Genomic DNA, 56,579 nt, shown 5'->3' with positions numbered 1-56,579 from the left:
TAGGCGGCCATCTTCTCGGCATCGGGCTGGCCCGACCAGATCACGCCGGTGGTCATGCCCAGTGCGCCAAACACCTTGCCCATCCATTCCGAGTCGCGTTTGGCCAGGTATTCGTTCACCGTGACCACATGCACGCCCTTGCCGGTCAGCGCGTTCAGATAGGCGGGAAAGGTGGCGACCAGAGTCTTGCCCTCGCCCGTCTTCATCTCGCTGATATTGCCCTGATGCAGGAACATGCCGCCCATCAGCTGGGTGTCGAAGGCGCGCAGGCCAAGCGCCCGCTTGGCGGCTTCGCGGCAGTTTGCAAATGCCTCGGGCAGCAGCGCATCCAGGCTTTCGCCGTCCAGCGCGCGTTTGCGCAGTTCGTCGGTCTTTTGCTTAAGCCCCTCGTCGGTAAGCTTGGCAAACTCTTCTTCCAGCGCGTTGATCTGGGCGACCACCGGGCGGGTTGCCTTGATCTTGCGGTCATTCGGCGTTCCGAACACCTTTTTGGCAAGCGTTCCAAGTCCCAGCATGTGCACTCCAGCGGATTTGTTCTGTCATGGTTACGACAGGCTTGTCCGCCTTGCGCGCAACCCATAGATACGGGGGGTGAAGGCGGTCCTGTCAAAGGCTTCAAGCGATGTAAGCGGCAGGGTCCAGAGTGTCAACGCCGCGACCCGTTGCGGCCTGGAAATAGGATGAATCAATGCCCAAAGGTCTCACAATCTTGCCATCGCTGGCGCTTGCGCTGGTGCTGGCCCTGCCGGTCGCGGCCGAGACAAAGGCCGAGGCGGACACGGTTGTGGCCCGCGTCAATGGCGAAGAGATCACGTTGGGTCACATGATCATCGCGCGTGCCTCGCTGCCGCAGCAGTATCAGCAACTGCCCGACAATGTGTTGTTCGACGGCATCTTGGACCAGCTGGTGCAGCAGACCCTGTTGAAACAGCAACAGACGGGTGAGACCCCGAAACAGGTCGTGTTGTCGCTGGAGAACGAGGAGCGCTCGTTGCTGGCGGGTGAGACCATCGAAGAGATCATGGCCGCCGCCACCACCGACGAGGCGATCCAGTCGGCCTATGACGCGCAATATGCCGACGGGTTCGGTGGCGAGGAATACAATGCCTCGCATATCCTGGTCCCGTCCGAGGACGAGGCCAAGGCCGTCAAGGAGCTGCTCGACAACGGCGCTGATTTCGCAGCCACCGCCAAGGAGAAATCCACCGGTCCGTCCGGGCCGAATGGCGGCGCGTTGGGCTGGTTCGGAGCGGGCGCGATGGTGCCGGAATTCGAACAGGCGGTCGTGGCGCTGACCGCGGGCCAGATCTCGGACCCGGTGCAGACTCAGTTCGGCTGGCATGTGATCATCCTGAACGAAAAGCGCAAGTCCGAGGCCCCGGCGCTGGACGAGGTGCGCGACGAACTGGCAGGCCGCATCCAGCAGGATGCCATCGACGCGCGACTGGCCGAGCTGACCAAGGACAGCGAGATTGAAAAGCCCGATCTGAACGGGATCGAACCCGGCGTGCTGCGGCAGCTGGAACTGGTGCAGGAGTAAGGCCGAAATGGCGAAGATCACCAAGGTTTCCCCTCTGGCCCCGGCCGCGTTTCCGACGCTGCCCGTCATCGACGGTGTGCAGCTGGCCAGTATCGCGGCGGGGGTGCGCTATCAGGGTCGCACCGATGTGATGCTGGCGGTGTTGGCTCCGGGTACCTCGGTTGCGGGGGTGTTCACCCGGTCGGCCACCCGCTCGGCGCCGGTGCTGGACTGTCAGGCCAAGATCGGCGGCGCCAGCGACGGACCGGCCGCGATTCTGGTCAATTCAGGCAACTCCAACGCCTTTACAGGCCATTACGGCCAGACCTCGGTGGCCGAGGTGACGCAGGCGGTGGCAGATGTGACAGGTGTGCCGGTCGGGCGGGTCTTTACCTCGTCCACCGGGGTGATCGGCGAGCCGATGAAGCACGAGCGTATCGTGGCCAAGCTGGGCGATCTGAATGCGGCGCTCAGCCCCGACGCGCTGGAGGATGCCGCCCGCGCCATCATGACCACCGACACCTTTGCCAAGGGCGCCAGCCGGACCGTCGGGATCGACGGCAAGATGGTCAAGATCGCCGGGATCGCCAAGGGTTCGGGCATGATCGCCCCCGACATGGCGACGATGCTGGTCTATATCTTTACCGATGCCCGCGTCGAACAGGGTGCGTTGCAGGCGATGCTGTCGGCAATGACCGACCGCACTTTCAACTGTATCACCGTGGACAGCGACACCTCGACCTCGGACACGTTGCTGTTGTGTGCGACCGGTGCCTCGGGCGTGGATGCGACGGGCAATGCAGAGTTCGCCGCCGCGCTGGAAGAGGTGATGCTGGACCTGGCCCAGCAGGTCGTGCGCGACGGAGAAGGTGCCACCAAGTTCGTCGAGATCCGGGTGACCGGCGCGGCCAGCGATACCGATGCTAGGGTGCACGGTCTGGCGATTGCCAACTCGCCGCTGGTCAAGACCGCGATCGCAGGTGAGGATCCGAACTGGGGCAGGGTGGTGATGGCGATCGGCAAATCCGGCGCTGCTGCTGACCGTGACCTGTTGAGCATCTCGTTTGGCGATATACTGGTGGCGGAGAAAGGTTGGGTGAGCCCCACCTACCGCGAAGAGGATGCCGCCGCCTATATGAAGGGGCAGGAGCTGGTCATTGGTGTCGATCTGGGCCTTGGCGAAGGCAAGTCCACCGTCTGGACCTGCGATCTGACCCACGGATATATCGAGATCAACGCGGATTACCGCTCGTGAAAACCGTCCTTGTTTCCGCCGTCGCGCTGATCGACGTGGATGGCCGGGTGCTGCTGGCGCAGCGCCCGGAAGGCAAGTCGATGGCCGGTTTGTGGGAGTTTCCCGGCGGCAAGGTCGAACCCGGCGAGACGCCCGAACTGGCGCTGATCCGCGAGCTGCACGAGGAACTGGGGATCAATACCTGGGCCTCATGCCTGGCGCCACTGACCTTTGCCAGCCACAGCTATGATGATTTTCATCTGCTGATGCCGCTGTTTGCCTGCCGCAAGTGGGAGGGGATTCCGCAATCTCGCGAAGGGCAGGCGCTGACATGGGTACGGGCAAACGAACTGCGCAACTACCCGATGCCAGCAGCGGATATCCCCCTGATCCCGATCCTGCGCGACTGGTTGTAACGGGTTCTTGTCACATTCATCATATCTTGACGCTTGGTAATCTGTGCAAATTTGGCATTCCAAGCAAACATTTAAGCTAGATACTGTTTTCTTGCGGCGCTTTGAACACTGTTTTCGGGCGAATTCTCATGTGATTCCTCGTGCGCGATGGTGTATATGTGGCATGCCGGAAGTATCGGGTCAGAACGTTGTGTCGATCCCTTCCTTGCCGGAGGATATGGATGTTTGATGCGGCGCGCTTCTGTACGGAGAAGCCATGGTTCGCAGCAAGAAATCCGAAGCGGATATGTCGCAAGGCTGGCAGCCCAAGGCGTGACGTGGAAAGTTCGAGAGTTTAAAGACCACCACTCACACGGGTCTTGAGGGCAAGAAGAGGCATGGGGCCTTTTCTTGCCTCTTTTTTTGGGTAACTCCCTGATCTCGAAATGAAAAAGGGCGGCTCTCGCGAGCCGCCCCATCAGTCTGATTTCCGTCTCCGATCAGGTCAGCGACCGGGTGACTTCCTCGCGCTCGAAGATCTCGATCACGTCGCCGGGGCGGATATCGTCGTAGTTTTCAAAGGCCATGCCGCATTCCTGGCCCGACTGAACCTCGGCCACTTCGTCCTTGAAGCGTTTGAGGGTTTTCAGCGTGCCTTCGTGGATCACCACGTTGTCGCGGAGCAGGCGCACACCGGCAGAGCGGCGGGCGACACCTTCGGTGACGAGACAACCGGCGACCTTGCCGACGTTGGAGACCTTGAACACCTCTTTGATATTCGCGTAGCCGATGAAGTTCTCGCGAATTTCCGCGCTCAGCAGGCCGCTCGCGGCCGCTTTGACGTCGTCGACCAGGTCATAGATCACCGAATAATACCGGATCTCGACGCCCTTCTGGTTGGCGGTGTTACGCGCGCTTGCGTTCGCCCGGACGTTGAAGCCCATGATCGGCGCGCCCGAGGCCTCGGCGAGGCCCACATCGGTTTCGGTGATGGCACCGACGCCCGAATGCAGCACGCGCACGCGCACCTCGTCGTTGCCGATCTTTTCCATCGCCTGAACGATGGCCTCGGCAGAGCCCTGCACGTCGGCCTTCACCAGGATCGGCAGTTCGGCGACATTCTCGTCCGCCTTGGCCTTGGCCATCAGCTGCTCCAGCGTGGTGGCGGCACCGGCGGCGGCGCGCTTGTCCTTGGCGACCTGAGCGCGGTATTCCGCGATCTCGCGGGCCTGCGCCTCGGTCGAGGTCACGTTCAGGACGTCACCCGCCTCGGGCGTGCCATTGAGACCCAGCACCTCGACCGGAACCGAGGGGCCGGCTTCGGTGACGCGCTCGCCCTTGTCGTTGATCAGGGCGCGAACCTTGCCGTACTGCTCGCCCACGACAAAGATGTCGCCCTGGCGCAGCGTTCCCTTCTGGATCAGAACGGTCGCAACCGGGCCACGGCCCACATCCAGCTGCGCCTCGATCACCGCACCCTGTGCCGGGCGGTCGGGGTTGGCCTTCAGCTCCAGGATCTCGGCCTGCAGAGCGATCGCTTCGAGCAGCTCGTCCAGACCTTCGCCAGTCTTGGCCGAAACCTCGACATCCTGCACTTCGCCCGACATCGCCTCAACCACAACTTCGTGTTGCAGCAGATCGGTGCGCACCTTGGTCGGGTTCGCCTCGGGTTTGTCGATCTTGTTGATCGCCACGATCATCGGCACACCGGCTGCCTTGGCGTGGTTGATCGCCTCGACGGTCTGCGGCATCACCGCGTCATCGGCAGCGACAACCAGAACCACGATATCGGTCACCTGAGCACCGCGCGAGCGCATCGAGGTAAAGGCGGCGTGGCCCGGCGTGTCGAGGAAGGTGAGCGTTGTGCCGCCATCGGTTTTGACCTGATAGGCACCGATATGCTGGGTGATGCCACCGGCCTCGCCCGCAACAACCTTGGCGTCGCGGATGGCATCCAGAAGCGAGGTTTTGCCGTGGTCCACGTGGCCCATGATGGTGATGACCGGAGGACGCGGCTTGAGGTCTTCTTCGGCGTCCTCGATATCGGAGATGACGTCTTCGACGTCGGAATCCGAAACCCGGACGACCTTGTGGCCGAATTCCTGTATGATCAGTTCGGCGGTGTCGGCGTCGATGGTCTGGTTCTGGGTGACCATCATGCCCATCTTCATCAGTTCCTTGACCACATCGGCCACGCGTTCGGCCATGCGGTTGGCAAGCTCCGAAACCACGATAGCCTCGGGCAGCTGAACCTCGCGGATCACCTTTTCACGCTCAGCGCCGCCACCCATTGCTTTTTGGCGGGCGCGTTCCTGCTTGCGCTTCATCGCGGCCAGCGATTTCTGGCGTCCGCCTTCGCCGTCGGTGACTTGGCTGAGCGTCAATTTACCCGAGCGGCGACCATCCTGACGGCCCTTGCCGCGGGTCTGGCGCTGCTCGCGTTCGCGTTCGCGGTCGACCCGGCGGGCATTGTCGCCGCTGTCGGGGCGGGCAGAGGCCGGCGCACGCTCGGCGCTGCGTTCGGCCTTTGGAGCGTCCTGCTCGGCGGCAGCGCGCACTGCGGCACGCTTGGCCTCTTCCTCGGCCTCGCGGCGCTGGCGTTCTTCTTCCTCGGCCTTTTCACGGGCACGCTGTTCGGCCTCGCGCTGTTCACGCTCTTTGGCCTCTTGTTCGGCCCGGCGACGTTCACGCTCTTCGGCGCGCGCCTTTTCTTCGGCCTCTCGCTGCGCCGCTTCTTCGGATTCGCGGGCCTTGGCGGCTTTCAGCGCGTTAAGCCGACGCTCCATCTCGGTGTCAGAGATCCCAGCAGGGCGGCGCGAAGGGTCACCGGCCGGCGAGGAGCCGCCGGCGCTGGGCTTTCCGGCACCTGGCTTGGGGACCACCACGCGCTTGCGCTTGGTTTCCACCACGACATTCTTGGTCCGTCCGTGGCTGAAACTCTGTTTCACGTTCCCGGGGCGGGAACCACGCAGACCCAATGTCTTTTTGCCGTCAGTATCGCTCATAAAGCTTCTTACCCTTCCGCGCGGCCCTTGCCGCCGTCATCCGTTTTGCGCATTCCACGAAGGCGTTGCGCTTCCTCTACAACACGTTTGGCGAGTCCACCAGAGGCCAGCGCCGCATGTATCACTGTTTGGCGGCCAAAAGCCATGCCCAATTCATCCGCCGTGAGCCAACCAATGTATTTGCCGAAATGTGGCGTGCTCAGTTTGGTCTTGCCTCGGCCCGATCCGTCCGAGGCCTGGATCAGGACCTGCGCCTCTTCCTTGTCGAGCCAGGTCTTGACCTTTTCGTATCCCGCGACAGCGTCGCCGGATTTGCGTGCCAGGCTGAGCAGGTCGACAACGCGGCGGACCAGTTGTCGCTCGACCTCGTCCACCAGCCCGTCGGGCACCTGCACCTGCTGTTTCAGGCCGCGGGCAAAGAGTTTCTTGTCCACGGCCTTTTGCAGCACGTCCCGGTCTGCGGCCACATAAGTGCCGCGTCCGGGCAGTTTGCCCGCGATATCGGGCACCAGTTGCCCGTCGGGACCGGCCACGAAACGGATAAGCCCGTATCTAGGCCGTGCCTCGCCCGTGGCAATGCACTTGCGTTCGGGACCCTCGGTCCGGTCTTTATGTGCACCGCCACGTGTCATGTATTATCTCCGTCGACCCGGAATCAGGCCTCGGCCTCCTCGTCGGTTGCGGTTTCGCCCTCGTCGGTCTCTTCCGCCTCTTCGAGGAGTTCTGTCGGATCGACCCAGCCCAGCATGACGCGGGCGGTCATCACCATGTCCTGCGCATCTTCCAGCGAAACGCCGAAGGGCTCCAGAATGCCGTCATCCTTGACGCGCTGACCGTCGACCGTGGTCCAGCCTCCGGCCAGTTCCCAGTCGGCGCAGGTCGCGAAATCTTCCAGCGTCTTGACGTCGTCCTTGGCCAATGCCTCGACCATTTGGGGTGTCAGGCCCTCGAATTCAATAAGGCTGTCCTCGGCTCCCAGGGCGCGGGCATTGTCCAGCGCCACCTTGGCCTGTGCCTCGAGATAGTCGCGGGCACGGGCCTGAAGCTCTTCGGCGGTGCCTTCGTCGACCCCGTCGATCACCAGAAGCTCGTCAAGCTCGACATAGGCGACCTCTTCGAGATTGGTGAAGCCTTCGGAGACCAGCAGCTGGGCAAAGAACTCGTCCAGATCGAGGGTTTCCATGAACAGCGCGGTGCGGCTCTCGAATTCCTTCTGACGGCGCGCCGATTCCTCGGCCTCGGTCATGATGTCGATGTCCAGACCGGTCAGCTGCGATGCAAGGCGCACGTTCTGGCCGCGACGGCCAATGGCCAGGCTCAGCTGTTCCTCGGGGACCACGACCTCGATCTTGCCGGCTTCTTCGTCCAGCACCACCTTCGACACCTCGGCCGGTTGCAGCGCGTTCACCAGGAAAGTCGGCTGATCCTCGTTCCACGGAATGATGTCGATCTTTTCGCCCTGCAATTCATTGACCACCGCCTGTACGCGGCTGCCGCGCATACCGACGCAGGCGCCGACCGGGTCGATCGAGCCGTCGTAAGAGATCACGGCGATCTTGGCGCGCGAACCGGGGTCGCGGGCCACGGCCTTGATCTCGATGATGCCGTCATAGATTTCCGGAACTTCCATCTTGAACAGCTCGGCCATGAACTCGGGCGCGGTGCGCGACAGGAAGATCTGCGGGCCGCGCGGCTCGCGGCGTACGTCCTTGATGTAGCAGCGGATACGGTCGTTGGGGCGATAGCTTTCGCGGCCGATCTTCTCGTTGCGGCGCAGGATCGCCTCGCCCGCGCCCACATCGACGATGACGTTGCCATATTCCTCGCGCTTGACGAGGCCATTGATGATGGTGCCGGCGCGATCCTTGAATTCTTCGTACTGACGATCCCGCTCGGCTTCGCGCACCTTTTGCAGGATCACCTGCTTGGCGGATTGCGCGGCGATACGACCCATCTCGACCGGCGGCACCTCTTCGACGAAAGTATCGCCGATCTGCGGATTTTCCATGTACTGCTTGGCCTGTTCGACGGTGAACTCGGCCTGGTAGTTTTCCAGCTCGTCATCGGCGACAACGGTGCGGACACGGGTAAAGGTCGCCTTGCCGGTCTTGCGGTCGATATGGACGCGGATGTCCATCTCGGCGCCATAGCGGCTCTTGGCCGCGCGGGCGAGGGATTCTTCCATCGCCTCGACCACCAGACCGGGGTCGATCATCTTTTCACGGGCCACGGCCTCGGCGGTTTGCAACAGCTCCAGCTGGTTTGCAGAGGTGATTGCCATTAGTTCGTCTCCTCTTCGGACCCGTCGCGGGCCATGGTCGTGGCGCCCGTTTCGGGCGCTTCCTCTACGATTTCGTCGAATTGGTCTTCGTTCAGAACGCCGGCGGCCTTGCGCTGACGCAGCATTTCCTTGATCAGGTCGTCGGTCAGAACCAGCTTGGCATCGCTCAGCCAGTCGAATTCCAGGCCGATGGTCACCGTTTCGCCATTCTGGTCGATGTTGATCAGCACCTCGTTGCCCTCGACACCGGCCAGTTCACCCTTGAACCGGCGGCGGCCGTCGATCAGCTCGGTGGTTTCGATCTTGGCCTCGTAGCCTTCGAACATCTCGAAATCCTTGAGCCGGGTCAGCGGCCGGTCGATGCCCGGGCTCGACACTTCGAGCGTATAGGCATCCAGAATCGGATCCTCGACATCCAGCGTGGCGCTGACCGCGTTCGAGATCGCGGCGCAATCGTCCACCTCGATACCGCCATCGGGCTTGTCGGCCATGATCTGAAGCGTGGTGCTCTTGCCGCTCATCAGGCGAATGCGCACCAGCTCGTATCCCAGATCCGCGATCACGGGGCTGACGATCTCGGCCAGGCGCCGGTCGATGGCGGCCTTTGCTATCAGGTTGTTGGTCATCTCGTGTCTTACCCAAGCTCCGGGCACAAAAAAACGGGCGCGCGGCCCGTCGATCTATTCCGGTGGAACCCCAGGCCAGTGCCCGACGCGCCGCTGTTGTCAAGGCATATACGCGGGATGGGGTGAGTCTGCAAGGGGGGTGGGATTCGAAAGCTGGATTACCCCACCCACCAGCGTTCCGCGATGCGGCCATCGTCCAGCGGACTGCGGCTGCTGATCTGGCGCGGCAGGCCGACCGAGACGGCGGCGGCGAGCGTCATGTCGTCCTCGGAGGGGTGATAGCGGAACCGGGTGCGGTCGCGCAGCCCGTCGGGCAGGGGCAGGGTGGCGACATCGACATAGCCGTCGTGCAGCGCCTCGGCCCGGACGGCGGGGTCGGGGATCACGATCACCTCGACCATGTCGGCCCAGCCGGCCTGACCCTGCTTGTAGTGATCGGCAACCTTGCGGCCCAGGAAATGTCGCCCGTCCTGCGCCCGTTCGACCCGGTAACAACCGGTGCCGTTGGCCTGTTCCAGCGGCGTGACCGCTCCGCCCGCGCGGGTGATGGCAAAGCGGATATCGGCCAGCCGAAAGGGCAGGCCGGGATCGGCCTCGGCCAGTTCCAGCCGCAGCCGCGTGGGGTCAAGTGCCTCGGTCAGGCCGATTTCGGCGAGCGACGCGGCGGCATCGCTGGCAGAGAACCGCGTGCCATCGTGAAAGGTGACGTCGTCGCGCAGATCAAAGCTCCAGACCCGGGCGCTGTCGTCGGGTTGCCAGCCGGTCGCCAGCTCTCCCCTGAGGGTGCCGTCGGGCGCGATCTCGGTCAGGGTGTCGAACACGGCACCGCGCGCGATCCGTTCCAGACTGTCGTCTCGCGGTACCGCCAGACGCAGGGTGCCCCCCTCCCGGGGCCGGTCGGCCAGCGACATGCCCGTCGAGGCCAAAAGGGCTGCGGCAGCACCCGAGGCGAACAGCGCGCGGCGGTCGATCCGGGTCATGTCGCGACCTCCTCGGCGATGCCGTCCATGATCCGCACCAGCTCGGCGCTGATGCCCGGTTCGGACAGGGCGTGGCCGGCATTGCGGATCATCCGAAGTTCGCAACTGGGCCACAGCTCGCTGAGCTTCCAGGCCGAACTGGGTGGGCAGATCATGTCATAGCGCCCCTGCACGATATGGCCGGGGATATGCGAGATACATCCCATGTTCGCGAGGATCTGGCCGTCGAATTCCAGGAAGCCGTCATTGATGAAATAGTGATTCTCGAGCCGGGCAAAGGCACGGGCATAATCGCCGGGACTTTCGCCCGTGGTGCCGTTGGAGTGGATCGAGGCAAGCGCATTCTCCCAAGCCGACCACGCGCGGGCATAGCGGATCTCTTGCGCCATATCCCCCGAGAACAGGCGCTTGTGATAGGCGGAAATCATGTCGCCGCGTTCATTTTCCGGGATCAGCGCGGCAAAGCGCGACCAGGGTTCCGGCCAGAACCGCCCGGCGCCGCCGCCATAGAACCAGTCAAGCTCGGCCCGGGTCATCAGGAACACGCCGCGCAGCACCAGCCGGGTAACGCGATCGGGATGGGTCTGGGCATAGACCAGTGCCAGGGTCGCGCCCCAACTGCCTCCAAAGGCGATCCAGCTGTCGATCTCCAGCGCCTTTCGGATGCGTTCGATATCGGCAACCAGATGCCAGGTGGTGTTGTCGGTGACCGAGGCATGCGGTCGCGACCGGCCACAACCGCGCTGGTCGAAAAGAATCACCCGGTAGACCGCAGGATCGAAATAGCGCCGCATCGCCGGGCTGCATCCGCCGCCCGGACCGCCATGCAGAACCACGACAGGGATCCCGCGGGGATTGCCACTTTGCTCGACGTATATGCGGTGACCCTGACCAACATCCAGCATCCGCTGGTCGAACGGGTCGATCGGCGGATAGAGATATTGCATTGCGCGCTTTTGGTCCGGGTATTTGTCCATTACAGGCCTATATAGTCCGCAATGGGTAAAAGAGCACACGGAGACAGGAATGCAAGCGCATCCGAACACGGTCGACCCGTCAGAGATCGCGAAATTCGAGGCGATGGCCGCCGAATGGTGGGATCCGCATGGCAAGTTCAAACCGCTGCATATGCTCAACCCTTGCCGCCTGGACTATATCACCCGGCAGATTGCCGGCGAATTCGACCGGGACCTGACCGGACACCAACCCTTTGCCGGATTGCGGCTGCTCGATATCGGTTGTGGCGGCGGGCTACTGAGCGAACCGATGGCAAGGCTGGGGGCCGAGGTGGTTGGAGCAGATGCCGCCGAAGGCAATCTGCCGGTAGCGCGCATCCATGCGGAACAGTCGGGCCTGGAGGTTGACTATCGCCACACCACAGCCGAGGCGTTGGCCGAGGCGGGCGAGCTGTTCGACGTGGTGCTGAACATGGAGGTGGTCGAGCATGTGGCCGATCCGCTCTCCTATTTACGGGCGACCCATGATCTGTTGAAACCGGGCGGCCTGCAGATCTGCTCGACAATCAACCGCAATCCCAAATCCTATGCGATGGCGATCCTGGGGGCCGAGGTGGTGATGCGTTGGTTGCCGCGGGGAACGCATGAGTGGTCCAAATTCATCACCCCGGATGAATTGTTCGACCTGCTGCGGCAGGCGGGGCTGGATCCGGTGGATCGCAAGGGATTCGTGTTCAATCCGATCTCGTGGCAGTGGTCTATCTCGGATCGCGATCTGAGCGTCAACTACGTGACCGCCAGCCTGCGGCCGCGCTAGGCGCGCCGTTTTCCGATACGGAAAACGGCCAGGAAAATTGAGAATTTTCCTGGCCGGAAATCTTTGATTTCCGGTTTGGTTCCGGTTCAGTTGTTTTCCAGTTTGATCCGTAGATCCCGCAGCACCGGCAGGGCCAGCCGAACGCGCTCGCTACCCAGTTCGCCCACCACTTGGTCGATCAATGGCGCAATCATCGAGATTGCCTGATCGCGCGCCTGCCGTCCCGCCGGGCTGATCGCCACCATCTTGCGCCGGGCATCGTCCCAGTCCGGGCGGATATGGATATACCCGGCCCATTCCAGCTTGGCGAGCGTATTGGTCATCGCCCCCCTGGTCACGTGAAACGTGCTGGCCAGCTGTGCCGGGGTGCGCTCATCTCCGACAAAGACCAGATGGTTCAGGACCGAAAAATGCGAGATTTCCATACCTTTGGGAAGCACCCGGCTGAGCCGGTTGCGCAACAGCTGATCTGCTGTCAGGATTTCGCTGAACAGCGATACCGCCAGGGTGTGGATTTCGTCAGCCATCTCGCCACAGGGTCAGGGTCCATCGAAGGCGCGTTTGTGAGTCAAACTTGGGACTCTGCGTCGCGCCTCTGTAACAGATGTATCATCCAGATCGAAGATGTGAATCCCCGGTTCGCTGCCTGCGTCGATCCGCACCTCTCCCCAGGGCGCAACGACCAGGCTGTGACCGTGAGTGCGGCGCGGTTTGCCGCGGCTGTTTGGGTGGGTGCCGGTCTGTGCCGGGGCCAATACCCAGCAGCCCGTCTCGATCGCGCGCGCCCTGAGGAGCGATTCCCAATGCGCGGCACCGGTCACCGGCGAAAAGGCTGCCGGAACGGTCAGGACGGTCGCCCCCGCTTGTGCCAGCGCCGCGTGCAGATGCGGAAACCGCAGATCATAACAGATCGTCATCCCCACGGTGCCGAATTCGGTCGGGGCCAGCACGGCCCGATCACCGGGTCGGTAATTGGCCGATTCGCGAAAGGTCTCGGTCTCGGTCACCTGCACGTCGAACATGTGGATCTTGTCATAGCGGGCCACGATCCCACCATCCGGCCCGATCATGAATGACCGGTTGGCAAACCGCCCGTCGGCATCGTGTGTCTTGAGCCCGAGCGAGCCGATCAGCAGCCAGATTCCCAGCTCGGCCGCCTGTTCCCTGAGCCCGGCCAGGGTGATGTCGTCCTCTTCGTGCTGCAACACCTCGCGCTGGCGTGTGGTGCTGTTCGAGACGCAATTGGTCACCTCTGGTGTCAGCACCCAGCGGGCGCCCCGCGCTGCGGCCTCGGCGACCATGCCCCGAACCATGTCCAGATTGGCCGCCGGGTCGTCCGACGAGGAGAGTTGCAGCAGCGCGGTTTTCATCCGGAGGCCAGCAGCGGATCGAGCTTGCCGTCCTGTTCCAGCGCATAGAGATCGTCGCAGCCACCCACGTGCTGACCGCCGATAAAGATTTGCGGCACCGTACGGCGCCCGCCCGCGCGCTGGATCATCTCGGGTTTGCGCTTGGGGTTGGTCAGCACGTTGATCTCGGTAAAGGCAATGCCTTTCTGATCCAGCAGCCTTTTGGCCGCGTGGCAGTAACCGCAAAGCGGCGAGGTATAGATTTCGACGGGTTTCATCCGGGTATCCTTCGTTTCGCGCCAATCTAGATCATTTCCGGCGAAAGTGGAGACCGGTTTTTGACAGGCGCGGGTCTGGTGATTGCGCAGCTATGCCTCGCGGGTGACCCGCGCCAGTACCAAAACGAAAACTTGATCGGCGCCCGCGTCGAGGCAGGCCCGTGTCGCTGCCGACAAAGTGGCTCCCGAGGTCATAACATCGTCGATCAACAACAGCTTGCGCGCCGTCAGCCCTTGGCGCCGTCGCGGATGGACCGAGATAGCGTTTGCAAGAGTTTCGGCCCTCTGGGTGGTGCTCATCCCTTCAAGCATCGGTGTGGCGCGCTCGCGAACCAGCAGGTCGGGACAGACCGGCAGGCCGGTCTGGCGCCCGACGCTCTGCGCCAGCAGGGCGGATTGGTTATAGCGGCGGCGCAGCAAGCGCGACCAGTGCAGTGGGACCGGCGCGATCAGCATGTTGGCGTGTAGCAGGGGCGCTGCCGAGCGGGCCATCCACAGGCCGCCGGGTCGGGCCAGTTCGGGCCGGTCGCCATGTTTCAGTGCCAGCACCATACGCCGGGCCCGCCCGGTATAGAGAAGCGCCGCGCGCCCATCCGACCAGGGGCGGGGGTGGGTCATGCAGTCGTCACATTCGATCCGGTGTCCGTCACGGGCGCCGGGCAGGGGGACGCCGCAACTGTCGCAGACGGTGCCGTCGATAAAGGGCGTGTCGCGCCAGCATTTGCCACACAGGCCGAAATCGGATGTTACCAGATCGCCGCAACCCAGGCAGCGCGGCGGATAGACCGTTTCGATCGCGGTTTGAATCTGTTGCCACATGCGTTAACTGCGCCTCATGACGACACCCGGTTCCTCACTGCCCCCCGCGCTGGTCGATCGCGTCGCATTGGCCGCGCGCCGTGCCCGCATGCGGGACGCGGCGCTGTTCCTGCACCGCGCCGCGCTGGACGAGGTTCAGGATCGCCTGTCTTTGGTTAACAGAACCTTTACGGACATGTCGGTGGTGACCCCGGCGCCGGCGCTTTGGGCCGAGCACTTTCCGACGGCCCGGATCGTGGCAGAGGGCGAGGTGCTCGACCTGGCCCCGCAAAGCTGCGATCTGGTGGTACATGCGATGGCACTGCACTGGGCCAATGACCCGGTTGGGCAACTGATTCAGTGTCGGCGCGCGTTGCGCCCCGACGGGCTGTTGCTGGCGGTCTGCTTTGGCGGCCAGACCCTGCATCAACTGCGCGCATCGCTTGCCGAGGCTGAATCCCTGCTCACCGGTGGTATCAGTCCGCGGGTGGCGCCGATGGCCGAGATTCGCGATCTGGGCGCGCTGCTCCAGCGGGCGGGGCTGGCGCTGCCGGTTGCGGATAGCTTGACGCTCACTGCCGAATACCGCGACCTGCCCCATCTGATGCGCGATCTGCGCGAGATGGGAGAGGCCAATGCCCTGTCCGCGCGTCTGCGTCACCCGACCCGGCGTGCGGTGTTCACACGGGCAGAAGACATATATTCCGCCCATTTCGCCACGTCCGAAAACCGCCTGCCCGCCACGTTCGAGCTGATCTGTCTGACAGGTTGGGCGCCGGATGAAAGCCAGCCCAAACCGCTGCGTCCGGGATCGGCCAGCGCCCGGCTGGCGGCTGCTCTGGGTACATCGGAAACGACCTTGCCCGATTGACGGCAGGGGATTTCCCGTTATCTCAGTGCAAACCCGTAGAAATTCAGGAAGCCAGATATGTTCGACGCCACCCGCCCCGCCCATGCGCCCGCTGACCACCCCAAGGTGAAAATGGGCCGCGTTGGCGTGTTGCTGGCCAATCTCGGCACGCCTGACGACTATTCCTATTGGCCGATGCGCCGCTATCTGAACGAGTTTCTGTCGGACAAGCGGGTGATCGATTATCCGGCCTGGAAATGGCAGCCGATCCTGCAGGGGATCATCCTGACCAAGCGGCCGTTCAGTTCGGGCGCGGCCTATAAATCCATCTGGAATCACGACAAGGGCGAAAGCCCGCTGATGACGATCACCAAGGACCAGACCGCCAAGCTGCGCGCGGCACTGGCCGAGCGCTATGGCGACCGGGTTCTGGTGGATTTCTGCATGCGCTACGGCAATCCCTCGACCAAGTCCAAGGTGCGCCAGATGGTGGCCGAGGGCTGCGACCGTATCCTGTTCTTTCCGCTCTATCCGCAATATGCCGGGGCCACGACCGCGACGGCCAACGACCAGTTCTTTCGCGCGCTGATGGACGAGGCCTGGCAACCCGCCGCGCGCACCGTGCCAGCCTATTTCGACGAACCGATCTATATCGACGCGCTGGCACAATCGATCGAGCGCGCCTATGCGGCGATGGACAGTCGGCCCGACGTTCTGGTCTGCTCGTATCACGGCATGCCCGAGCGCTATCTGATGCAGGGCGACCCGTATCATTGCCAGTGTGTAAAAACCACGCGGCTGCTGCGCGAGCGCCTGGGCTGGGACAAGGGCGAGGTTATCTCGACCTTTCAGTCGCGATTCGGCCCCGAGGAATGGCTGAAACCCTATACGGTCGACCACGTGGCAGAACTGGCGCGGCAGGGTAAGCGCAACATCGCCGTGGTCGCGCCGGCCTTTTCTTCCGATTGCATCGAGACACTGGAAGAGATCAACGAAGAGATTCGCGAGAGCTTTGAGCACGCGGGCGGCGAGAGCTTTACCTATATCCCTTGTCTCAACGACGAGGATGCCCATATCGCGGCGCTGGCCAAGGTGGTGGAAAGCAATCTGGGCGGGTGGCTGGACTGACAGCCAAGCTGTGCCCTGCGGGGCAACATGTTGAGCAGGCAATAAAAAAGGCGGTGGAGACCACCGCCTTTCTTACAACTGGCGCTAGGCCAATCTATTAGTTGTTGGCTGCAACAGCGGCGCCGACCAGAACCAGCAGGATCAGGGGCAGCAGGATGCCGCTCGACGAGCTCTGGGTCTCTTCGACGATGACCGGTGCTTCGACAACCGGCTCGGCCAGGTTGCCAGCAAAAGCGGTCGATGCGGCAGCGGACAGAGCAGCGGCGAGAACGAGTTTCTTCATGTTAACCTCCAGAATTTGCGCGATTCATCAATTTTTGAACCGCGCACCCAAGACTTACCTCGTGAGCTTTTTCTAATCAGCTATGCGGTTGGAATGCAAACGGTTGTTGCGCGACAAGCTGCTTTGCCCGCCGAAATGTCGTCAAATTAGCAACACCTGAGTGCCAACTTTGGCCAGATCGAACAGCTGGGCGATATGCTCGTTGTAAAGCCCGATGCAGCCGTTGGATGATCTGCGGCCGATCTTGCGCGTATCATGGGTGCCGTGGATGCGGTAATACTTCCAGCTGAGATAGAGCGCATGGGTACCCAACGGATTGTCTGGCCCTGGCGGAATGTAGTCCGGCCATTCCGGGTTCCGCTTCTTCATCGACGGGGTTGGGGCCCAGCTTGGACCGACGACCTTGCGAATCACGCTGGTGCGGCCCCGGCGGGTCAGTTCATCGGTCAGCGGAACAGACGACGGGAACAGCCGATAAACGCTCTGATCCTCGGACCAGTAATGCAGCGCCCGCGATACGGTATCGACCAGAATGGCACCGTTACGGGTGTTCGAGAAATAGGGCTGCCAGTCAAGCGCACGGAAGCTGGAGATATTCCGGCGGACTGGCGCTTCAGGCTCGGGCGCGGGGCGCAGGGGGTCTTCGGGCGTGAATTGGGCCAGCGCAGGTGTGCCGATCGCAGTGGCGGCACCGACAAGAAAGCTACGCCGGGTCGAAAGTGAGGTGGGTTTCTTGACCATCAAAAGGACCTTTACGCAGAAATTCACAGGACGAGCTACATAATATGGCCTAAGGGACGCAGTCGCAAATCAATCTGCGCCGATACTGGCACCGCATTGGAGGCAGGGTTTGCATCGGCCTCTGTCAAAGGCTATCTGAGTGGCCGACAATAGGATGCGGTGCGACCATGACACGACTGATTTCCCTTCTCCTTGCCGGTTTGCTGGCACTGGCCGCCTGTACAGATACCGGCGGGCCGACGCAGCTTGGCTCGGACGGCAAACCTTTGCCCAAGGTCTACCGGATTCGAGGTGAAGCCTCGAAACTGCAGTTCAGAATGCTCGATTCGGTCAACGCGCTGCGCCAGGCTTCGGGTCTGGGCGTCGTGCAGCTCAGCCCCGAGCTGAACGCCGCCGCAGCCACCCATGCCCGCGATATGTCGGTGCAGAACCGGCCTTGGCACTTCGGCTCGGACGGGTCATCGCCGATCGACCGTGCCCGCCGGGCTGGATACACCGGCATCTTCCTCGGCGAGGCGATCTCGGAGACTTACGAGACCGAGGTCGAGACCCTGGCCGCATGGATGGAGGAGCCGGGTTCGCGGTCGGTCATCCTGGACCCCAAGGCGATCATGATGGGTTTTGCCTGGTTCCAGGAGAACAACGGCAAGATCTGGTGGGCGCTGGAAATGGGGTCCTGACCCCCGACGCAACGTCACCAACCGAAAAGGGCCCCGTCGGGGCCCTTTGTCGTTTCTGCGCTCGCCTGTCACGCCGCTTGAAGCGGGTGTGATTCGGTCAGGATGGCATAGAGCTTGGTCGGATCCGGGTTGGCCCGCAGCTTGGTGCAGACCGCCTGCTCGCGCAGGGTGCGCGAGACCAGCGCCAGCGCCTTGAGATGCTCGACACCGGCGTCCTCAGGAGCAAACAGCGCAAAGGCCAAGTCGACCGGCTGGCGGTCGACAGCGCCGAAATCCAGCGGCTTTTCCAGCAGGACAAACACGCCCGCCACCTGATCCAGGCCCGCAACGCGTGCATGCGGCAGCGCCACGCCATGGCCGACGCCGGTCGGTCCCAGACTTTCACGCTCGAGCAGGGCCTCAAGGGTTTCTTGGGCGTCCAGTTTCAGGGTCGCCTCGGCCAAGTCCGTGATTTCCTGAAATAATCTCTTCTTACTCGACGCGGCACCGATAACGCGGACCGCGTTTGGTTTGAGGATGCTCGAAAGCTCCATAAAGTCTTGCTCCTCGCGCGCGCCGCGAGGTGGCCGGGCGCGCGCAGTTCGTGTCTTGCCTATTACGGATCGATCCAGCCGATGTTGCCGTCTTCGCGGCGGTACACGACGTTCAACCCGTCCTTGCTTTCATTCCGAAACACCAGCACCGGGGCACCAGCCAGTTCCATCTGCATCACGGCCTCGCCAACTGACAGCGACGGAATCTTGGTCTCCATTTCGGCAACGATCATCGGCTGCAGCGAGTCGGGCTCGCTTTGCGCGTCCGGTTCTTCCGAGGCGAGGATATAGGACGAGGCTCCGAAGAGTTCAACCGGCTCGGCCCGGTCCTTGTGGTGATCCTTTAGTCGTCGCTTGTAGCGGCGCAGCTGCTTGTCCATCTTCTCGCAACAGCTGTCGAACGCTGCATAGATCTCGGTTGCGTGGGCCTTGGCCTGGGCGGTCAGCCCGGTCGACAGATGAACGGTGGCTTCGCATACATATTCATGCGCCGAACGGGAAAACACGACATGAGCGTCGGTGGGACGCTGCGCATATTTCGACACCACCTCACCCAGTTCGGTCTGAACGTGGCTTTGCAACGCCGCACCAATGTCGATCTGTTTTCCGCTGATTTGATAACGCATGTGATCTCCTTCACAAATTTCACCCTTATTGACGCCGCGAAATGCGGCTTGCCTGTTATTTTCGGGTGACGGGAATTGACGCGGCGCCGGGTTGCGGCTGTTTGTTCCCTTCTCTGAAGGGGTGACCAGAAACAGCTTCGATCCGGTGCTTTGCCATAGCCCAATTGAGGCAAGAGACGCGCCCGCTGTCAATGGCAACCGCGCGGGCGCGACATGATTTCCACAAGTCGGCGGGTCTTTGCGAAGGTTCAGGAGATGCGGAAGTTCTCGCCCAGATAGACGCGGCGGACATTCTCGTTTTCCACCACTTCCTCGGGGCTGCCCGACATCAGAACCTGCCCGTCATGCAGGATATAGGCACGGTCGACGATCTCAAGCGTTTCGCGCACATTGTGGTCGGTAATCAGCACGCCGATGCCCCGAGTCTTGAGGTCCGAGACCAGGTGCCGGATGTCGCCGACACTGATCGGGTCGACCCCGGCAAAGGGTTCGTCAAGCAGCAGGTATTTCGGATCGGCGGCCAGGCAGCGTGCAATCTCAACCCGGCGGCGTTCACCGCCCGAGAGCGCTAGCGCCGGGGCGCGGCGCAGGTGTTCGATCGAGAAATCCGAGAGCAACTCTTCGAGCCGCTCGCGCCGCTTGTGGGCGTGTTTCTGGGTGATATCGAGCACCGAAAGGATGTTGTCTTCGACGCTGAGTCCGCGAAAGATCGACATTTCCTGCGGCAGATAGCCGATACCCATCCGAGCGCGGCGATACATCGGCAGGGTGGTCACATTCTGTCCGTCGATGATGACTTTTCCCGCCTCGGGAAAGACCAGCCCCGCCACCGAGTAGAAGGTGGTCGTCTTTCCAGATCCGTTCGGTCCCAGCAGTGCCACCACCTCGGATCGGCCAAGCGTCATAGTGACGTCACGGATCACCGTTTTCTTGCGGTAAGACTTCCGTAACTTCTCGATTCTGAGGCCCGAGGACCCTTCGGTCACGGTCAACTGAGGTTTGCTCATCAGTCGCCGTCCGAGTTGAGGATGGTTTTCACGCGCCCGACCATCTGGGCGGTGCCCGAGGTCAGGTTGACGGTCATCTTGCCCGAACTCAGCGCATTCTTGCCCTGGGTCAGCAAGACATCGCCTGTCATCACGATGACACCGGTACCGATGGTGTAATCGGCGCGCTGGGCCTGGGCGGCGTCTGGTCCGCTGACCAGCACAACGTCGCCGGTTGCCTCCAGCCGCTCGATCCCCGAGGCCTCCTGGTTGTAGATTACCAGCACCCGTTTGGCCGACAGACGCATCTCGCCCTGCGAGACCAGCACATTGCCCTGGAACTCGGCCGAGCCATCCTCCTGGCTCACATCCAGACTGTCGGCGGTCACCTCGACCGGCAGCGTCGGGTCGGCCTTGACCGTGCCAAAAGCAACCTTGGTGCCCTCGGCCTGCACCGCAACGGCACCAAGGGCAAGGACGAGGCCCAGGATCAATGCACGAATTTCGATCACACGTTATCTTTCCGCAGCTTTGGGGTCATATAACAGCTTCACGCCATTCTTGAAACGAATATGGATAGGGCTGTCCTCGTTTTCAGCCCCCATTTGCATAGAACCTGCTGTAAACTCTCCGATAGGTCCCGTTCCGCGCACGCTGCCGGGGGTTTCACCGGATATTCCGCTCAGCCCTGTGTTGAGCTGATCGGTGGTCACCGTCAGCCCGTCCGAGGTGGTGATGACCACATTGCCGGTGAAAATCGCCAGATCCTTGTCCAGTTGAACCGTACCCAGATCCGAGGTCAGCCGGATACGCTTGCCGCCGAGCAGAAGCAGTTCGGCGATCAGGTCGGTGGCCTCGGCGGGCGCGTTCTCGCCACCCGGGCGGGCCAGCGTTGCCTGCACCTGAATCTGTTCGCCCTTGGGGGTGACAGCCGAGAAAAACGGGCCGGTGATCTGCTGGCCGCGGGTGCGGTCGGCGATCTCGTCTTCGGCAAAGGGGATCGGGCTAATGGTATCCGTCCCACGCGACGACAGCAGGAACACGGCCGACAGCAGGCCCAGTGCCGTAAGCGGCAACAGCACCTTGAGGTATTGGACAACCCGGGAATAGCCGTCGACCGCCATCGCCTAGCCCAGTCCGACGCGCAGACAGTCGTGGATATGCAGCAGGCCGCGCGCGATACCCGGCTCGGCCGGATCGACCACGAAAAGCGAGGTGATCTTGCGCGCGTTCATGATCGCCACCGCTTCCTCGGCCAGCGAGTCGGGGGCAATGGTGGTCGGGGTGGCGGTCATCACCTGTGCGGCGGTCTTGTCCAGCAGGCCGGACATGTGTCGGCGAAGGTCGCCATCGGTGACGATACCGGCCAGATGGCCAGCATCATCGGTGACCCCGACCACGCCAAACCCCTTGCGGCTGATCTCCAGCAGCGCCTCACTCATCGGGGTGTCGGCTGCGATCAGCGGCACCGCCTCGCCGCCGTGCATGAGGTCCGAGACCCGACTCAACCGCGCGCCCAGCTTGCCACCGGGGTGGAAGACACGGAAATTCTCGGGCCGGAAATCGCGATACTTCATCAGCGCGATGGCCAGCGCGTCGCCCATCGCCAGCGTCAACGTGGTCGAGATCGACGGCACCATGCCGAACCCGCAGGCCTCACCCAGCGCCGGGATCAGCAGGTGCACATCCGCCTGCTGCATCAGCGAGCTCTCGGGTTTGCTCGACAAGCCGATCAGCGGGATGCCGAAGCGGCGGGTAAAGGCCAGCAGATTGGCCAGTTCAGGCGCTTCGCCCGAGTTCGAGATGGCCAGCACCACGTCATCCCCGGAGAGCATTCCCAGATCGCCATGGCTGGCCTCGGCCGGGTGCACGAAATAGGCGGGCGTGCCGGTGCTGGCCAACGTCGCGGCGATCTTGTGGCCGATATGGCCCGATTTGCCGATGCCCGAAACGATCACGCGCCCCTTGGTGCGCAGGATCAGCTCCACCGCCTCGGCGAAACCGTCGCCCAGGCTCTCGGATAGCGCATCAAGCGCCCGGGCCTCGTCCAGCACGACCTGGCGCGCGGTATCGATGAAAGAACTGCGATCGGTCATGAGTGGGCAAAGATATCGGTTTCGGGCCAGCCCACAAGGTCGAGCCGGGCCCGTGTGGGCAGGAAATCGAAGCAGGATTGCGCCAGATCGGCGCGGCCTTCGCGCGCCAGCCGACCATCCAGCGCCTCGCGCAGGCGGTGCAGATAGAGCACATCGGAGGCGGCATAGTCCAGCTGCGCCTCGGTCAGCGTCTCGGCGCCCCAGTCGCTCATCTGCTGCTGTTTCGAGATATCGACCCCGAGCAGTTCCTGGCACAGGTTCTTGAGGCCATGCCGGTCGGTATAGGTACGCACCAGGCGGCTGGCGATCTTGGTGCAATAGACAGGCGCGGTCAGGGCACCAAACGCGTGATAGAGCGCGGCAATGTCGAAACGGCCGAAATGAAAGAGCTTCAGCACATCGGGGTTTTCGAGCATCGCGCACAGGTTGGGCGCGGCGGTCTGGCCCTTTTCCACCTGCACGATATGGGCATTTCCGTCGCCGCCCGACATTTGGATCACACAAAGACGGTCGCGATGGGGGTTCAGCCCCATGGTCTCGCAGTCGATGGCCACCACGGGGCCCAGATCCAGCCCGTCGGGCAGGTCGTTCTTGTAGAGGTGATTTGCCACGGAAATGTCCTTTGCGCCGTATTGGCCCCGAAATAGGCGCTTTGGGCGCCGAACTCAACTGCGGGGAGGGGGCCTGCCGAATCCGCTGGCTTCAAGGGCGGCTCTTTTGCGGCAGCGGGCCGCAGGTCGTGCGCGGGGAATGAGTATTTATGACCAAAAAGAAGCAGCGGCATTCCGGCTTCTTTCTGGTCATAAATACTCCCGCCGGAGGCTCCTGCCCTCGCGGCTTGCGCTGAGGGCAGGGAAAGGGTGCGCGCTGGCCGCGTTCAATATGGCGCCTGGAGATCGTTCATCGAGACAAACACCGTCTTCATTTCCGAGAAGTGGTTGATCGCCAGTTTCGAGTTTTCGCGCCCCACGCCCGACTGTTTCGAACCGCCAAAGGGCGCCTCGACCGGGGCCAGATTATAGGTGTTGATATAGCAGGTGCCGGCCTCGAACCCGGCCACCATCCGGTGCGCACGGGTGATGTCACGGGTAAAGACACCGGCGGCGAGGCCAAACTCGGTCGCATTGGCGCGGGCCAGCACCTCTTCTTCGGTGTCGAAGTCGAGCACCGACATCACCGGGCCAAAGATTTCTTCGCGCGCGATGGTCATGTCATCGGTCACATCGGCAAACACCGCGGGTTCAATGTAGAACCCATCGCGCGCCAGCCGGGTGCCGCCATGAACCAGTCGCGCGCCCTCGGCTTTGCCCTTTTCGACATATCCCAGGACGATGTTCATCTGGGCCTCGCTGACCATGGGGCCGAAATTGGTGGCTGGGTCCATCGGGTCGCCGATCACCGCGGTTGCCAGACGCTCGGACAGGCGGGACAGGAACGCCTCCTTGATGCCCTTCTGCACAAAGACGCGGGTCCCGTTCGAGCAGACCTGGCCCGAGGAATAGAAGTTGCCCAGAATCGCGCCCGAGACCGCGTTTTCAAGATTGGCGTCATCGAACACGACCAGCGGCGACTTGCCGCCCAGCTCCATCGTCACGTGTTTGATGCTTTCGGCGGCGGCGGCATAGACCCGGCGCCCGGTCGGGACCGAACCGGTCAGCGACACCTTGGCCACGCGCGGATCGGTGACCAGGGACGCGCCGACATCACCATAGCCCTGAACCACATTGTAGATGCCCTTGGGGGCCCCGGCTTCGACGAGGATTTCGGCGACCTTCAGGGCAGAAAGAGGGGTGGTTTCCGATGGCTTGAAAACCATCGTATTGCCGCAGGCCAGCGCGGGCGCACCCTTCCAGCAGGCGATCTGGGTGGGATAGTTCCAGGCTCCGATACCGACGCAGACGCCCAGCGGCTCGCGGATGGTATAGGCGAAATCACCGCCACCCAGCGGGATATGCTCGCCGGTCAGCGAGCCGGCCAGCCCACCGAAATACTCCAGTGCATCGGCGCCCGAGGTGGCATCGGCCACGGTGGTTTCCTGAATGGGTTTGCCGGTGTCATGGGTCTCGATCACCGACAGATCATGGTTGCGGTCCCGCATGATATCGGCGGCACGGCGCAGGATGCGCCCACGCTCGGTTCCGGTCATTGCAGCCCATTGCGCCTGCGCCTGTCGCGCGGCCTCAAGCGCCTGATCGATGATCGCGGGCGTGGCCGAATGCAGCCGGGCAATCACTTCGCCGGTGGCCGGATAGATCACGTCGATCACGGCGCCCGCCGTGTCCTCGACATAGGCGCCATTGATGAAATGGCTCGCTTGAGGCTGGAACTTCATGATGCGTCCTTTGATGCGGTGCCGGAGATGTTGGGGAGTCGTCGCGGATCTTCTACGAGTTGTTTGATTGGCCAGTCAATAAAAAAAGATTCAGACGAACGGAGCTGTGGAAAAGATGGGCGGAGTTGAAAATGTTCCCTAAATGTTCTATATTGGTTCTATGGAACGTGGAGGGTGGATGCCATGACTCAGCATTACGACGCCATGCCCCAGATGGGGCCCAGCAACGACTATCACCTGCTGCCGGTGACCGAGAAGCAGTTGCGCTTTGCGCGCTCAATCGCTGCTCGCACCTCGCTCGACATCCCGGTTGAGGCGCAGCGCGACCGGCGCATGTTGTCGGCCTGGATCTCGGCCCATCGCGCGCCCGAGACCTCTCGGTTTGACAGGTACCCGTCGGGCAAGCAGGTCGCCTATGCCGAGCGGATCGCGCGGGCCAAACGCCGTGCGGTGCCGCCGGAATGCTTTCATGACAAGGCGGCAATGTCGGCCTGGATCGACCGCAACAAGTGACCGGCGGACAGGGGTGTTGACTTATCTGACAGATTTAGTCAGAAAAAAGCGAAGCCAGATTGGCCTTATGGCCGGATCCAGCCGCGCCTGACAACATCCCAAGGATATTCGCCATGAAAACCCGCGTGCTCGCCGCTACGGCGCTGGCTCTCTCGTGTTCCGCGCCTGTTTGGGCGGCCGACCGCTCCGCCGTTCTGACCACTTATGCCGATATCGCCGAGGCCAAGTATCAAGACAGCCTGACCACCGCCCGCGCGCTGCAGGCCGCTGTCGATGCGTTGATCGCCGACCCGTCGGCCCAGACACTACAGGCCGCGAAACAGGCCTGGCTTGCTGCCCGCGACCCTTATCAGCAGACCGAGGTCTATCGATTCGGAAATGCCATCGTCGACGATTGGGAGGGCAAGGTGAATGCCTGGCCTCTGGACGAGGGTCTGATCGACTATGTCGACGCCTCTTACCCCGGCGCGACCGATGAAAACGGCTATGCTGCGTTGAACGTGATCGCTACGCCCGTGTTCCATCTGTCCGGCACACCCATCGACGCCCACCAGATCACGCTCGAGCTTCTCTCGGGCACCCTGCACGAGGCTGACGGTGTCGAGGCCAATGTGGCCACCGGTTATCACGCTATCGAGTTCCTGCTCTGGGGTCAGGACCTGAATGGCACCGGCCCGGGCGCGGGCAACCGGCCCTGGACAGACTACGCGGCCGGCACCGATTGCACCGGTGGCAACTGCGACCGGCGTGGCGCCTATTTGCAGGCGGCCACCGACCTGCTGGTCTCGGATCTGGAATGGATGGCCGCGCAATGGGCCCAAGGCGGCGACGCACGTGCGTCGGTCCTGGCGGACGAGAGCGCCGGGCTGGTGGCAATACTGACCGGCATGGGCAGTCTCAGCTATGGCGAGCAAGCGGGTGAACGCATGCGGCTGGGCCTGTTGCTGAACGATCCCGAAGAAGAGCATGACTGTTTCTCGGACAACACGCATAACAGCCACTATTTCGATGGGTTGGGTATCCGGAACGTCTATCTGGGCAGCTATACCCGTGTTGACGGCACGGTGATCTCGGGCGCATCGCTGTCTGATCTGGTGGCCGATGCCGACCCGGCGCTGGATGCCGAGGTCAAGGACAGGCTCGACATCACGATGGAGGCGCTGGGCGCCATCCGCAACGCCGCCGAGGGCGGGTTCGCCTATGACCAGATGCTGGCGCGCGGCAATGCCGAGGGCGAGGCGCTGATCATGGCGGGCGTCGACGGGCTGATCGAACAGGCCCGTTCGTTCCAGCGCCTGTTCCCGGTGCTGGGCCTCGACGATATCGCCTTCGAAGGCTCGGAGTCACTCGATAACCCCGGCGCTGTGTTTCACTAACCCCATCCTCAGCACAGCAAGCGACACATGCCCGCCAAGCTGCTCATCCAAGAAAGTAGCATCATGACTTACAAACATCTTGCGGCGCTGACCGGCGTCGCCATGCTTTTTGCGGGAGCAACGCAGGCGCAAGAGGCGCCTGGCTTCACCTGGGAAGGCTCGCTGGAGCTGGAATATGCCCGCATTTTCAAATCGGACACGCCGGGCAATGAATTCGGTGCCGCCACCGGCACGCTGGACCTGTCGGGCGCCTATCGGTTCAACGACACCATCAGCGTCTTTGCTGCGCTGACGGGGGAGAGTCTGAATGACCCGGTTCCGGGTGACCGGTATTTCACCGACTGGGGTCTCTATATCAAAGAACTCGGCGTGCAGTTTGACACCGGCGCGGCCAGCTTCCAACTGGGCAAGGTCTCGCCTGTTTTCGGCATCGGCTGGGATCAGACGGCGGGGTTCTTTGCCGCCGATCTGGCCGAGGACTATGAGTTGACCGAGCAGCTGGGTGCTCTGGTCGCCGTTGATCTTGGCGCCGCGGGAATGCTGCATGCGGGTCTGTTCTATGCCGATGACACCGCGCTCAGCCGGTCTGCCGGGTTCCGCCGGGGTCGCAACACCAGTGCAGCTGGAGGCGCGGGCAATACCGGGCGGCTCGATAACGGTGCGCTCACCTGGATCAAATCCTTTGGCGAGACCGAGCTGCGACTGGGTGTGCGCCATCTCAGCCGGGGCGCTGGTGACGTGAAATCCGAAAACGGCGTGGTGGCCAGTGTATTTCATTCGTTTCATAACATGCCGCTCGACCTGTTTGCCGAAGTGGCCAGTTTCAGCGGCTATGGCGGCACCGCCGACGATGCCACCTATGCCACGCTCAACGCTGCCTATACGCTGGGCGACGTCACCCTGTCGGGCACCTATGCCCGGCGTGATATCGACAGCACCGGCCTGACCGAACTTTTCTCGGTCGGCGCCGAATACGAGTTTGGTGAACGCTACCTTGTCGGTGCTGCATTGGCACGGATCGAAGAGGCAGGGGCAGTGGATCATGTCTTTGGTGTGAACTTCGAGATCGCGTTGGGTGTATGACCGGAAGAGGACCTCATATTGTCAAGATGTGCCGGGTGATCCCCTCCCGATGCCGGGGTCTTCTTGTCTTGCCGCTCGCGATGGCGTTTGCCTTGCTCGCTCCGGTGGCCGAGGGCCAGACCCGTTCAGAATCCGAACGCAGGCGGATCGAGGCGGTCACCGCCCCGACAACCGGGTTTACAGCGGCGGAAGCATTCGAGCAGTTGCCCGGTGGGGCGGCTACCGTCTCTGGGGATCTCGGGCGCGAGGCGTTCTCGCGCCCTTCGGCCAATATGAGTTTCGAGCGAGAGCTTGATTTTCACCTGGGTCAGGCCCTGTTCGACAAGCTCTGGGTGGCCTCTCCCGCCTCGACCAAAGCGTCCGACGGGCTGGGGCCGCTTTACAACGCGCGCAGCTGTCAGGCCTGCCATATCCGCGACGGGCGCGGCCTGCCCACGGGCGGACCGGGGCTGGTGCTGCGGGTGGGCAGGGTCCGGGACGACGGGGTGTTGCCCTATCCGCTGTTCGGTCTTCAGATACAGGACAGTGCCGTTCCCCGCTTGCGGCCCGAGGCAAGCGTCAGGATGACATATACCGAGACAGAGGTGGCTCTGAATGGCGGCGAAGTGGCGGTCTTGCACAGACCCGATTATCGATTGGACGCCATGCAGGGGGCGCTGCACCCTGATAGCGCACTTAGCGCCCGGCTGGCGCCTCAGATGATCGGGCTGGGCCTGCTCGAGGCGATCCCCGAGGCGGAGATATTGGCATATGCCGATCCGGACGACCGGGATGGCGACGGCATATCGGGGCGACCCAACCGGGTAGTTGATCTGGAGACCGGGCAGGAGGCGCTGGGCCGGTTCGGGTGGAAGGCGGGCGCGGCCACGGTCCTTGACCAGTCGGCAGCCGCCTTTGCCTCGGATATCGGCATCTCCTCGCCACTGCTGCCCGCGCCGTGGGGCGACTGCACCGCGTTGCAGGTGGAATGCCGGAATGCTCCTCATGGCAATGGCGATCTGCGCGGCACCGAGATCGATGGCCCGGCGCTGGGGTTGACCGCGTTTTACAGCCGCAACCTTGCGGTTCCGGCGCGGCGGGATGTGGATGACCCTGAGGTGTTGCGGGGCAAGCGGGTGTTCTACAGCATCGGCTGCCCGGCCTGCCATGTGCCCAAACATGTGACCGCCCGATTGACAGACCAACCAGAACAGAGCTTTCAGCTGATCTGGCCCTATACCGATCTGTTGCTGCATGACATGGGCGACGGGCTGGCTGACGGGTTGCCGCACGGTGTGGCCACCGGGCGCGAATGGCGCACGGCACCGCTCTGGGGGATCGGCCTGACCGAACAGGTCAGCGGAGAGGCGCGTTTCCTGCATGACGGTCGCGCGCGCACATTGCTAGAGGCGGTGCTTTGGCACGGGGGCGAAGCAGCGGCGCAGCGCGATCGTGTGATTGATCTGACGCCCGAGGACCGCACCGCCCTGATCCGGTTTCTGGAGAGTCTTTGAGATGAAACAGCTTGTTGCCCTGATCCTATGCCTTGTCGCCGCAACGGCATCCGCCGACCCGGTCGGTCGGGTGCTTGACTCTCATGTGTTACCGGGGTTCGCGCGGCTGGCGAAAGAGACAGCATCGTTGGCTGCTGCTGCCGAGGTCGGGTGCGACGAGCGCGACCCTGATTTGCGCGCGGCGCTCAACGGCGCGCTTCGCGCCTGGGCCGGGGTCAGTCACCTACGTTTTGGCCCGACCGAGGCAGAGAACCGCGCCTTTGCGCTGGCCTTCTGGCCCGACAGCCGGGGTATGACCCCCAAGGCGCTGGCCGGGCTGATCGCGGCAGAGGATCCAGTGGTGCAGGATGCACAGGCGTTTGCCCAGGTCTCGGTCGCTGCGCGCGGGCTCTATGCGCTTGAGTTCCTGCTCTATGACGAGGATCCGGCGGGCAGCGACGCCTATCGCTGCGCGCTGATCCGCGCCATCGCGCGCGACAGTGCCGGGCTGGCACAGGCCATGGCGGCGGATTGGCATGACCGCTACGCGGCGCTGATGCGCGCACCGGGGCCGGACAGCCCCTATCGCAGCCAAGACGAGGCGATGCAGGAGCTGTTCAAGGCGCTGGGCACCGGGTTGCAGATCACCGCCGATCTGCGTCTGGGGCGGCCAATGGGGACATTCGACAAGCCGCGCCCAAAGCGGGCCGAGGCCTGGCGCGCAGGTCTTTCCCTGTCTCTGGTGATCGCCGCTTTGAACTCTCAGAAGCAGCTTGCCCTGATGCTGGCCGAGGGGGACGCCGGGCTGCAAGAGCGGCTTGGCGCAACCTTTGACCGTGCATTGGCCAGCACGGCGGCCTTGGACGATCCCGCCTTGGCTGGTGTCGCCACACCTGACGGACGTGTCCGGGTCGAGGCGCTGCAACAACGGGTCAACGAGATCCGTGAATTGGTGGCGCAGGAGCTGGGGCCGGAACTGGGGGTTTCGGCCGGGTTCAACGCATTGGACGGGGATTGAGCGATGACCACACGACGCGGATTTCTGGTCGGGTTGGCGGCGGCGGGTCTGACCCCGCGCGCCAGTTGGGCCGATGCGGGTGCGCCCGCTTTCCTGAGCGCCGGACGCGCCGCGGATGGCAGCTATAACCTCTATGGTCTGGATACAGATGGCAGGCCGCTGTTCCAGTTGCCGATCCCGGACCGGGGCCATGCCGCCGCCGCCCATCCCGAACGGGCCGAGGCGGTGGCCTTTGCGCGCCGACCGGGTCGGTTCGCGTTGGTGCTGAACTGTGTGAGTGGAGCGGAAATCGCCCGGCTGACTGCACCCGAGGGGCGGCATTTCTACGGGCATGGCGCCTTTGATGCCGAGGGCCGGACCCTGTTCACCACCGAAAACGATTACGAGGCCGGACAGGGCCGGATCGGGCTGTGGGACGCCAGCGCAGGGTATCGGCGGATCGGCGAGTTTGGTTCAGGCGGGGTCGGCCCGCATGACATCCGCCTGATGCCGGACGGCAAGTCTCTGGTGGTGGCCAATGGCGGGGTGGAAACCCATCCCGACACCGGCCGGGTCAAGCTGAACCTGCCGGTGATGCAGCCCAACCTGAGTTATCTTTCGCTGTCCGGCGAGGTGCTGGAGGTGGCCCATATGCCTCCCGAGCACCGGATGAACTCGATCCGTCACCTTGATCTGCGCGCCGATGGGCTGGTGGCTATTGCAATGCAGTGGCAGGGCGAGGCGAGCGATTTGCGCCCGGTTCTGGGTCTGCACCGGCGCGGCGCTCCGCCGATTGCGGTGACAGGGTCCGAGGCAGAGATGCGCGCCATGAACGGCTATGGCGGCAGCGTCATCTTCTACGACGGGAGCAGGCGCGTCGCGGTCTCCTCCCCCCGGGGCGGGCTGGTGCAACTGAGCGATGTGGCGACGGGCCGGATCACCGGAGGGGTCGCGATCACCGATGTCTGCGGGCTGGGCGTGACCGGCGGCGCGCTGGTCGCCTCGTCGGGCAGCGGTGTCTTCACCCGCGTCGGCGGCGAGGTCGCCGGCCGTTCCGCGATTGCCTGGGACAATCACCTGGTGGCGGTCAACGGAGGATGAGGCCGCGTTATTCTTTGGAATTCCTTTCGTGCGAGGCGACAGCCACCGCCGCCGACACAAACAGGCCGAGCAGAATGTAACCGGTCACAGCCTCGGCTACAGCCAGGCCACGGCACGTCCCGACTGGTTGCAGATCGCCGTAGCCGACCGTGGTAAACGTGACATACGAGAAGTACAGCAGTTCCGAGGGACGCTGCGCTCCGATAATGCAATTGTCCGAATACCCGAAGGACGCATAGACGGCAGCATAGAGAAAAGGCACGGACTGGATGAAGGATATGCCCATCAGCACGACCTGATGCTTGGGCTGACCGATCCGAACGACATAGGTCCAAAGCTGCATCAGCAGCCATGCCGCCAGAACGATCGTGGAAATGGAACCCAAGGTCCCGCCCGCGACCCCTTCGTCTACCTGTGACAGGATACGGAAGGCCAAGCTGCTGACGATGACCATTCCGGCCGCGGCGATCATGGTGCCGCGCCACTCGCGCGTCAGGGAGTGCGGTTTGGTCATGTGCTGTTCCTCGATTTCCGGCTTCGATCATCTCTTGCCGGCCGAGTTCAAGCAAGCATTCAGAAGCTTAATGCGAGGCAAGATGCTCCTCGCCCCGCGCACGGGCCAGGGCGATCTGTTTCTGCCGCTCTCGGAACCGCATCTTGTCAGCCTCCGAGGTCTCGTCGATGCACAGGTGGCAGCTGACCCCATGCTCGTATTCCGGGCGATTGCGATCCTCGGGCAGGATCGGACGGCGGCAGCCATGGCACAGCTCGTGCGGCCCCTCGACCAGCCCATGCCCGACCGAGACCCGGTTGTCGAAGACGAAACATTCGCCCTGCCAGGTGCTGTTGTCGGCGGGTATCTCTTCGAGATAGCGCAGGATGCCGCCCTTGAGGTGATAGACATCCTCGACCCCCTGACCCAGCAGGTAGTTGGTCGATTTCTCGCAGCGGATGCCGCCGGTGCAGAACATCGCCACCCGCTTGTTGTGGAACCGCTCCTTGTTGGCTTCCCACCAGGCGGGAAAGTCGCGAAAGCTTTCGGTCATCGGGTCGATGGCGCCTTCGAAGGTGCCGATGGCGACCTCGTAATCGTTGCGGGTGTCGATCAGCACCACATCTTCCGAGCGGATCAGGTCGTTCCAATCCTCAGGCTCGACATAGTGGCCGACGCGCGCGCGCGGGTCGACATCCGGCTGGCCCATGGTGACGATCTCTTGCTTCAGCCGCACCTTCATCTTGCCAAAGGGCGGGTGGTCGCTGGTCGCCTCTTTCCACTCAAGATCAGAGCAACCCGGCAAGGCGCGGATGTGGGCCAGCACCGCGTCGATCCCGGCGCGCGGTCCGGCGATGGTGCCGTTGATCCCCTCTTTGGCCAGCAGCAGCGTGCCCTTGACCCCCTGCGCCAGACACAGGTCAAGCAGGGCGGGTTTCAGGGTGGCCGGGTCGGCGAACCGGGTGAAGTGGTAGAGTGCGGCGATCGTGTACATGCCCGCGCCATACGCCGCGCCGCGCCCGATTTCAAGAGGCGCGGCAAGGGGTGAAACATGCGTTTTCGATGTTGTTTTATTGGTCTTCGCTGGCCAGTGCGAGGCCGTGAACCACGGCGGTGAATACTTCGGAATCCTGTTGTTGGGCGCCCGGCAGGACGCGCCCCAGCGCGGCGCGGATCACCCCCATCAGGCTGGAGCCGCCGACAAACACGACCTGATCGACGCTGTCCGGGGCAACACCCGCATCTTGTACCGTCTGCATGGCGCAGGTGGCGATATCATCGGCGTAACCGGCCAATGCCGCCTGCATCGCCGCATTGCTCAGATCGGCGCCCAGCCCACGTTCGACGATATCCAGCGCGATGCGGCCCGCCTCGGCCCCATTTGCGGCGATCTTGCCCGCCTCGACCGCATAGGCCACGTCATGGCCCAGATGCGATTCCAGCACATCGGCCAGCCGTTCGAACAGGCGGGGCTGTTCGGCCAGACGGACCCAGCGCCGCACCTCGCGCAGGGTGGCAGGGTCATAGACAAAGGCGATCTTTTCCCAGCTGGCCAGATCGTGGAACAGGGCCCGGGGGGCGCTGTGGCTGGCCTCGCCCAGCTCTGCCCCGATCCGGGTCTCGTACCCCATCAAGGGCATGGCGTGATCAAGGCTGAGTATCCGGTCGAAATCGGTGCCGCCGATGCGCAGGCCCCGGCTGGCCAGCATCCGGGTGGCGGTGCCCTGCCGGTCACACAGGGTGAAATCCGAGGTGCCACCACCGATATCGACGATCAGCATGCGGCCCTGACCCGCCACCGCCAGCGCCGCCGCCTCGGGTTCGGGCAGAAAGCTTACCTCGCGAAACCCGGCCAGCAGATAGGCGTCGCGCAGGTCGGTACAGGCCTGTGCATCGCGCTCGGCAGAGGCAGAGTGGAAATGCACCGGACGGCCCGACAGGGCGCGGTCAAAGCGCTCTCCGCTCAGCCGTTCGGCACGCGTTCGGATCTCGGCCAGAAAGCGGGCGATGACCTCGATCAGGGTCAGTCGCTCGTTCAGGAACATGCGCGGTTCGCGGGCCAACGGGGTGCCCAGAATGCTTTTCAGCCCGCGCAGAAAACGGCCCTCTTGCCCGTCCATCATGGCGCGGGCGGCGTCGCTGCCATAGACATAGCGGCGCGCGGCAAAGTCGATGAACACGGCGGTCGGCAGGGTCTGCGCGCCCGGTTCCAGCGGCAGAACCCGGGGATGTCCTGCCTGCACCAGCCCCGCAGCCGTGTTCGACGTTCCGAAATCCACGCCAAGACGTGCCATGACTTCCCTCCCGGTTTTTGCGAAAGGCGCCCGGATATCGCAGGGCGGCAGACAAGGCAACGGGGGTTTTCGCACACCGCCCGGCGCAAAGGGAGCTTTTCGGCGATCACGCCACGCGCTAGGCTCGGCCCCAAAAGGGAGGCGCAAATGCATGGCTTGATCGTGATCGACGTTCAGAACGATTTCTGCCCCGGCGGCGCGCTGGCGGTGCCCGAGGGTGATGCGGTGGTGGCGCCGATCAACGCCATGATGGCGGATTTCGATGCGGTGATCCTGACGCAGGATTGGCACCCGGCTGGGCATTCCTCTTTCGCTTCGTCCCATCCGGACAAGGCTCCGTTCGAGATGATCGACATGGCCTATGGGCCGCAGGTGCTGTGGCCCGACCATTGCGTGCAGGGCAGCCCGGGCGCCGCGTTTCACCCGGCGCTGCGGACCGATGCGGACCTGATCCTGCGCAAGGGGTTCCGTTCCGCGATCGACAGCTACTCGGGATTTTTCGAAAACGATCGCAGCACGCCCACGGGCCTGGAGGGCTATCTGCGCAGCCGGGGCATCACCCGGCTGACGCTTGTCGGGCTCGCCACCGATTTTTGCGTTCAGTATTCCGCATTGGATGCAGCGCGGTTGGGCTTTGCCGTCGAGGTGCGGATGCAGGCCTGCCGCGCGATTGATCTGGACGGCTCTCTGACCGCGGCTGTTTCCGCGATGAAGGCGGCCGGAGTCACGCTGACCTGAGGCACGGTTGCGATTTGTTAACGGACTGAAAGGTATAGATTCGGAGCGAAAGGTCATGATCTATCCTTGGGGTCGCCGATGCATGTTGCCGGGTCGCCCGATGTCGACCACCTATCTGACTATGAACGAAGATACAGCAGGCGCGGCCTGCTGATCCGCTACGCGCGCGGGCGGGTCAAGAATTTCGCCAGTCGCCAGATCATGACTTTTGCAGGTGGTTTCGTCCTTGCCATGACCGAGGGGCTGCGTACCGCCAGCCTGGCGGTGATCGTTGCCCTGTTGGGCGAGGTGATAGATTGTCTTTACCTCAATCGTTTGCCGGAACGATTGCGCAACGGGTACGGATATCGCCGGCTTCTGATCGGCAGCACCCTCACCGCCTTCGTTCAGGCTCTGACGATCAGCTATTGCGTCTGGCTGGCATGGACGGGTGCGCGCAGCGGGGTGTCACCGCTGTTCATCGGCTCGTTCCTGGCGGGGGCGGCCATCAATGCCGGGCTTGTGCTGCCGTTTCATCGCCCCGCCGCCGTGGCGCGGCTGGCGGTCTACGCCGGGATCACGCAATACCTCTTCCTGATCGAAGCGATAAAGCCGGGCAGGGCCGGGGATGCCCTGTTCCTGAACGCGGCCGGCGCGGTGATGCTGGCCTTTATGGTCGGGTTGTTCCTGAACTTCGTGAACTGGGGCTTTCGTCAGCACCGGCGCACCACGCTGGACCTGATCGAACAGGGTCGTGACCTCGTCCGGCATCAGAAAGAGGCGCAACTGTTGTCGCTTGTCGCCAAAAACGCCAATGACAGCGTCATTCTGGCCGATGCCGATGGTCGGATCGTCTGGACGAACGAGACGTTCACGCGCATCACCGGCTATTCCGTGGACGAAGCCAAGGGCTTCTACCCCGGTGATCTGCTCAACGGCGAGAAGACCGACCTTGAAGTGTCGAATGCAATTGCCGAAGCCGTCGAAGCGGGCCGCCCTTTTCGAACCGAGATCCTGAACGTGTCCAAGGATGGGCGCGAGATCTGGATGGAAACCAACCTGGTCCCGGTTCTGGACAAGAACGGTCGGGTCGAGGTCACCGTTGCCATCGAGCGAGACGTGACAGCGGCAAAAGCACAGGCCGAGGAACTGGCTGCGGCGCGTATTGCGGCAGAAGAAGGCGCCCGTGCCAAAGCGGAATTCCTCGCCACCATGAGTCACGAGATCAGGACTCCGATGAATGGTGTCGTCGGTATGGCAGAGCTGTTGTCCGATACCGAGTTGTCGGAGGAGCAGCGACAATATGTAAGCACGATCCGAAGTTCCTCGACGGCGCTGCTGGCGATCATTAACGACGTGCTTGAGCTTTCGCGCCTGGATGCCCGCAAGATGGAACTGCATCCCGTGAATTTCGATCCCAAGGCCTGCCTTGAAGAGACGCTCCGGCTTTTGCAACCGCAGGCCCGGGCAAAAGGGCTGAAGCTGGCTCTTGAAACAGAGACGGACGTGCCGCCGTTGGTGCATGGCGACGATGGCCGGTTGCGTCAGGTTCTGATCAACCTGCTTGGCAATGCGATTAAATTTACCGAGCGCGGCGGTGTGACCCTGCGCGTGCGGGCCGATGCGCAGGAACCTGGACACCTATTTGTCATCGTGGTCGAGGATAGTGGAATCGGCATCGCCGCAGACAAGATCGAGCGAGTGTTCGAACGGTTCTCGCAGGCTGATACCGATACCACGCGGCTCTATGGTGGAACCGGCCTGGGATTGACGATTTCACGCGAGCTGGTTGTCCTGATGGGAGGCCGGATCACGGTCGAGTCCACGCTGGGTCAGGGATCGTGTTTCACACTTCGCCTGCCACTCGGACCACCTGGCGATCCAGGTGCAGATGCGGACACCCAGACCCTGTCGCCTGACGAGCTAGATCGGTTGCGCGGATTATCGGTGTTGGTTGCCGATGACAACCGGGTCAATCGCCTTTTGATGGGCAAGTTCCTGGCCGATCTTCCGATCCGTCTGGATTTCGCCCATGACGGTCAGCAGGCGGTTGCGATGGCAACGCGGCAAGAACCGGATATCGTCTTTATGGATATGTCGATGCCGGTGATGAGCGGGATCGAGGCGACCAGCCAGATCCGGGCATCAAAGGGGGCGCAGCCGCTGATTGTCGCGTTGACCGCAAATACCTTTGACAGTGATCGCGCTGCTTGTCTTGCAGCGGGGATGGACGACTTCCTCAGCAAACCTGTGGGAAGGGCCGATCTGTTTCGCTGTCTGCTGAACCATCTGCCACCGCGGGACGCGACAAGAATGAAGGCTTCGGGTTGATCAAGCGCAGCCGCGACCGGGCGAATTGCCATGACCGTAAGGCTGGCGTATCCATGGGTGATCCATTCTGAACGAGGGCCATCCGTGGACATCGCAACCCGCGTCTATAATCACAAGTGGAAGATCGATCCGATTGTCCGCTCTCTGATCGACACCGATTTCTACAAGCTGCTGATGTGCCAGTCGGTGTTCCGGAACAAGCCCGACACACAGGTCACCTTTTCCCTGATCAACCGCACGACGCGGATCCCGCTGGCCCGGCTGATCGACGAGGGAGAGTTGCGCGAACAACTGGACCACATCCGGTCTCTGCGCCTGAGCCGGGGTGAAAGCACATGGCTGCGCGGAAACACGTTCTATGGCAAACGCCAGATGTTCCGTCCGGATTTCATGGAATGGTTCGAGGGGCTGCAATTGCCGCCCTACCATCTGGAACGCCGTGACGATCAATATGAGCTGACCTTCGAGGGCAATTGGCCCGAGGTGATGCTGTGGGAGATACCGGCGCTGGCAGTGCTGATGGAACTGCGCTCGCGCGCGGTACTGCATGATATGCGCCGGTTCGAATTGCAGATCCTCTATGCCCGCGCGATGACCCGGGTCTGGGAGAAGATCGAGCGCCTGCGCGGGATCGATGGGCTGACAATCGCTGATTTCGGCACCCGTCGGCGGCACTCCTTTCTGTGGCAGGATTGGTGTGTGCAAGCCATGATCGAAGGGTTGGGGGCGAAATTCACCGGCACATCAAATTGCCTGATCGCAATGCGGCGCGAGGTCGAGGCGATCGGGACCAACGCGCATGAACTGCCGATGGTCTACAGCGCCCTTGCTGAAAACGACGCCGAACTGGCCCGCGCACCCTATGATGTGCTGAGTGACTGGCACGAGGAACACGAAGGCAACCTGCGCATCATCCTGCCCGACACCTACGGCACCAAAGGTTTTCTCGAGCGCGCGCCGGATTGGCTGGCTGGCTGGACCGGCATCCGGATCGACAGCGGCGACCCGGTGGAAGGGGCGGAAACCGCCATCGCCTGGTGGAAGGAGCGCGGCGAGAACCCGACAGAGAAGCGTATCATTTTCTCGGACGGGCTGGATGTGGACAAGATCGCCGAGTTGCATGCCCGTTTTGCAGGACTGGCCAAGATATCATTTGGTTGGGGAACCCTATTGACAAATGATTTCAGGGGGTTGGCTGCCGATGATGGCTTGGCCCCCTTCTCGCTGGTCTGCAAGGCAATCTCGGCCGATGGGCGCCCAACTGTGAAGCTGAGCGACAATCCTGAGAAGGCGATGGGTCCGGCAGAAGAAATCGCGCGTTACAAGCGGGTGTTCGGAGTGGGTCGGCAAACCAGTTATGCCGTTGAGGTGTAAACCGAAATCCGGCACGGATTTCGGGTCGTTTTCCGACCCGGAAAACAGGACGAATTTCATTCTGAAATTCGTCGCCCTGCCCGTGATCTGATCCTTTCGCGCCAAACGATCATCAACCCACCACCCGCGATGAAAAACGCGCCAGGGAACAGATCGGCCCAAGGGGTTTCGTCGAACACCAGCCAGCCCGCGACAAAGGCGATGGGAATGCCGAAATAGCTGAAGGGGGCCAGATTGCTCTGCTCGGTCATCCGGTAGGAGGCCACCAGACACAGCACCGCTGTTCCTCCGAACCCTCCCATTGCAGCGATCCATCCCAGGTCTGACCATTGGACAAGCGGGGTGAACCCGCCGCTCAGCAGCGCCAGCGCCAGCGCCCCGAAGAGAGCGGCCACAACCGAATAGAGGTTGATCAGCGCGCTTGGCACCGCGCTGTCCATCTGCCGCGCCGACACCCCGGTCAGCGCATAGAGGAACGCAGCCCCCAGCGGCGCCAGCGCATCCGGCGAGAAACTGTCGCTGCCAGGCTTCATCACCATCAGCACCCCGGCAAAGCCCAGCAGCACCGCGGCCCAGCGCATCAGGCCGACACGCTCACCCAGCAGAGGCACCGCAAGCGCGGTCATGAACACCGCATTGGCATAGGTGATGGTCGAGGCGGTCGCAAAGGCCAACTTGCCCAGCGAATAGTAGAACAGGAACTGGGCAAAGGTCACATAGACCCCGCGCATCAGCCCCAGGCGCCACTGCCGGATCCGCAGAGGCCGCCCCGCACTGTGCCAGGCACGCGATGACCACAGTGCTATCAAGCTGGGAAAGACCCCGAAGAAGTTGCGATAGGCCGAAAGTTCCGCCGCCCCATAGCGCGGCGACAGGTACTTGATGATCAGCCCCATCATATCGAACAGGACCAGCGCCAGCAGCGACAGCAGGATGGCAAGAACCACGTTATCTCCGCTGCGCGCGCTCATCCTCAGCCGTGCCGCGCGGCGACTGTCTTGAGCTGCGAAAAGCCGTAAAGCGCCTCGAACCCTTTCTCGCGCCCGTGACCGGATTTCCCAACCCCGCCAAAGGGCAACTCGACCCCGCCGCCAGCACCGTAATTGTTGATAAAGACCTGTCCGGCGCGCAACCGCTTGGCCAGCCGCATCTGGCGCGCGCCGTCGCGGGTCCAGATGCTCGCGACCAGCCCGTAATCGGTGCCATTGGCGATCTCGACGGCCTGTTCTTCGGTGTCAAACGGGATCAGGACCTGCACCGGGCCAAAGATCTCGTCCCGTGCCAGCACATGATCGGGGGGCACATCGGCAAAAAGTGTCGGGCGGACATAGGCCCCTGTCTCGGGCGCGTGGTCCACGATCCGGCCCTGTGCTGCGATGGTCAGGTCGGCGCCCTTGCCCAGAAACCCGGTCACGATCTCCTTTTGCCGCGCCGAGATCAGCGGCCCCACCCGCAAGTCTTCCATCGCCGGGCCGACGGTCAAATCGGCATAGGCCGCAGCCATCCGTGTCTTGACCTCTTCATAGACGTCGCGCTGTGCCAGGATACGGGAAGAGGCAGAGCAGGTCTGACCGGCATTCTGGCATCCGGCATTCACCAGGAACGGCAGCGCAGCTTCCAGATCGGCATCGTCGAACACCAGTTGCGGCGACTTGCCCCCAAGCTCCAGCGTCACCGGCACCACGTTGCGCCCCGCCGCCTGTTGCACCAGCGCGCCGGTGGCGACCGATCCGGTGAACGAGATATGATGCACGCCGGGATGCGCCGACAGTGCCGCGCCCGCCTCGGCCCCCAGCCCCGGAACCACGTTCAGCGCGCCGGCGGGTAGCCCCGCCTGCATCGCCAGATCGGCAAAGGCCAGCGCGGTCAGACAGGCCTCTTCCGCCGGTTTCAACACGCAGGCATTGCCCATGGCCAGCGCCGCCCCGACCGAGCGGCCGATGATCTGCATCGGATAGTTCCAGGGTACGATATGGCCGGTGACCCCGTGCGGCTCGCGCAGGGTATAGACGGTATAGCCGTCGAGATAGGGAATGGTCTCGCCCATCACCTTGTCGGCGGCACCGCCGTAGAATTCGCAATACCGCGCCAGCGCCACCGCATCGGCGCGGGCCTGGGTCAGCGGCTTGCCCACGTCCGCGGCCTCGATCACTGCCAGATCCTCGACCCGCTCCAGCACCAACTGGCCCAGCCGAGACAGGATACGGCCCCGTTCGGTCGCGGTCATCCGGCCCCAGTCACCAGCCAGTGCAGTCTCTGCTGCGATTACGGCAGCGTCGATATCAGGCGCGGTGCCGCGGGCGATGCGACAGATCTCGGAGCCGTCAGAGGGGTTGATCAGTGGCAGTGTGTCACCGCTGGCAGCCGATTGCCATTGGCCACCGATGAGGCAGAGCGTGGGATCGAACCAGAGGGGAAGGGTCATTGCGGTCTCCTTGTCGATGGCAAAGCAATAGGTTTTCGAATTCGGCTATCGTTCGGGGGCAGGTCAGACTGATTGGTCAGAGCAGTTGCGCGGCTGTGTTCCCTGGCTTGGGGAATAACTGCGAGAAGAAGGGTCATGCCTGTCGCGCTCCGGTTTCGGGAAGCTGCGGCGCGGCGGCGATCAAGGCGCGGGTATAAGGGTGCGCGGGGTCGGAAAAGACCTGTTCTGTATCTCCTTGCTCCACGATGCGGCCCGATTGCATCACCAGCACCCGGTCGGTGATCGTGCGAACCACGCTCAGATCATGGCTGATGAACAGATAGGTGAGGTCATATTCGGAGCAAAGCTGCGCCAGCAGGTCGAGGATCTGCGCCCGGACCGAGACATCAAGCGCCGAGACCGCCTCGTCGAACAGGATCAGTTGGGGCCGGATGATCAGCGCCCGGGCAATGGCGATGCGCTGGCGCTGGCCGCCGGAAAACTCGTGGATGTACTTACCCGCGTCGTCGGGCGACAGGCCGACGGCGGTCAGCATCTCGGCGATGCGGTCGCTGCGGCCCGACCCGGTTGGTGGCGCATCGAGCAGGTGAAACGGTTCGGTCACCAGCCGGTCGACCCGGTGACGCGGGTTGAAGCTGCCGTAAGGATCCTGAAACACCACCTGCATGCGGCGGCGGATTTCGGGATTGGCACGTTTGCCGTCAAAGACCGGTTGCCCCGCCAGACGGATTTCGCCGCTCTGAACCGGTTCCAGCCCCAGGATGGCGCGGGTCAGGGTGGACTTGCCACAGCCGGATTCCCCGACCAGGCCCAGCCGCTCGCCCCGGTTCAGGGTAAAGCTGACATGATCGACGGCGCGGTGATGGCCCGGGCGCGCAAACAGCCGGGTGCGCGGCAGGGCATAGTCGCGCACCACCTCCGACACCTTGAGCAGCGGCGCGGGTGATGGTCGCGCCGGCAGGGTCACGCGGTGGTCCGAGGCAGCGAACAGCATCCTGGTATAGGGATGGCTCATACCGGTCAGCAGGCGCTGGGTCGGCGCGGCCTCGACCACCTCGCCATGGCGCATGACGGTGATATGGTCGGCCATGTCGGCAACAATGGCCAGATCATGGGTGATCATCAGCATGCCCATGCCATATTCCTGCACCAGCCCCTTGAGCAGGTCGAGGATCTGCGCCTGCGTGGTGACGTCGAGCGCGGTGGTCGGCTCGTCCGCGATCAGCAGTTTCGGGCGTAACGCGATGGCCATGGCGATGACCACACGCTGGCGCTGGCCGCCGCTGAGTTCGTGCGGATAGCGCGACAGCGGGAACCGGTCGGGCGGCAGGCCGACGCGGGTCAGAACCTCGCGCGCGCGCTCTTCGGCCCTGTCGGGCGTCATCGCCTCGTGGATCAGGATCGTCTCCATCACCTGATCGCCGATGGTCTTGACCGGGTTCAGCGCCGTCATCGGTTCCTGAAACACCATGCCGACCGCCGCGCCGCGCAAGGCGCACATCTGAGCCTCGGGCAGGGTCAGAATTTCTTGACCGTCCAGCCGGATCGAGCCACTGGCGCGCGCGCCTCCGGGCAACAGCTGCATCACTGCCAGCGCCGTCATCGACTTGCCCGAGCCGCTCTCGCCGGTGACAGCTACGATCTCACCCGGCTCGATGGTCAGGTTCACGCGCTTGAGGATCTCATAGGCATGGATCGAGAGCGACAGGTCGGTGATCTGCAACAGGCTCATGTGCGCGCCACCCTGAGCCGGGGATCAAGCCAGTCGCGCAGCCCGTCACCCATCAGGTTCAGCCCCAGCACGGTCAGGATGATGGCCAGCCCCGGAATCAGTGCGAGATGCGGCGCGAAACTGACCATGGTCTGTGCATCGGCCAGCATACGGCCCCAGCTGGGTGTCGGCGGTTGCGCGCCAAGTCCGACATAGCTGAGCCCCGCCTCGGCCAGAATGCCCAGCGAGAACTGGATGGTGCCCTGCACGATCAACAGGTTGGCCACGTTGGGCAGGATATGTTCGGCCGAAATGCGCGCCGCACCCTTACCCGCGACGCGCGCGGCCAGGATGAATTCGCGCTCCCACAGGCTGAGCGCCGCGCCACGGGTGATGCGGGCAAAGACCGGGATGTTGAAGATGCCGATGGCGATGATGGCGTTGACGGCGCCAGCGCCAAAGACCGCGGTGATCAGGATGGCGATCACTAGCGAGGGGAAGGCAAAGACCAGATCGTTGCCGCGCATGATCAACTCGTCCAGCCACGACCCCTTGCGCGCCGCGGCGGTCAGGCCCAGCGGTACGCCCAGGCTCATGCCGATGCCCACGGCCAACAGGGCCACCGCAATCGAGGTGCGCGCACCGACCATGATCATCGAAAACATGTCACGTCCGAAATGATCGGTACCGAACCAGTGTTGCGCATTCGGTGTTTGCAGTTTGGCCGGGATGTTCAGCGCGGTGTGGTCGTAGGGAGTCCAGATGAAAGAGATGAGCGCTGCCAGTACCACCAGCGAGGAGAGGCCCGTGCCCAGGATCAGGTTGCGGCTCATGTCCGGGACCTCAGGCGCGGGTCGACGAGAGCATAGGCCAGGTCGACCAGGAAATTGACCACGATCACGGCAAAGACCAACAGCATGACAACCGATTCCACCACGATCAGGTCGCGCGCCGAGATGGCCTGAAATACCAGCCGTCCGAGGCCGGGCAGATAGAACACCTGCTCGATGATGATCGATCCCGCCAGCAGGAACGAGAATTGCAGGCCGATGATGGTCAGCACCGGGATCAGCGCATTGCGCAGCCCGTGCCGCCACAGCGCCTGGCGGCGGGTCAGGCCCTTGGCCCGCGCGGTGCGCATGAAATCCTCGCCCAGAATGTCGAGCAGGGCCGAGCGCATCACCCGAGCCAGGATCGCCGCCTGAGGCAGGGCCAGCGCAATGGCGGGCAGGGTCAGCGAGTGCAGGCCCGCGACGAGCCCCTTGTCCCAGCCGGCAAAGCCGCCCGCGTTGAACCAGCGCAGGTTGATCGCAAAAATCAGCACCAGCATCATGGCGAACCAGAAATTAGGCACCGCGACGCCCAGCTGGGTCGCGCCCATCACCGCCAGATCGCCGGGTTTGCCCCGGCGGGCTGCGGCATAGATACCGGCGGGCAGGGCGATGGCGGTGGACAGCGCCAGCGCGTAGAGCGCGAGCGGCAGCGACACCCAGAGCCGGTCCGCGATCATCTGCGAGACAGGGGTGCGATAGGTATAAGAGGTACCGAAATCGCCGCGCAGCATGCCGGTCACCCAGCTGACATAGCGTTCGGCCTTTGACTGATCCAGACCCAGCTCTGTGCGCAGCGCGGCCAGCGTATCGGGTTGCGCGTTGACGCCCAGCATGAACGAGGCCGGATCCCCCGGGGCGATCTCGATCACCGCAAAGATGACCAGGCTTGCAATGGCCAGGCTGATCGTCAGCGAGAGCGCGCGTTTCAGGCTGTAGCGGAGCATGTCGGGTCGATGCCACCCATTCGGAAAAAAGACCCGCCGCCGGAGCGGCGAGCCAGAAAATCGCAGATTTTCTGAGCCATTTTCTGGGTCAGAAAATGGTCCCGCGCCTTACTCGGACCAGCTGATCGCCGACAGATCGGTCGCGGCGGTGGGCGCATTGGCCCACAGGCCCTGCACACCGGCCTTGGCCACGCTCAGTGCGGCAAGCTGGAACAGGTAGCCGTTCACGTAATCCTCGGAGATGATGCGCTGCGCCTGTTGCATCAGCTCGGTCCGCTTGTCCGGGTCGGTGGTCGAATTCAGCGTCGTCATCAGTTCCTGAAACGCTGGATTGTCGTACTGGAAGTAGTATTCAGGCCGGGCGTAGATGCCGATATCCATCGGTTCGGTATGGCTGACGATGGTCAGGCCAAAGTTCTTGCCCTTGAACACGGTTTCCAGCCATTGCGCCCATTCGACATTGATGATCTCGGCCTTGATGCCGACCTCGGCCAGCTGGGCCGCAATGATCTCGCCGCCGCGCCGCGCGTAAGAGGGGGGCGGCAAGTGCAGCGTGGTTTCGAACCCATCCGGCAGACCGGCCTCGGCCAACAGTGCCTTGGCCTTGTCCGGGTCATAGGCAGAGTTGCCGGTCAGATCGACATAGGCCGGGTTGTGCGGTGCGAAATGCGTGCCGATCGGGGTGCCATATCCGAACATCGCGCCGTCGATGATCGCCTGGCGGTCGATGGCATGGGCCATCGCCTGGCGCACCTTGACGTTGTCAAAGGGCGCCTGCTTGTTGTTGGTCGAGAGGATGGTTTCCCCCTCGGTCGACCCGACCAGCACCTGGAACCGAGGATCGGCCTCGAATTGCGGCAGGTTCTCGGGCGCGGGGAAGCCGGTGAACACGTCCACATCCTCGGCCATCATTGCGGCGAAGGCGGCTGTGGGGTCCGAAATGAATTTGAACGTCGCTTGTGCGAGCGCCGGCTGGTCACCCCAGTAACCGGTGTTGCGGTTCAGCACGATCTTGTCGCCCTGCACCCATTCGCCAAACGTATAGGGGCCGGTGCCCACCGGCGCGGTCTTGATGTTCTCGATGCTCTCGGGCGCCACGATCACCGCATCGCCCCAGGCCATGTTGAACAGGAAATTGCCGTTGGGTTCGGTCAGCGTCACCTTGACGGTCAGCGGATCGACCACATCAACGCTGTCGATCCCGGCGAACAGCGCCTTTTGCGCATTGGCGCTGTCTTCGGCGCGGGCGCGATCCAGGCTGAACTTGACGTCCTCGGCATCCATCGCCGAGCCGTCATGGAAGGTCACGCCCTCGTGCAGCTTGAAGGTATAGACGGTGCCATCCTCCGAGATCTCCCAGCTTTCGGCCAGGGCGGGGACGATCGATCCATCGCCCATAAAGCGGGTCAATCCCTCGAAAATATTTACATAGACCACCGAGTCGATGGCCTGCGCCGCGGCGCTGGTTGGGTCCAGATGCGGCGGCTCCAACTGCATTGCGATGGTGATGTCATCCTTGGCCCAGGCGGCCCCGGCGATCAAAGCGGCACTCAGCGCCAGACCAGAGACAAACCCCTGTTTTACAAACCGTTTCATTCCAACTCTCCCCGTTTGGTTTCGTCTGACGGGATCGTGAACCCGTCACGGCTTGCCTCACTGTTTCCGCAAATCCCGGGGCAATCAAGGAATTGTTGGCGCAATCGGGCTTTCGCTGCGATTGCGAAATATCTATGCTGCGATGCAACATTTTCTGCGGAGGACTGGAAATGAGTGCGACTGCCCGCAAGACCGCCCCCAATGCCCAGGATATCCGGGCGCAAAAGGGGGGCGTGCCGCTGGTCAGCCTGACCGCTTATACGACTCCGATGGCGCGGCTGATGGATGGGCATTGCGATTTCGTGCTGGTGGGCGACAGTGTCGGCATGGTGCTGCATGGGCTCAGTTCCACCCTGGGTGTGACCATGGAGATGATGATCCTGCACGGCCAGGCGGTGGCGCGCGGGCTGGAACGCGCGATGCTGGTCATCGACATGCCATTCGGCAGCTACGAGGAGGGTCCGGCACAGGCGTTCCGCAATGCTGCCCGGCTGATGGCCGAGACCGGTGCTGGCGCGGTCAAGCTGGAAGGCGGGGTCGAGATGGACGAAACCATCCGGTTTCTGGTGAAGCGTGGCATTCCGGTGATGGCCCATATCGGGCTGACGCCGCAGTCGATCAATACGCTGGGCGGCTACAAGGTGCAGGGCCGCGACGATCAGGCCCAGGCGGTGCTGGCCGATGCGCATGCGGTAGCCGATGCGGGCGCGTTCTCGGTCGTGCTGGAGAAGGTGCCCGCGACGCTGGCCGACCGGATCACCGCCGAGGTGGCGATTCCCACCATCGGCATCGGGGCCTCTGCCGGGTGTGACGGGCAGATCCTGGTGGTGGATGACATGCTGGGCTTTTTCACCGCGTTCAAACCGAAATTCGTCAAGCGATATGCCGATCTGGGGCCAATGGCCGAGGCGGCGATTGCCGAATATGCGGCCGAGGTCCGCGCGCGCAGCTTTCCGGCGGCGGAACATGTGTTTGGTGATCAGGCCCCGGCCAAGGGTGCAAAGACATGAGCGCGCCGATCCTGCGCAATCTAACCGATCTGCGCGCCGCCACCGCCGGTTGGAAGCGTGCGGGCGAACGCATCGGTGTGGTGCCCACGATGGGCGCGTTGCACGATGGCCACCTGTCGCTGGTCGCGGCGGCCAAGGCGGCTTGCGACCGGGTGGTGGTGACCATTTTCGTCAACCCGAAACAGTTCAACAGCCCCGAGGATCTGGCCAAATACCCCCGCACCGAAGAGGCCGACGCCGCCAAGCTGGCGCCTTATGGGGTCGATGCGATCTATGTGCCCGATCCCGATCAAATCTATCCAGAGGGGTTTGCCACGACCGTTTCGGTCTCGGGTCTGACCGATGTAATGGAGGGGGCGTGCCGCCCCGGCCATTTCGACGGCGTGGCGACCGTGGTGGCGAAACTGTTCCTGCAAACCGCGGCCGACCGGGCCTATTTCGGCGAAAAGGATTACCAGCAGATGATGCTGGTGACCCGCATGGCGCAGGATATGGATATCCCCATCACGGTGATTGGCTGTCCCACGGTGCGCGAGCCTTCGGGATTGGCGATGTCCTCGCGCAACATGCGGCTCTCGGCTGACGGGCTGGAGCGAGCGGGTCGGCTCTATCCCGTCATGCGGCAGGTGGCCGAGAAGCTGGCGGCTGGCGCCTCATTTGGTGATCTGGCGCCCGCGGCGCGCGAGGCGCTGGGCGCCGCCGGTTTTGTCGATATCGAGTATTTCGATCTGCGCGCAGCGGACAGTCTGCGCGCGCTTGACCGGCCCACCGAACCCGCGCGCCTGCTGGTGGCGGCCTGGCTCGACGGGGTGCGGCTGATCGACAATATCGCGGTTCCTCAACTAAACGATTAGTAGGGGCTTCCTGACACGCCGGAAATGCGGCTACAGTCCCGGGTCAAGAGACGATGACAGGGGGCAGAGAATGACCTTTATTCTGGCGATCGACCAGGGCACCACTTCGAGCCGGGCGATCCTGTTCGATGGCGAGATGCGGCGGGTGGCGACCGCTCAGCGTGAATTCACCCAGCATTTTCCCGAAGCGGGCTGGGTGGAACACGACGCCGAAGAGATCTGGCAAACCACGGTCGAGGTCTGCCGCGAAGTGATCTCTGCTCAGGGGATCGGACCTGAACAGATCGCCGGTATCGGCATTACCAACCAGCGCGAAACCACAGTGGTCTGGGACAAGGCCAGCGGTGCGCCCGTGCATCGCGCCATCGTGTGGCAGGACCGGCGCACCGCAGCCATCTGCGAGCGGCTGCGCAATGCGGGCTGCGAGGATGACTTTACCGCCCAGACTGGCCTGCTGCTCGATCCGTATTTCTCGGGCACCAAGGTGAAATGGATCCTCGACACCGTGCCGGGCGCGCGCGATCGGGCCGCGGCGGGAGAGCTGCTGTTCGGCACGATCGATTCGTTCCTGATCTGGCGGCTGACCGGCGGGCGGGTTCACGCGACCGATGCCACCAACGCCGCGCGGACGCTGATGTTCGACATCCATCAGGGGGAATGGAGCAAGGAGATCTGCGAGCTGCTGGACGTGCCGATGGCGATGCTGCCCGAGGTGCGCGACTGTGCTGCCGATTTCGGTACCACGGATCTGTTTGGCGGGCAGGTGCCGATCCTGGGCGTTGCCGGCGACCAGCAGGCGGCCACGATAGGGCAGGCCTGTTTCCAGCCCGGCATGATGAAATCCACCTATGGCACCGGTTGTTTCGCGCTGCTCAATACCGGGGCACAGCCGGTCGCCTCGCAAAACCGGCTGCTGACGACCATTGCCTATCAGTTGGACGGCCAGCGGACCTATGCGTTGGAAGGGTCGATATTCATCGCCGGGGCGGCGGTGCAATGGCTGCGCGACGGGCTGGGGATCATCGAGACCGCGGCGCAAAGCGGTGAACTGGCCGCCCGCGCCGATCCGGCCCAGAACGTCATTCTTGTGCCCGCCTTCACCGGTCTTGGTGCCCCCTATTGGAAACCCGATTGCCGGGGCGCCATGTTCGGGCTGACGCGCAATTCGGGCCCTGCCGAGTTCTGCAAGGCTGCGCTGGAAAGCGTCGCCTATCAGACCCGCGACCTGTGGGAGGCGATGCAGGGCGATTGGGGCGCAGATGCGAATGTGATCCTGCGCGTCGATGGCGGCATGAGCGCGTCTGACTGGGCGATGCAGGGACTGGCCGACCGTCTGGGCGCGCCGGTGGACCGCCCGGTGATGCAGGAGACCACGGCGCTGGGCGCGGCTTGGCTGGCCGGGATGCGGGCGGGGCTTTATCCCGATCAGGCGGGCTTTGCCGCGACCTGGGCGCTGGATGCCCGGTTCACCCCCAAGATGCCCGAGGGCAACCGCGAGGCCGCTTATCGCCGCTGGAAAGCGGCGGTTGCGGCGGCGATGACGGTCTAGGCTGTAACCCGAGCGCCTTCGGCGATGGTCCGGGGGCGCGCATTCAGCTCTTCTATCGAGAACCCGGCGATGGATTTGTATCTGGCCGCATGTGCGGCCAGATCCGCGTGGGGGATCACGGTGTCGATATCGTCGAAATCCCCGCCGCACAGATCCTCGACCCGTTGCAGCACCCCGTCCGGCCCCCCGCCCGCGCGATTGGCCTTGCCAACGGCGGTGGTCACCGGGCGGGTGTCGGCCTCATAGGCTTCCAGCGCCCTGGGCGTAATCCCATGCTCCAGCAGCCGGGCACCGATGATGCGGGCATCCAGAATCGCCTGACTGGCCCCGTTCGATCCCACCGGATAAGTGGGATGCGCCGCATCGCCCATCAGGGTCATCGAACCATCCGTCCAGCGGGGCAGCGGGTCGCGGTCGACCATCGGGTATTCATAGACCACCTCGGCCCCCCGGATCAGCGCGGGAACGTCGATCCAGTCGAACCGCCATTCTTCGAAATCGGGCAGGAAGTCACCGATATCGGCGGCACGGTTCCAATCCTCTTTCTTCCACGCGGCATCCAAGGGGAAGCGTTTCTCGGCGATCCAGTTCATTTCGACCATGCCGTCGCTATCCGGGTCGGAGATCGGATAAGACACCAGCCGCAGGTCGTCATGCCCGATCATCGCCATGGCGCCGCCACCGAAATAGGCGGGCGCCCGGGTGGTGGCACGCCACAAGACGCGTCCGTTCCAGATCGGTTCGCCCTCGTCTGGGTACATCTGCGCCCGAAGCGCCGAATGGATGCCATCGGCGGCGATCAGCAACCGCCCCTCGACCCGGCGCCCATCGCTCAGGATCAGAATGGCGCCCTCTGGCCCGGTTTCGAACCCGGTGGCGCGAGCGCCCGTCACCACGCAATCCGCCCCGGCGCGTGCAACCAGCGCCTCATACAGCATCATCTGCAAGGCGCCGCGATGCACCGAATATTGCGGCCAGGCGTAACCCGCCCAGGTGCCGCGCGGCTCTTCCCAGATGGTCTTGCCCAGTTTCGAATAGAACCCCAGTTGCCGCGTCCGAACCCCGATCCGGTCCAGTTCCGCTTCCAGCCCCAGATCCAGCAATTCGCGCACCGCATTGGGTTGCAGGTTGATCCCCACCCCCATCGGGCGCAGCACCGCCGTCGCCTCGTAGATGCGGAACGGCACCCCGATCTGGTGCAGCGTCAGCCCCAGGCTGAGCCCCGCGATACCGGCACCGGCGATCAGAACGGTCATGGCAGTCTCCCTCTCTCGTGGCGACAGACTGCCCGGCGCCGCGCGTGAGGTCGAGAGAAAATCAGCCCTGATAAGGGCGCAGGAACACCGGTTTGTCGGGTTCGGACATTTCTGCGTTAAACTGGTATCCGCCACTGTCGAATTCACTCAGCGCCTGCGGATCGGTCAGACGGCGTTGCACGATATAGCGGGCCATCGCCCCGCGCGCCTTCTTGGCATAGAAACTCACGATCTTGGGCGCGCCGCCCTTGTCCTCCATGAACACGGGCGTGATCACCCGCAGTTTCAGCGCCTTGGGGTCCACGGCGCCGAAATATTCCTGGCTGGCGCAGTTGACCAGCACATCGGTGCCGATCTCATCCGCCTGCGCATTCAGCGTTCTGGACAGCTGATCGCCCCAATAGTCATAGAGAGAGGTTCCCCGACGCGTCTTCAACCGGCTGCCCATTTCCAGCCGATAGGCCTGGATCGCATCCAGCGGGCGCAACAGGCCGTATAGCCCCGACAGGATGCGCAGATGCTGCTGCGCCCAGTCCATCTCTTCAGGGTCGAGCGAGGCCGCCTCGAGCCCCTGATAGGTGTCCCCGGCAAAGGCCAGCGCGGCAGGGCGGGTCACATCAGCGCTAGGCGCATCGGCGAATTCGCGGAACCGGTCGCGGTTGAGCCGGGCCAGATCGTCGCTCAGCCCCATCAGTTTCTTGAGATCGCCCAGCGTCAGGTTGCGCGCGGTCTTGGCCAGCCGCACCGCATCGTCTTGAAAGGCGGGTTCGGTCGCCGCTATGTCACGTTCCGCCCAATCCAGCCGCTTGGCCGGAGAGATCACCACCAGCATGTCCTGCCCCCTCGTCCTTGGTTTCGCACGTATCTAGGACGCCTGGCCCAGCACGTCCAGAAAGGCCTCACCAAAACGTTCCCAGCGCCGGTCGCCCAACAGCACCTCCAGCCCGTGCCGGTCGTCGGGCCGCATCTGCGCCACCTTGGCCAGCTGCGATGCCGAACAGCTGAGCGGCTTGTCGATTCCGTCGGGGCCGCGCGCCAGATCGGCCTGCACCGCCAGCAGCCGGTCATAGATGTTGCCGGTCTGCCGACCGGCCAGCTTGCGGCGGGCGGGGTGCAGGGCCTCGGCGGCGCCGCTCACCACCTCCAGGAACAGGGCGCCGTAGCGCTCCAGCTTCTTGGCACCGATACCACCGATCCGGGCCATCTGGTCCAGCGACGCGGGGCGCTTCTCGGCCATCTCGATCAGGGTGCGGTCGGGAAAAATCACATAGGCTGGGACCCGCGCCGCCTCGGCCAGCGCGCGGCGCTTGGCCTTGAGCGCGGACAGCAGCGGCGCGTCCTCGTCATTGACCATGGCCTTGACCGCCGGACGCCGCGCCGCCTTGCGCACCGTATCCTTGCGCAACTCGATTTCGGCCTCGCCGCGCAGGATCGGCAGCGCCGCCTCGGTCATCCGCAACGCGCCATGACGTTCGGGATCGGGGCGCACCAGATCGCGGCCCATCATCTGGCGAAAGATCGCCTGCCACTGAGCGCGGTTCCATTCCGTGCCCACCCCATAGGTTGGCAACTGGTCATGACGGCGTTCGCGGATCTTGTCGGTCTGGTTGCCCAGCAGGATATCGATCAGATGGGTTGCGCCGAACCATTCCTCGGTCCGCAGCATCGCCGACAGCGCCATGCGCACGGCGGTGGTTCCATCAAAGCGCTCTGCCGGGCTGTCGCACAGATCGCATTTGCCGCAGGTGACCTCGGTCTCGCCAAAGTAACCCAGCAGGGTCTGGCGGCGGCAGGTCAGCGCCTCGGCCAGCCCCAGAAGTGCGTTCAGCCGGGCATGGTCGGCGGCGCGGCGTTCGGGTGGGGCCAGCCCCTCGTCGATCTGGCTGCGGCGCAGGCGTATGTCGTCGGGGCCGAACAGGGTCAGCGTCTCGGCCGGCCCGCCATCGCGCCCGGCGCGGCCGATCTCCTGATAATAGGCCTCGATGGATTTCGGCAGATCGGCATGGGCGACCCAACGGATATCTGGCTTGTCGATGCCCATGCCAAAGGCGACCGTCGCCACCACGATCAGCCCGTCCTCGCGGGCAAAGCGGGTCTCGACGATGCGGCGGTCCTCGGCCTCCATGCCGCCGTGATAGTGACAGGCACTGTGGCCGTCCTCGCGCAGGGCCTGCGCCAGCGTCTCGGTCTTGGCGCGGGTGCCGCAATAGACGATGCCCGACTGGCCGCGCCGAGCGCCCGCGAAATCCAGGATCTGGCGGCGCGGGCTGTCCTTGGCGGCAAAGGCAAGGTGGATATTGGGCCGGTCGAACCCGCGCAGAAAGCTGCGCGGCGCTTTTCCGTCGAACAGTTTCGCGACGATCTCGGCCTGTGTCTCGGCATCCGCCGTGGCGGTGAAGGCGGCCAGCGGCACGCCCAGCGCCCGGCGTAGCTCTCCGATGCGCAGGTAGTCGGGGCGGAAATCATGGCCCCACTGGCTGACGCAATGGGCTTCGTCCACCGCGATCAGGCTCACCCCGATCCGCCGCAGCATCCCCATCGCCGCGCCCGAGGCGAGCCGTTCGGGGGCCATGTAAAGGAGCTTCAGCCGCCCCGCCTCCAGCGCCTCCCAGACAGCCTCGGTCTCTTCAGGCGTGTTGCCCGAGGTCAAGGCCCCCGCCTCGACACCCGCCTCCTGCAAGCCGCGTACCTGGTCGCGCATCAGGGCGATCAGCGGCGAGATCACCACCGTCACCCCGTCGCGCATCAGTGCCGGCAGTTGGAAGCAAAGCGATTTGCCGCCCCCCGTGGGCATGATCGCCAGCACGTTCTCGCCCTCGGCCACGGCCCGCGCGATCTCTTCCTGTCCGGGGCGGAAGGCGTCGAATCCAAACACATCTCGCAACAGCGGTGCGGCGTCGAACATCTTGAGGGTGGCCTGTCCTGATTTTTGCGCTTTGCTCTTTGGAACCACCTTACACGCGCAAAAGCGCCGGGAACAAGAGCACCGGCGCCCGTCTTCTTCTGTTCGAAAACATCTATCGTGTCACTTTGATCATGCGGTTTTCTGCAGCGCAGTCATTTGTCTTTCGCGCAGCGGATTCAACGATAGAGCCCACTTCGACAGATGCTGCGGCGCGCACGAACGTTCGTGATGCACGCAAAACAGACATCGCTGTCAAGAAACCGGTCAGGCCCGCTCCGCCTGTTTCAGAAAATCTTGCAACGCGGTTTCATCTATCTCAACAACATGAGACGCTTCGGGAAAGGTTCCGACGTTCACTTCGGAGATATACTCACGATAAGCCGCCACGCGTTCGGCCTGTAGGCGATCGCGTTCACCTGCGAAATTTCGATAGGCTTTGGCATGGCGAGGAAAGTGGCCGCGATTTTCCCCGAGAAGATCGGCAGAGAACAGGTATTGAGCATCGCAATCTCCACCGGAGCCGAGTGAGATCGTCAGCATGGAAGTCCTTTTGGAAATTTCGGCGGCCACTCGAGCGGGGATGACTTCCATCTCGACGGCAAAGCCACCGGCATTTTCGAAATCCTTGACCTCTTGCAAGAGATGCAGGGCTTGCTCGGCCGACTTGCCCACCGCCTTGAAGCCGCCCGTCCAGGTCGCCTTGGGCGGCACGAGGCCGACATGGCAGATCACCGGTACGCCCTCGCGCGCCAGCACCTCAACTATGGCCGGGCTCATACCGCAATAGATTGACTGAGCGCCTGCATTCATCGCCGCCATGGCATCGCGCAATGCCTCGGTTGCTTCGGCGTGTTTGCCCCACGGCAATCCAAACTGGAAATGCGTCTGCGGCACGGCCCGGGCGAAATGAGCGCGTTCGGGGATGAAGGCCGTTCCGATCATGTCCATTCCAGCCTCCGAGGCGGCGATGGCCTCTTCCTCGCGGGCCACCTGAACAAAGCTGATCTGGCGAACCCCCTTTAGGGCGCGCAGATCCATGACAGTCAGTGCCTTGCTCATTTCCCCATGATCCTTTTGCGTCGCTCTTGCATCTTTTCATTGGCCTCGACCGTGCCGTTATGGAAGGTGCCGAACCACTTATCCAAGGGGATTTCCAGGCTGCCGTAATTACACTCGAAATAGCGGTGATGCATCTGGTGGTGGAACGTCCCCAAGGCCAGGCGATTCTTGTCCTTGATCAGCAACCCCTGAAACCCCGTGTGCGTGGTCATCGCCGTCAGGAAATAATACTGAAGGTGGAACAGGATATGCACCGGGTGCGCGCCGATCAACAGGTGCACGAAGACCGATCCGAGAAAGATCATCTGCTCGATCGGGTGCTGGGACATGCCAGACCACGGGCCGACATTGATGTTGCGGTGATGCAGGTAGTGGACGTGTTTGTAGAGAAACGGAATGTGGATCGTCCGATGGATGACGTAGAAATAGAAACTCTCCCAAATCGGAATCAGAAAGAAGATCGCGACAAACCAGACAGGATGTGCGGCCCAGGAGATCAGTGGCATGTATCCATTGGACAAGGCCCAGATCAGCACCACCTCGTAGCCGGTCCAGATGAGCACGCCGGTACCAAGTGTCCAGAACATGTTGTCGCGCACCTGGCCGCCAAGGGTGAACTGCCGGCCATTCACCATCAGGGGACGCGGGTCGAACTTCAGTTTCAACCCTTGTGCCGAGAAGGTGTAGAACCACAGGTGAAGTGCGCCTCCGATGATCAGGGCCAGCAGCAGGTTGCGCGCATACATCTGTGCGACCCAGCCGAATGCGAAGGTCCTGGACTCTTCCAGCGGCGGTTGGAACCAGAGGTAGCTGGCGAAGGCGATCCCGACGATGATCAGCTTTTCCGTGATCAGGAACCACGAGCTCCAGAACCAACCTGCGATTTCGGTCGGGTTCGGTGGCCAACTGAAGATCGGTGACACCTTCAGCGGAACATCGGGCACATGGTTCCAGCCCTTCAGTTGAGTATCGGACATGCATTCCCTCGCTCGCAATTTGTCACGCAGTTTGACACAAGGCCATTCCCATGAAAAACAGAACTAAATGATGATCTACATCTGATTGACCGAGGAATTGTGACCGTTTCGATCCAATCCATGCGTTACTTCACCACTGCATTGGCCCATGGCAGCATTTCAGGGGCGGCGGAGGAACTGAACGTTGCCGCGTCGGCCGTATCGGCGGCGATCGACCGGATCGAGGCGCACTTCCAGCTCACATTGGTCAACCGGTTCCGGTCGCGGGGGATAACCGCCACGACCAGCGGTCGGGTGCTTGAACGCAAATTCAACCATCTCCTCGAAGAGTTTGAAGCGGTAATGACAGCAGGCTCAGATCTTCAAGGAGCCCTGACAGGCGAATTGCGGATCGGCTATTACGCCCCGGTTGCCCCGGCCTTCCTACCCGACATTCTGACAGGTATTGCTGGCGCGGACGGACAAGTGACGCTCCACCTTGAGGAATGCGACAATGACCGCGCGCAAGAGGGGTTTCTGTCGGGCGATTTCGACGCCATCCTTTTTGTCTCCGACGCGGCCCTGCCCCAGATCACCTTTGACGTGTTGATCGAGGCCCCTGCCTATTGCCTGACCGCACCGGATCATCCGCTGGCAAGGCAGGCTTCTGTGCGCCTGAAAGACCTTGCAGAAGAAACGATGATCGTTCTGAACCGTCCCATTGCGGTTGATTACTACCAGCAGATGTTCCGCGCGGCGGGGCATAATTCTGCCAAAATTGCCTATGCGAATTCCACCGAAATGGTGCGCAGCTTGGTTGGCGCAGGTCACGGCTGCGCGGTTCTGAATATGCTACCCACAACGGATGTCAGCTACGCGGGCGACCGCCTCGTCGCGATGCCGATCCGGGATATGTTGCCGCCTCTGACATTGGCACTCGGCTATGACAAGGCAAACCCTCGCCGGATGGTCCGGCACTTTGTGACCCGGTGCTTGTCCTATTTCGGCGAGGGCGCAGGGCATCGCCACATTATCACCTCGTAGGCCGCTTTGGTGCCCTCCAACGGTGGAAGCGACTATTGCAGGGGCAAATTCCCAGTCGCAATGCGCGCAAAGCGGTCAAGTAAGTGACGACGCCAAAAGACCGCTTCGTCCGGATACTGTTGAAAAACTCTGCTTGAGCGATGCTTTGGCTGCTGATTCAATTCTCTTGATTTGCAGGAGAGTTGCTGATGAT

Annotated in this window: 55 protein-coding genes (1 of these 55 running past the window's edge); 20 read left to right on the top strand and 35 right to left on the bottom strand. The window is 63.1% G+C overall.

Annotated elements, in window-relative coordinates:
* On the bottom strand, positions 1–515 hold the 5' portion of the coding sequence (gene secA, locus MB818_RS10185; protein ID WP_234139206.1) for a preprotein translocase subunit SecA. 2,191 nt of this gene lie to the left of the window's left edge; the window shows 515 of its 2,706 coding nt (coding positions 1–515); its start codon is at positions 513–515; its stop codon lies beyond the left edge, outside the window.
* Between the two features lie 173 nt (positions 516–688).
* On the opposite strand from secA, the gene MB818_RS10180 reads away from it, so the two are divergent.
* Genes MB818_RS10180 through MB818_RS10170 form a run of 3 tightly spaced genes read left to right on the top strand, consistent with a single transcriptional unit; the run spans position 689 to position 3,169 of the window.
* On the top strand, positions 689–1,540 hold the full coding sequence (locus tag MB818_RS10180; RefSeq protein WP_234177605.1) for a peptidylprolyl isomerase: 852 nt from the start codon (positions 689–691) through the stop codon (positions 1,538–1,540).
* A gap of 7 nt (positions 1,541–1,547) precedes the next feature.
* A complete protein-coding gene (gene argJ / locus MB818_RS10175; protein WP_234163325.1) occupies positions 1,548–2,774 on the top strand; it encodes a bifunctional glutamate N-acetyltransferase/amino-acid acetyltransferase ArgJ in 1,227 nt (408 codons plus the stop codon).
* The gene (locus MB818_RS10170; RefSeq protein ID WP_234139209.1) at positions 2,771–3,169 is read left to right on the top strand and encodes a (deoxy)nucleoside triphosphate pyrophosphohydrolase; all 399 of its coding nucleotides are present in this window, start codon (positions 2,771–2,773) and stop codon (positions 3,167–3,169) included. The genes argJ and MB818_RS10170 overlap by 4 nt, the downstream gene beginning before the upstream one ends.
* Positions 3,170–3,648: 479 nt before the next feature.
* On the opposite strand, the gene infB is transcribed toward MB818_RS10170, so the two are convergent.
* The 6 genes from infB to pip form a co-directional block, all read right to left on the bottom strand.
* On the bottom strand, positions 3,649–6,153 hold the full coding sequence (infB, locus tag MB818_RS10165) for a translation initiation factor IF-2 (protein WP_234139210.1): 2,505 nt from the start codon (positions 6,151–6,153) through the stop codon (positions 3,649–3,651).
* Positions 6,154–6,161: 8 nt separating this feature from the next.
* Positions 6,162–6,785: an RNA-binding protein gene (locus tag MB818_RS10160; RefSeq protein ID WP_234139211.1), complete on the bottom strand. Its 624-nt coding sequence runs from the start codon at positions 6,783–6,785 to the stop codon at positions 6,162–6,164.
* 23 nt (positions 6,786–6,808) lie between these two features.
* Positions 6,809–8,434 (bottom strand): transcription termination factor NusA, encoded by a 1,626-nt coding sequence (gene nusA / locus MB818_RS10155; protein ID WP_238904996.1) that lies wholly within the window; start codon positions 8,432–8,434, stop codon positions 6,809–6,811.
* A complete protein-coding gene (gene rimP, locus MB818_RS10150) occupies positions 8,434–9,060 on the bottom strand; it encodes a ribosome maturation factor RimP (RefSeq protein ID WP_234165033.1) in 627 nt (208 codons plus the stop codon). The genes nusA and rimP overlap by 1 nt, the downstream gene beginning before the upstream one ends.
* Positions 9,061–9,218: 158 nt before the next feature.
* Positions 9,219–10,040, bottom strand: a complete 822-nt coding sequence (locus tag MB818_RS10145) for an ABC transporter substrate-binding protein (RefSeq protein ID WP_238904994.1) — start codon at positions 10,038–10,040, stop codon at positions 9,219–9,221.
* The gene (gene pip / locus MB818_RS10140) at positions 10,037–11,017 is read right to left on the bottom strand and encodes a prolyl aminopeptidase (protein ID WP_238904992.1); all 981 of its coding nucleotides are present in this window, start codon (positions 11,015–11,017) and stop codon (positions 10,037–10,039) included. The genes MB818_RS10145 and pip overlap by 4 nt, the downstream gene beginning before the upstream one ends.
* Before the next feature lie 49 nt (positions 11,018–11,066).
* Between pip and ubiG the strand changes: the two genes are divergently transcribed.
* Positions 11,067–11,813, top strand: a complete 747-nt coding sequence (ubiG, locus tag MB818_RS10135) for a bifunctional 2-polyprenyl-6-hydroxyphenol methylase/3-demethylubiquinol 3-O-methyltransferase UbiG (protein ID WP_234139216.1) — start codon at positions 11,067–11,069, stop codon at positions 11,811–11,813.
* An 86-nt stretch (positions 11,814–11,899) separates the two neighbouring features.
* Here the strand turns inward: ubiG and MB818_RS10130 are convergent, their stop codons facing one another.
* The 4 genes from MB818_RS10130 to MB818_RS10115 all read right to left on the bottom strand — a co-directional run bounded on the left by MB818_RS10130 (position 11,900) and on the right by MB818_RS10115 (position 14,259).
* Positions 11,900–12,340 (bottom strand): MarR family winged helix-turn-helix transcriptional regulator, encoded by a 441-nt coding sequence (locus MB818_RS10130; protein ID WP_238904990.1) that lies wholly within the window; start codon positions 12,338–12,340, stop codon positions 11,900–11,902.
* 12 nt (positions 12,341–12,352) lie between these two features.
* Positions 12,353–13,183: a carbon-nitrogen hydrolase family protein gene (locus tag MB818_RS10125; protein ID WP_234216702.1), complete on the bottom strand. Its 831-nt coding sequence runs from the start codon at positions 13,181–13,183 to the stop codon at positions 12,353–12,355.
* A complete protein-coding gene (grxC, locus tag MB818_RS10120; RefSeq protein ID WP_234139219.1) occupies positions 13,180–13,440 on the bottom strand; it encodes a glutaredoxin 3 in 261 nt (86 codons plus the stop codon). The genes MB818_RS10125 and grxC overlap by 4 nt, the downstream gene beginning before the upstream one ends.
* Positions 13,441–13,530: 90 nt before the next feature.
* Positions 13,531–14,259 carry a ComF family protein gene (locus tag MB818_RS10115; RefSeq protein ID WP_234177599.1) on the bottom strand — a complete coding sequence of 243 codons (729 nt, stop codon included), beginning with the start codon at positions 14,257–14,259 and terminating at the stop codon, positions 13,531–13,533.
* Between the two features lie 16 nt (positions 14,260–14,275).
* Between MB818_RS10115 and MB818_RS10110 the strand changes: the two genes are divergently transcribed.
* Both MB818_RS10110 and hemH read left to right on the top strand, forming a co-directional pair.
* Entirely contained in the window at positions 14,276–15,109 is an 834-nt protein-coding gene (locus tag MB818_RS10110; protein WP_238904988.1) for a class I SAM-dependent methyltransferase, read from the top strand.
* Between the two features lie 57 nt (positions 15,110–15,166).
* On the top strand, positions 15,167–16,216 hold the full coding sequence (gene hemH / locus MB818_RS10105) for a ferrochelatase (protein WP_234237591.1): 1,050 nt from the start codon (positions 15,167–15,169) through the stop codon (positions 16,214–16,216).
* Positions 16,217–16,313: 97 nt separating this feature from the next.
* Here the strand turns inward: hemH and MB818_RS10100 are convergent, their stop codons facing one another.
* Entirely contained in the window at positions 16,314–16,499 is a 186-nt protein-coding gene (locus tag MB818_RS10100; protein ID WP_234139223.1) for a hypothetical protein, read from the bottom strand.
* A 141-nt stretch (positions 16,500–16,640) separates the two neighbouring features.
* Positions 16,641–17,240 carry a L,D-transpeptidase gene (locus MB818_RS10095; protein ID WP_238904986.1) on the bottom strand — a complete coding sequence of 200 codons (600 nt, stop codon included), beginning with the start codon at positions 17,238–17,240 and terminating at the stop codon, positions 16,641–16,643.
* Positions 17,241–17,407: 167 nt separating this feature from the next.
* Between MB818_RS10095 and dalA the strand changes: the two genes are divergently transcribed.
* Positions 17,408–17,920, top strand: a complete 513-nt coding sequence (gene dalA, locus MB818_RS10090) for a divisome-associated lipoprotein DalA (protein ID WP_238904984.1) — start codon at positions 17,408–17,410, stop codon at positions 17,918–17,920.
* A 68-nt stretch (positions 17,921–17,988) separates the two neighbouring features.
* On the opposite strand, the gene MB818_RS10085 is transcribed toward dalA, so the two are convergent.
* The 8 genes from MB818_RS10085 to betB form a co-directional block, all read right to left on the bottom strand.
* A complete protein-coding gene (locus MB818_RS10085) occupies positions 17,989–18,453 on the bottom strand; it encodes a PTS sugar transporter subunit IIA (RefSeq protein WP_011045850.1) in 465 nt (154 codons plus the stop codon).
* A gap of 62 nt (positions 18,454–18,515) precedes the next feature.
* Complete coding sequence (hpf, locus tag MB818_RS10080) at positions 18,516–19,079, bottom strand: ribosome hibernation-promoting factor, HPF/YfiA family (protein WP_234139226.1); 564 nt, start codon at positions 19,077–19,079, stop codon at positions 18,516–18,518.
* Positions 19,080–19,327: 248 nt separating this feature from the next.
* Positions 19,328–20,086 (bottom strand): LPS export ABC transporter ATP-binding protein, encoded by a 759-nt coding sequence (gene lptB, locus MB818_RS10075; protein WP_234139227.1) that lies wholly within the window; start codon positions 20,084–20,086, stop codon positions 19,328–19,330.
* The gene (locus MB818_RS10070; protein ID WP_238904982.1) at positions 20,086–20,577 is read right to left on the bottom strand and encodes an LptA/OstA family protein; all 492 of its coding nucleotides are present in this window, start codon (positions 20,575–20,577) and stop codon (positions 20,086–20,088) included. The genes lptB and MB818_RS10070 overlap by 1 nt, the downstream gene beginning before the upstream one ends.
* 3 nt (positions 20,578–20,580) lie before the next feature.
* Entirely contained in the window at positions 20,581–21,189 is a 609-nt protein-coding gene (locus MB818_RS10065; protein ID WP_234139229.1) for an LptA/OstA family protein, read from the bottom strand.
* Between the two features lie 3 nt (positions 21,190–21,192).
* Entirely contained in the window at positions 21,193–22,161 is a 969-nt protein-coding gene (locus tag MB818_RS10060) for a KpsF/GutQ family sugar-phosphate isomerase (RefSeq protein WP_238904980.1), read from the bottom strand.
* A complete protein-coding gene (locus MB818_RS10055) occupies positions 22,158–22,772 on the bottom strand; it encodes a ribonuclease D (protein WP_234139231.1) in 615 nt (204 codons plus the stop codon). Before MB818_RS10055 ends, MB818_RS10060 begins: the two co-directional genes overlap by 4 nt.
* Before the next feature lie 266 nt (positions 22,773–23,038).
* Positions 23,039–24,493, bottom strand: a complete 1,455-nt coding sequence (gene betB, locus MB818_RS10050; protein WP_238904978.1) for a betaine-aldehyde dehydrogenase — start codon at positions 24,491–24,493, stop codon at positions 23,039–23,041.
* A 183-nt stretch (positions 24,494–24,676) separates the two neighbouring features.
* Here betB and MB818_RS10045 point away from each other — a divergent pair, with 183 nt between their 5' ends.
* The 6 genes from MB818_RS10045 (at position 24,677) to MB818_RS10020 (ending at position 31,035) form a co-directional block, all read left to right on the top strand.
* Positions 24,677–25,006 carry a hypothetical protein gene (locus tag MB818_RS10045; protein ID WP_234139233.1) on the top strand — a complete coding sequence of 110 codons (330 nt, stop codon included), beginning with the start codon at positions 24,677–24,679 and terminating at the stop codon, positions 25,004–25,006.
* Between the two features lie 113 nt (positions 25,007–25,119).
* Positions 25,120–26,382 (top strand): imelysin family protein, encoded by a 1,263-nt coding sequence (locus MB818_RS10040; RefSeq protein ID WP_238904976.1) that lies wholly within the window; start codon positions 25,120–25,122, stop codon positions 26,380–26,382.
* A 63-nt stretch (positions 26,383–26,445) separates the two neighbouring features.
* Complete coding sequence (locus tag MB818_RS10035; RefSeq protein ID WP_238904974.1) at positions 26,446–27,465, top strand: hypothetical protein; 1,020 nt, start codon at positions 26,446–26,448, stop codon at positions 27,463–27,465.
* Between the two features lie 80 nt (positions 27,466–27,545).
* The gene (locus MB818_RS10030; protein ID WP_238904972.1) at positions 27,546–28,958 is read left to right on the top strand and encodes a di-heme oxidoreductase family protein; all 1,413 of its coding nucleotides are present in this window, start codon (positions 27,546–27,548) and stop codon (positions 28,956–28,958) included.
* Position 28,959: 1 nt separating this feature from the next.
* Positions 28,960–29,955, top strand: a complete 996-nt coding sequence (locus MB818_RS10025) for an imelysin family protein (protein ID WP_238904970.1) — start codon at positions 28,960–28,962, stop codon at positions 29,953–29,955.
* A 3-nt stretch (positions 29,956–29,958) separates the two neighbouring features.
* Positions 29,959–31,035, top strand: a complete 1,077-nt coding sequence (locus MB818_RS10020) for a DUF1513 domain-containing protein (protein ID WP_238904969.1) — start codon at positions 29,959–29,961, stop codon at positions 31,033–31,035.
* Positions 31,036–31,042: 7 nt separating this feature from the next.
* Here the strand turns inward: MB818_RS10020 and MB818_RS10015 are convergent, their stop codons facing one another.
* From MB818_RS10015 to MB818_RS10005, 3 genes are all read right to left on the bottom strand, one after another.
* Positions 31,043–31,549 carry a potassium channel family protein gene (locus MB818_RS10015; protein WP_234139239.1) on the bottom strand — a complete coding sequence of 169 codons (507 nt, stop codon included), beginning with the start codon at positions 31,547–31,549 and terminating at the stop codon, positions 31,043–31,045.
* A gap of 67 nt (positions 31,550–31,616) precedes the next feature.
* Positions 31,617–32,522 (bottom strand): oxygen-dependent tRNA uridine(34) hydroxylase TrhO, encoded by a 906-nt coding sequence (gene trhO / locus MB818_RS10010; RefSeq protein ID WP_234139240.1) that lies wholly within the window; start codon positions 32,520–32,522, stop codon positions 31,617–31,619.
* Positions 32,523–32,598: 76 nt separating this feature from the next.
* Complete coding sequence (locus tag MB818_RS10005; protein ID WP_234139241.1) at positions 32,599–33,822, bottom strand: Hsp70 family protein; 1,224 nt, start codon at positions 33,820–33,822, stop codon at positions 32,599–32,601.
* Positions 33,823–33,969: 147 nt separating this feature from the next.
* Between MB818_RS10005 and pncA the strand changes: the two genes are divergently transcribed.
* From pncA to pncB, 3 genes are all read left to right on the top strand, one after another.
* Complete coding sequence (gene pncA / locus MB818_RS10000) at positions 33,970–34,560, top strand: bifunctional nicotinamidase/pyrazinamidase (RefSeq protein WP_238904967.1); 591 nt, start codon at positions 33,970–33,972, stop codon at positions 34,558–34,560.
* Positions 34,561–34,638: 78 nt separating this feature from the next.
* A complete protein-coding gene (locus MB818_RS09995) occupies positions 34,639–36,870 on the top strand; it encodes a PAS domain-containing hybrid sensor histidine kinase/response regulator (protein ID WP_238904965.1) in 2,232 nt (743 codons plus the stop codon).
* An 84-nt stretch (positions 36,871–36,954) separates the two neighbouring features.
* Positions 36,955–38,244 carry a nicotinate phosphoribosyltransferase gene (gene pncB, locus MB818_RS09990; protein WP_234139244.1) on the top strand — a complete coding sequence of 430 codons (1,290 nt, stop codon included), beginning with the start codon at positions 36,955–36,957 and terminating at the stop codon, positions 38,242–38,244.
* A gap of 56 nt (positions 38,245–38,300) precedes the next feature.
* Here the strand turns inward: pncB and MB818_RS09985 are convergent, their stop codons facing one another.
* From MB818_RS09985 to MB818_RS09960, 6 genes are all read right to left on the bottom strand, one after another.
* Positions 38,301–39,191, bottom strand: coding sequence for a DMT family transporter (locus MB818_RS09985; RefSeq protein WP_234139245.1), 891 nt, complete (start codon positions 39,189–39,191; stop codon positions 38,301–38,303).
* A gap of 26 nt (positions 39,192–39,217) precedes the next feature.
* Positions 39,218–40,669, bottom strand: a complete 1,452-nt coding sequence (locus tag MB818_RS09980; protein ID WP_238904964.1) for an aldehyde dehydrogenase family protein — start codon at positions 40,667–40,669, stop codon at positions 39,218–39,220.
* 133 nt (positions 40,670–40,802) lie between these two features.
* The gene (locus tag MB818_RS09975; protein ID WP_238904963.1) at positions 40,803–42,401 is read right to left on the bottom strand and encodes an ABC transporter ATP-binding protein; all 1,599 of its coding nucleotides are present in this window, start codon (positions 42,399–42,401) and stop codon (positions 40,803–40,805) included.
* Positions 42,398–43,213 carry an ABC transporter permease gene (locus MB818_RS09970; protein ID WP_234139248.1) on the bottom strand — a complete coding sequence of 272 codons (816 nt, stop codon included), beginning with the start codon at positions 43,211–43,213 and terminating at the stop codon, positions 42,398–42,400. Before MB818_RS09970 ends, MB818_RS09975 begins: the two co-directional genes overlap by 4 nt.
* Positions 43,210–44,157: an ABC transporter permease gene (locus MB818_RS09965; RefSeq protein WP_234216729.1), complete on the bottom strand. Its 948-nt coding sequence runs from the start codon at positions 44,155–44,157 to the stop codon at positions 43,210–43,212. Before MB818_RS09965 ends, MB818_RS09970 begins: the two co-directional genes overlap by 4 nt.
* A 108-nt stretch (positions 44,158–44,265) precedes the next feature.
* Positions 44,266–45,753, bottom strand: coding sequence for an ABC transporter substrate-binding protein (locus MB818_RS09960; RefSeq protein WP_234139250.1), 1,488 nt, complete (start codon positions 45,751–45,753; stop codon positions 44,266–44,268).
* A gap of 170 nt (positions 45,754–45,923) precedes the next feature.
* On the opposite strand from MB818_RS09960, the gene panB reads away from it, so the two are divergent.
* The 3 genes from panB (at position 45,924) to glpK (ending at position 49,166) form a co-directional block, all read left to right on the top strand.
* Complete coding sequence (gene panB / locus MB818_RS09955) at positions 45,924–46,763, top strand: 3-methyl-2-oxobutanoate hydroxymethyltransferase (RefSeq protein WP_238904962.1); 840 nt, start codon at positions 45,924–45,926, stop codon at positions 46,761–46,763.
* Positions 46,760–47,617 carry a pantoate--beta-alanine ligase gene (gene panC / locus MB818_RS09950; protein ID WP_238904961.1) on the top strand — a complete coding sequence of 286 codons (858 nt, stop codon included), beginning with the start codon at positions 46,760–46,762 and terminating at the stop codon, positions 47,615–47,617. The genes panB and panC overlap by 4 nt, the downstream gene beginning before the upstream one ends.
* Positions 47,618–47,687: 70 nt before the next feature.
* Positions 47,688–49,166, top strand: coding sequence for a glycerol kinase GlpK (gene glpK / locus MB818_RS09945; protein WP_238904960.1), 1,479 nt, complete (start codon positions 47,688–47,690; stop codon positions 49,164–49,166).
* Here the strand turns inward: glpK and MB818_RS09940 are convergent.
* The 5 genes from MB818_RS09940 to MB818_RS09920 form a co-directional block, all read right to left on the bottom strand.
* The gene (locus tag MB818_RS09940) at positions 49,163–50,422 is read right to left on the bottom strand and encodes a flavin-dependent oxidoreductase (protein ID WP_238904959.1); all 1,260 of its coding nucleotides are present in this window, start codon (positions 50,420–50,422) and stop codon (positions 49,163–49,165) included. The two genes, glpK and MB818_RS09940, sit on opposite strands and share 4 nt — an antisense overlap.
* A 61-nt stretch (positions 50,423–50,483) precedes the next feature.
* Complete coding sequence (gene yaaA, locus MB818_RS09935) at positions 50,484–51,254, bottom strand: peroxide stress protein YaaA (protein WP_234220734.1); 771 nt, start codon at positions 51,252–51,254, stop codon at positions 50,484–50,486.
* A 33-nt stretch (positions 51,255–51,287) separates the two neighbouring features.
* Positions 51,288–53,327, bottom strand: coding sequence for a DNA helicase RecQ (gene recQ, locus MB818_RS09930; protein WP_238904958.1), 2,040 nt, complete (start codon positions 53,325–53,327; stop codon positions 51,288–51,290).
* A gap of 264 nt (positions 53,328–53,591) precedes the next feature.
* On the bottom strand, positions 53,592–54,386 hold the full coding sequence (locus tag MB818_RS09925; RefSeq protein WP_234139257.1) for a 3-methyl-2-oxobutanoate hydroxymethyltransferase: 795 nt from the start codon (positions 54,384–54,386) through the stop codon (positions 53,592–53,594).
* On the bottom strand, positions 54,383–55,363 hold the full coding sequence (locus MB818_RS09920) for a sterol desaturase family protein (RefSeq protein ID WP_234163313.1): 981 nt from the start codon (positions 55,361–55,363) through the stop codon (positions 54,383–54,385). The genes MB818_RS09925 and MB818_RS09920 overlap by 4 nt, the downstream gene beginning before the upstream one ends.
* 120 nt (positions 55,364–55,483) lie before the next feature.
* On the opposite strand from MB818_RS09920, the gene MB818_RS09915 reads away from it, so the two are divergent.
* Entirely contained in the window at positions 55,484–56,386 is a 903-nt protein-coding gene (locus MB818_RS09915) for a LysR family transcriptional regulator (RefSeq protein ID WP_234139259.1), read from the top strand.
* Positions 56,387–56,579 lie beyond the last annotated feature (193 nt).

It is taken from the genome of Ruegeria alba (assembly GCF_022321465.1).
Taxonomy (GTDB): Bacteria; Pseudomonadota; Alphaproteobacteria; order Rhodobacterales; family Rhodobacteraceae; genus Ruegeria_B; species Ruegeria_B alba.
This window is presented reverse-complemented; position numbering and strand designations above follow the sequence as displayed.

Coding starts and splice junctions, on each gene's coding strand:
- hemH (WP_234237591.1), top strand. CDS start 15,167: ATGTTCGACGCCACCCGCCCCGCCCATGCGCCCGCTGACCACCCCAAG.
- MB818_RS10160 (WP_234139211.1), bottom strand. CDS start 6,785: ATGACACGTGGCGGTGCACATAAAGACCGGACCGAGGGTCCCGAACGC.
- MB818_RS10095 (WP_238904986.1), bottom strand. CDS start 17,240: ATGGTCAAGAAACCCACCTCACTTTCGACCCGGCGTAGCTTTCTTGTC.
- MB818_RS10005 (WP_234139241.1), bottom strand. CDS start 33,822: ATGGCACGTCTTGGCGTGGATTTCGGAACGTCGAACACGGCTGCGGGG.
- grxC (WP_234139219.1), bottom strand. CDS start 13,440: ATGAAACCCGTCGAAATCTATACCTCGCCGCTTTGCGGTTACTGCCAC.
- MB818_RS10130 (WP_238904990.1), bottom strand. CDS start 12,340: ATGGCTGACGAAATCCACACCCTGGCGGTATCGCTGTTCAGCGAAATC.
- MB818_RS10040 (WP_238904976.1), top strand. CDS start 25,120: ATGAAAACCCGCGTGCTCGCCGCTACGGCGCTGGCTCTCTCGTGTTCC.
- glpK (WP_238904960.1), top strand. CDS start 47,688: ATGACCTTTATTCTGGCGATCGACCAGGGCACCACTTCGAGCCGGGCG.
- MB818_RS10125 (WP_234216702.1), bottom strand. CDS start 13,183: ATGAAAACCGCGCTGCTGCAACTCTCCTCGTCGGACGACCCGGCGGCC.
- infB (WP_234139210.1), bottom strand. CDS start 6,153: ATGAGCGATACTGACGGCAAAAAGACATTGGGTCTGCGTGGTTCCCGC.
- panB (WP_238904962.1), top strand. CDS start 45,924: ATGAGTGCGACTGCCCGCAAGACCGCCCCCAATGCCCAGGATATCCGG.
- nusA (WP_238904996.1), bottom strand. CDS start 8,434: ATGGCAATCACCTCTGCAAACCAGCTGGAGCTGTTGCAAACCGCCGAG.
- MB818_RS09915 (WP_234139259.1), top strand. CDS start 55,484: ATGCGTTACTTCACCACTGCATTGGCCCATGGCAGCATTTCAGGGGCG.
- MB818_RS10015 (WP_234139239.1), bottom strand. CDS start 31,549: ATGACCAAACCGCACTCCCTGACGCGCGAGTGGCGCGGCACCATGATC.
- pip (WP_238904992.1), bottom strand. CDS start 11,017: ATGGACAAATACCCGGACCAAAAGCGCGCAATGCAATATCTCTATCCG.
- trhO (WP_234139240.1), bottom strand. CDS start 32,522: ATGTACACGATCGCCGCACTCTACCACTTCACCCGGTTCGCCGACCCG.
- MB818_RS09995 (WP_238904965.1), top strand. CDS start 34,639: ATGCATGTTGCCGGGTCGCCCGATGTCGACCACCTATCTGACTATGAA.
- MB818_RS10025 (WP_238904970.1), top strand. CDS start 28,960: ATGAAACAGCTTGTTGCCCTGATCCTATGCCTTGTCGCCGCAACGGCA.
- MB818_RS10110 (WP_238904988.1), top strand. CDS start 14,276: ATGACGACACCCGGTTCCTCACTGCCCCCCGCGCTGGTCGATCGCGTC.
- MB818_RS09965 (WP_234216729.1), bottom strand. CDS start 44,157: ATGCTCCGCTACAGCCTGAAACGCGCGCTCTCGCTGACGATCAGCCTG.
- MB818_RS09925 (WP_234139257.1), bottom strand. CDS start 54,386: ATGAGCAAGGCACTGACTGTCATGGATCTGCGCGCCCTAAAGGGGGTT.
- MB818_RS10065 (WP_234139229.1), bottom strand. CDS start 21,189: ATGGCGGTCGACGGCTATTCCCGGGTTGTCCAATACCTCAAGGTGCTG.
- dalA (WP_238904984.1), top strand. CDS start 17,408: ATGACACGACTGATTTCCCTTCTCCTTGCCGGTTTGCTGGCACTGGCC.
- MB818_RS10045 (WP_234139233.1), top strand. CDS start 24,677: ATGACTCAGCATTACGACGCCATGCCCCAGATGGGGCCCAGCAACGAC.
- MB818_RS10060 (WP_238904980.1), bottom strand. CDS start 22,161: ATGACCGATCGCAGTTCTTTCATCGATACCGCGCGCCAGGTCGTGCTG.
- betB (WP_238904978.1), bottom strand. CDS start 24,493: ATGAAGTTCCAGCCTCAAGCGAGCCATTTCATCAATGGCGCCTATGTC.
- argJ (WP_234163325.1), top strand. CDS start 1,548: ATGGCGAAGATCACCAAGGTTTCCCCTCTGGCCCCGGCCGCGTTTCCG.
- MB818_RS10145 (WP_238904994.1), bottom strand. CDS start 10,040: ATGACCCGGATCGACCGCCGCGCGCTGTTCGCCTCGGGTGCTGCCGCA.
- panC (WP_238904961.1), top strand. CDS start 46,760: ATGAGCGCGCCGATCCTGCGCAATCTAACCGATCTGCGCGCCGCCACC.
- MB818_RS09980 (WP_238904964.1), bottom strand. CDS start 40,669: ATGACCCTTCCCCTCTGGTTCGATCCCACGCTCTGCCTCATCGGTGGC.
- MB818_RS10020 (WP_238904969.1), top strand. CDS start 29,959: ATGACCACACGACGCGGATTTCTGGTCGGGTTGGCGGCGGCGGGTCTG.
- ubiG (WP_234139216.1), top strand. CDS start 11,067: ATGCAAGCGCATCCGAACACGGTCGACCCGTCAGAGATCGCGAAATTC.
- MB818_RS09970 (WP_234139248.1), bottom strand. CDS start 43,213: ATGAGCCGCAACCTGATCCTGGGCACGGGCCTCTCCTCGCTGGTGGTA.
- MB818_RS10085 (WP_011045850.1), bottom strand. CDS start 18,453: ATGGAGCTTTCGAGCATCCTCAAACCAAACGCGGTCCGCGTTATCGGT.
- MB818_RS10030 (WP_238904972.1), top strand. CDS start 27,546: ATGGCGTTTGCCTTGCTCGCTCCGGTGGCCGAGGGCCAGACCCGTTCA.
- pncA (WP_238904967.1), top strand. CDS start 33,970: ATGCATGGCTTGATCGTGATCGACGTTCAGAACGATTTCTGCCCCGGC.
- lptB (WP_234139227.1), bottom strand. CDS start 20,086: ATGAGCAAACCTCAGTTGACCGTGACCGAAGGGTCCTCGGGCCTCAGA.
- MB818_RS09960 (WP_234139250.1), bottom strand. CDS start 45,753: ATGAAACGGTTTGTAAAACAGGGGTTTGTCTCTGGTCTGGCGCTGAGT.
- MB818_RS10035 (WP_238904974.1), top strand. CDS start 26,446: ATGACTTACAAACATCTTGCGGCGCTGACCGGCGTCGCCATGCTTTTT.
- yaaA (WP_234220734.1), bottom strand. CDS start 51,254: ATGCTGGTGGTGATCTCTCCGGCCAAGCGGCTGGATTGGGCGGAACGT.
- MB818_RS10115 (WP_234177599.1), bottom strand. CDS start 14,259: ATGTGGCAACAGATTCAAACCGCGATCGAAACGGTCTATCCGCCGCGC.
- MB818_RS10100 (WP_234139223.1), bottom strand. CDS start 16,499: ATGAAGAAACTCGTTCTCGCCGCTGCTCTGTCCGCTGCCGCATCGACC.
- hpf (WP_234139226.1), bottom strand. CDS start 19,079: ATGCGTTATCAAATCAGCGGAAAACAGATCGACATTGGTGCGGCGTTG.
- MB818_RS09975 (WP_238904963.1), bottom strand. CDS start 42,401: ATGAGCCTGTTGCAGATCACCGACCTGTCGCTCTCGATCCATGCCTAT.
- rimP (WP_234165033.1), bottom strand. CDS start 9,060: ATGACCAACAACCTGATAGCAAAGGCCGCCATCGACCGGCGCCTGGCC.
- MB818_RS09920 (WP_234163313.1), bottom strand. CDS start 55,363: ATGTCCGATACTCAACTGAAGGGCTGGAACCATGTGCCCGATGTTCCG.
- MB818_RS09940 (WP_238904959.1), bottom strand. CDS start 50,422: ATGACCGTTCTGATCGCCGGTGCCGGTATCGCGGGGCTCAGCCTGGGG.
- MB818_RS10180 (WP_234177605.1), top strand. CDS start 689: ATGCCCAAAGGTCTCACAATCTTGCCATCGCTGGCGCTTGCGCTGGTG.
- recQ (WP_238904958.1), bottom strand. CDS start 53,327: ATGTTCGACGCCGCACCGCTGTTGCGAGATGTGTTTGGATTCGACGCC.